Origin of the sequence: Duncaniella sp. B8 (assembly GCF_005304985.1) — a bacterium.
Classification (GTDB): Bacteria; Bacteroidota; Bacteroidia; order Bacteroidales; family Muribaculaceae; genus Duncaniella; species Duncaniella muris.
The window spans coordinates 1,614,803-1,672,473 of record NZ_CP040121.1; the positions used below are offsets into that span (position 1 = coordinate 1,614,803).

46 protein-coding genes and 5 pseudogenes (2 of these 51 running past the window's edge) are annotated in these 57,671 nt (G+C 53.6%); 15 read left to right on the plus strand and 36 right to left on the minus strand.

Annotated elements, in window-relative coordinates:
• Both yidC and FDZ78_RS07075 read right to left on the minus strand, forming a co-directional pair.
• A protein-coding gene (gene yidC / locus FDZ78_RS07070; RefSeq protein ID WP_136408305.1) for a membrane protein insertase YidC crosses the window boundary here: on the minus strand, positions 1-854 show its 5' portion. It extends 1,234 nt beyond the left edge of the window; 854 of the gene's 2,088 nt are visible here — the first part of the coding sequence; the start codon lies at positions 852-854; its stop codon lies beyond the left edge, outside the window.
• A gap of 20 nt (positions 855-874) precedes the next feature.
• Positions 875-2,497, minus strand: a complete 1,623-nt coding sequence (locus FDZ78_RS07075) for a CTP synthase (protein WP_123399595.1) — start codon at positions 2,495-2,497, stop codon at positions 875-877.
• Between the two features lie 112 nt (positions 2,498-2,609).
• On the opposite strand from FDZ78_RS07075, the gene FDZ78_RS07080 reads away from it, so the two are divergent.
• From FDZ78_RS07080 to FDZ78_RS07095, 5 genes are all read left to right on the plus strand, one after another.
• A complete protein-coding gene (locus FDZ78_RS07080; protein ID WP_136408306.1) occupies positions 2,610-3,257 on the plus strand; it encodes an HAD family phosphatase in 648 nt (215 codons plus the stop codon).
• A gap of 55 nt (positions 3,258-3,312) precedes the next feature.
• Positions 3,313-4,245, plus strand: a complete 933-nt coding sequence (ribF, locus tag FDZ78_RS07085) for a riboflavin biosynthesis protein RibF (RefSeq protein WP_136408307.1) — start codon at positions 3,313-3,315, stop codon at positions 4,243-4,245.
• A gap of 458 nt (positions 4,246-4,703) precedes the next feature.
• A complete protein-coding gene (locus FDZ78_RS07090) occupies positions 4,704-5,828 on the plus strand; it encodes a glycine zipper family protein (protein ID WP_136408308.1) in 1,125 nt (374 codons plus the stop codon).
• A 2-nt stretch (positions 5,829-5,830) separates the two neighbouring features.
• Entirely contained in the window at positions 5,831-6,007 is a 177-nt protein-coding gene (locus FDZ78_RS14610; RefSeq protein WP_168181978.1) for a hypothetical protein, read from the plus strand.
• Between the two features lie 16 nt (positions 6,008-6,023).
• On the plus strand, positions 6,024-6,296 hold the full coding sequence (locus tag FDZ78_RS07095; protein ID WP_107033211.1) for a hypothetical protein: 273 nt from the start codon (positions 6,024-6,026) through the stop codon (positions 6,294-6,296).
• A 590-nt stretch (positions 6,297-6,886) separates the two neighbouring features.
• On the opposite strand, the pseudogene FDZ78_RS07100 reads toward FDZ78_RS07095, so the two are convergent.
• From FDZ78_RS07100 to FDZ78_RS07150, 11 genes and pseudogenes are all read right to left on the minus strand, one after another.
• Positions 6,887-7,651: pseudogene (locus FDZ78_RS07100) on the minus strand (IS630 family transposase); the annotation flags it as partial.
• Positions 7,573-7,809 (minus strand): annotated as a pseudogene (locus FDZ78_RS14830) (helix-turn-helix domain-containing protein); the annotation flags it as partial. The pseudogenes FDZ78_RS07100 and FDZ78_RS14830, both read right to left, overlap by 79 nt.
• A gap of 264 nt (positions 7,810-8,073) precedes the next feature.
• Positions 8,074-8,706 (minus strand): O-methyltransferase, encoded by a 633-nt coding sequence (locus tag FDZ78_RS07110; protein ID WP_123399589.1) that lies wholly within the window; start codon positions 8,704-8,706, stop codon positions 8,074-8,076.
• 10 nt (positions 8,707-8,716) lie between these two features.
• Positions 8,717-9,139 carry a type II 3-dehydroquinate dehydratase gene (locus FDZ78_RS07115; protein WP_123399587.1) on the minus strand — a complete coding sequence of 141 codons (423 nt, stop codon included), beginning with the start codon at positions 9,137-9,139 and terminating at the stop codon, positions 8,717-8,719.
• Between the two features lie 68 nt (positions 9,140-9,207).
• Positions 9,208-9,495, minus strand: coding sequence for a hypothetical protein (locus tag FDZ78_RS07120; RefSeq protein ID WP_124075952.1), 288 nt, complete (start codon positions 9,493-9,495; stop codon positions 9,208-9,210).
• Between the two features lie 105 nt (positions 9,496-9,600).
• On the minus strand, positions 9,601-10,620 hold the full coding sequence (locus FDZ78_RS07125) for an NAD(P)-dependent oxidoreductase (RefSeq protein ID WP_124075953.1): 1,020 nt from the start codon (positions 10,618-10,620) through the stop codon (positions 9,601-9,603).
• Between the two features lie 54 nt (positions 10,621-10,674).
• Positions 10,675-11,973 carry a glycosyltransferase gene (locus FDZ78_RS07130; protein ID WP_123399585.1) on the minus strand — a complete coding sequence of 433 codons (1,299 nt, stop codon included), beginning with the start codon at positions 11,971-11,973 and terminating at the stop codon, positions 10,675-10,677.
• Entirely contained in the window at positions 11,970-13,385 is a 1,416-nt protein-coding gene (locus tag FDZ78_RS07135) for a TIGR00341 family protein (RefSeq protein ID WP_123399583.1), read from the minus strand. The genes FDZ78_RS07130 and FDZ78_RS07135 overlap by 4 nt, the downstream gene beginning before the upstream one ends.
• A gap of 22 nt (positions 13,386-13,407) precedes the next feature.
• A complete protein-coding gene (locus tag FDZ78_RS07140) occupies positions 13,408-15,225 on the minus strand; it encodes a Na/Pi cotransporter family protein (RefSeq protein ID WP_136408309.1) in 1,818 nt (605 codons plus the stop codon).
• Positions 15,226-15,322: 97 nt separating this feature from the next.
• Entirely contained in the window at positions 15,323-15,748 is a 426-nt protein-coding gene (locus tag FDZ78_RS07145; RefSeq protein ID WP_107033204.1) for an HIT family protein, read from the minus strand.
• 147 nt (positions 15,749-15,895) lie between these two features.
• Positions 15,896-16,804 carry an AraC family transcriptional regulator gene (locus tag FDZ78_RS07150; RefSeq protein ID WP_107033203.1) on the minus strand — a complete coding sequence of 303 codons (909 nt, stop codon included), beginning with the start codon at positions 16,802-16,804 and terminating at the stop codon, positions 15,896-15,898.
• Between the two features lie 203 nt (positions 16,805-17,007).
• Here FDZ78_RS07150 and panB point away from each other — a divergent pair, with 203 nt between their 5' ends.
• Positions 17,008-17,829 (plus strand): 3-methyl-2-oxobutanoate hydroxymethyltransferase, encoded by an 822-nt coding sequence (gene panB, locus FDZ78_RS07155; RefSeq protein WP_124075955.1) that lies wholly within the window; start codon positions 17,008-17,010, stop codon positions 17,827-17,829.
• A 150-nt stretch (positions 17,830-17,979) separates the two neighbouring features.
• On the opposite strand, the gene FDZ78_RS07160 is transcribed toward panB, so the two are convergent.
• The 6 genes and pseudogenes from FDZ78_RS07160 to FDZ78_RS07185 form a co-directional block, all read right to left on the minus strand.
• Positions 17,980-18,912: a hypothetical protein gene (locus FDZ78_RS07160; RefSeq protein WP_136408310.1), complete on the minus strand. Its 933-nt coding sequence runs from the start codon at positions 18,910-18,912 to the stop codon at positions 17,980-17,982.
• A gap of 209 nt (positions 18,913-19,121) precedes the next feature.
• Positions 19,122-21,368 (minus strand): TonB-dependent receptor, encoded by a 2,247-nt coding sequence (locus tag FDZ78_RS07165; protein WP_137426192.1) that lies wholly within the window; start codon positions 21,366-21,368, stop codon positions 19,122-19,124.
• A gap of 158 nt (positions 21,369-21,526) precedes the next feature.
• Positions 21,527-22,918 (minus strand): pectate lyase, encoded by a 1,392-nt coding sequence (locus FDZ78_RS07170; RefSeq protein WP_168181980.1) that lies wholly within the window; start codon positions 22,916-22,918, stop codon positions 21,527-21,529.
• A 159-nt stretch (positions 22,919-23,077) separates the two neighbouring features.
• Positions 23,078-25,078, minus strand: a complete 2,001-nt coding sequence (locus FDZ78_RS07175; RefSeq protein WP_124075956.1) for a RagB/SusD family nutrient uptake outer membrane protein — start codon at positions 25,076-25,078, stop codon at positions 23,078-23,080.
• Positions 25,079-25,097: 19 nt separating this feature from the next.
• Positions 25,098-28,367 carry a SusC/RagA family TonB-linked outer membrane protein gene (locus tag FDZ78_RS07180; protein ID WP_370292909.1) on the minus strand — a complete coding sequence of 1,090 codons (3,270 nt, stop codon included), beginning with the start codon at positions 28,365-28,367 and terminating at the stop codon, positions 25,098-25,100.
• A 294-nt stretch (positions 28,368-28,661) separates the two neighbouring features.
• A pseudogene (locus FDZ78_RS07185) lies at positions 28,662-29,537 on the minus strand (glycoside hydrolase family 140 protein); the annotation flags it as partial.
• 217 nt (positions 29,538-29,754) lie between these two features.
• Between FDZ78_RS07185 and FDZ78_RS07190 the strand changes: the two are divergent.
• Complete coding sequence (locus FDZ78_RS07190) at positions 29,755-29,976, plus strand: DUF2795 domain-containing protein (protein ID WP_107033196.1); 222 nt, start codon at positions 29,755-29,757, stop codon at positions 29,974-29,976.
• A 274-nt stretch (positions 29,977-30,250) separates the two neighbouring features.
• Here the strand turns inward: FDZ78_RS07190 and FDZ78_RS14955 are convergent.
• The 7 genes and pseudogenes from FDZ78_RS14955 to FDZ78_RS07225 all read right to left on the minus strand — a co-directional run.
• Positions 30,251-30,427: pseudogene (locus FDZ78_RS14955) on the minus strand (transposase); the annotation flags it as partial.
• A 147-nt stretch (positions 30,428-30,574) separates the two neighbouring features.
• Positions 30,575-31,864: an ATP-binding protein gene (locus tag FDZ78_RS07200; RefSeq protein WP_107031184.1), complete on the minus strand. Its 1,290-nt coding sequence runs from the start codon at positions 31,862-31,864 to the stop codon at positions 30,575-30,577.
• Positions 31,865-32,537: 673 nt separating this feature from the next.
• Positions 32,538-35,240, minus strand: coding sequence for a leucine-rich repeat domain-containing protein (locus FDZ78_RS07205; RefSeq protein WP_136408312.1), 2,703 nt, complete (start codon positions 35,238-35,240; stop codon positions 32,538-32,540).
• Positions 35,241-35,301: 61 nt separating this feature from the next.
• Entirely contained in the window at positions 35,302-36,105 is an 804-nt protein-coding gene (locus FDZ78_RS07210) for a hypothetical protein (RefSeq protein ID WP_136408313.1), read from the minus strand.
• 874 nt (positions 36,106-36,979) lie between these two features.
• Entirely contained in the window at positions 36,980-37,936 is a 957-nt protein-coding gene (locus tag FDZ78_RS07215; RefSeq protein ID WP_136408314.1) for a D-2-hydroxyacid dehydrogenase, read from the minus strand.
• Entirely contained in the window at positions 37,933-38,535 is a 603-nt protein-coding gene (purN, locus tag FDZ78_RS07220; protein ID WP_136409161.1) for a phosphoribosylglycinamide formyltransferase, read from the minus strand. Before purN ends, FDZ78_RS07215 begins: the two co-directional genes overlap by 4 nt.
• 136 nt (positions 38,536-38,671) lie before the next feature.
• Positions 38,672-39,783: pseudogene (locus tag FDZ78_RS07225) on the minus strand (IS4 family transposase).
• A 135-nt stretch (positions 39,784-39,918) separates the two neighbouring features.
• Between FDZ78_RS07225 and FDZ78_RS07230 the strand changes: the two are divergent.
• The 6 genes from FDZ78_RS07230 to FDZ78_RS07255 all read left to right on the plus strand — a co-directional run bounded on the left by FDZ78_RS07230 (position 39,919) and on the right by FDZ78_RS07255 (position 46,143).
• On the plus strand, positions 39,919-40,374 hold the full coding sequence (locus FDZ78_RS07230; RefSeq protein ID WP_168181984.1) for a PepSY-like domain-containing protein: 456 nt from the start codon (positions 39,919-39,921) through the stop codon (positions 40,372-40,374).
• A gap of 127 nt (positions 40,375-40,501) precedes the next feature.
• Positions 40,502-40,933 (plus strand): SufE family protein, encoded by a 432-nt coding sequence (locus FDZ78_RS07235; protein WP_123398969.1) that lies wholly within the window; start codon positions 40,502-40,504, stop codon positions 40,931-40,933.
• Entirely contained in the window at positions 40,930-42,402 is a 1,473-nt protein-coding gene (locus FDZ78_RS07240) for a leucine-rich repeat domain-containing protein (protein ID WP_124075677.1), read from the plus strand. Before FDZ78_RS07235 ends, FDZ78_RS07240 begins: the two co-directional genes overlap by 4 nt.
• A gap of 11 nt (positions 42,403-42,413) precedes the next feature.
• The gene (gene trmB / locus FDZ78_RS07245) at positions 42,414-43,166 is read left to right on the plus strand and encodes a tRNA (guanosine(46)-N7)-methyltransferase TrmB (protein WP_107031057.1); all 753 of its coding nucleotides are present in this window, start codon (positions 42,414-42,416) and stop codon (positions 43,164-43,166) included.
• A 110-nt stretch (positions 43,167-43,276) separates the two neighbouring features.
• A complete protein-coding gene (locus FDZ78_RS07250; protein ID WP_123398971.1) occupies positions 43,277-44,374 on the plus strand; it encodes an Mrp/NBP35 family ATP-binding protein in 1,098 nt (365 codons plus the stop codon).
• Positions 44,375-44,454: 80 nt separating this feature from the next.
• On the plus strand, positions 44,455-46,143 hold the full coding sequence (locus FDZ78_RS07255) for an endonuclease (RefSeq protein ID WP_136408316.1): 1,689 nt from the start codon (positions 44,455-44,457) through the stop codon (positions 46,141-46,143).
• Positions 46,144-47,019: 876 nt separating this feature from the next.
• Here FDZ78_RS07255 and FDZ78_RS07260 read toward each other — a convergent pair.
• Positions 47,020-47,568, minus strand: a complete 549-nt coding sequence (locus tag FDZ78_RS07260; RefSeq protein WP_124075675.1) for a hypothetical protein — start codon at positions 47,566-47,568, stop codon at positions 47,020-47,022.
• Positions 47,569-47,662: 94 nt separating this feature from the next.
• Here FDZ78_RS07260 and FDZ78_RS07265 point away from each other — a divergent pair, with 94 nt between their 5' ends.
• Complete coding sequence (locus FDZ78_RS07265; RefSeq protein ID WP_124075674.1) at positions 47,663-50,038, plus strand: patatin-like phospholipase family protein; 2,376 nt, start codon at positions 47,663-47,665, stop codon at positions 50,036-50,038.
• Here FDZ78_RS07265 and FDZ78_RS07270 read toward each other — a convergent pair.
• The 9 genes from FDZ78_RS07270 to pdxA all read right to left on the minus strand — a co-directional run bounded on the left by FDZ78_RS07270 (position 50,010) and on the right by pdxA (position 57,248).
• Positions 50,010-50,687, minus strand: coding sequence for an HAD family hydrolase (locus tag FDZ78_RS07270; protein ID WP_124075673.1), 678 nt, complete (start codon positions 50,685-50,687; stop codon positions 50,010-50,012). The two genes, FDZ78_RS07265 and FDZ78_RS07270, sit on opposite strands and share 29 nt — an antisense overlap.
• On the minus strand, positions 50,674-51,618 hold the full coding sequence (locus FDZ78_RS07275; protein ID WP_124075672.1) for a CDP-alcohol phosphatidyltransferase family protein: 945 nt from the start codon (positions 51,616-51,618) through the stop codon (positions 50,674-50,676). The genes FDZ78_RS07270 and FDZ78_RS07275 overlap by 14 nt, the downstream gene beginning before the upstream one ends.
• Positions 51,615-52,571: a phosphatase PAP2 family protein gene (locus tag FDZ78_RS07280; RefSeq protein ID WP_124075671.1), complete on the minus strand. Its 957-nt coding sequence runs from the start codon at positions 52,569-52,571 to the stop codon at positions 51,615-51,617. Before FDZ78_RS07280 ends, FDZ78_RS07275 begins: the two co-directional genes overlap by 4 nt.
• A 60-nt stretch (positions 52,572-52,631) precedes the next feature.
• Positions 52,632-53,348, minus strand: a complete 717-nt coding sequence (locus FDZ78_RS07285; RefSeq protein ID WP_240597552.1) for a CDP-alcohol phosphatidyltransferase family protein — start codon at positions 53,346-53,348, stop codon at positions 52,632-52,634.
• A 28-nt stretch (positions 53,349-53,376) separates the two neighbouring features.
• Positions 53,377-53,916, minus strand: coding sequence for a GtrA family protein (locus FDZ78_RS07290; RefSeq protein ID WP_107031065.1), 540 nt, complete (start codon positions 53,914-53,916; stop codon positions 53,377-53,379).
• Between the two features lie 59 nt (positions 53,917-53,975).
• Positions 53,976-54,491 (minus strand): phosphatidylglycerophosphatase A, encoded by a 516-nt coding sequence (locus FDZ78_RS07295; protein ID WP_124075670.1) that lies wholly within the window; start codon positions 54,489-54,491, stop codon positions 53,976-53,978.
• A complete protein-coding gene (locus FDZ78_RS07300) occupies positions 54,488-55,354 on the minus strand; it encodes a hypothetical protein (protein ID WP_124075669.1) in 867 nt (288 codons plus the stop codon). Before FDZ78_RS07300 ends, FDZ78_RS07295 begins: the two co-directional genes overlap by 4 nt.
• A 16-nt stretch (positions 55,355-55,370) precedes the next feature.
• Positions 55,371-56,090, minus strand: coding sequence for an NDP-sugar synthase (locus FDZ78_RS07305; protein ID WP_107031068.1), 720 nt, complete (start codon positions 56,088-56,090; stop codon positions 55,371-55,373).
• Positions 56,091-56,162: 72 nt separating this feature from the next.
• Positions 56,163-57,248 (minus strand): 4-hydroxythreonine-4-phosphate dehydrogenase PdxA, encoded by a 1,086-nt coding sequence (gene pdxA / locus FDZ78_RS07310; protein ID WP_124075668.1) that lies wholly within the window; start codon positions 57,246-57,248, stop codon positions 56,163-56,165.
• A gap of 299 nt (positions 57,249-57,547) precedes the next feature.
• Here pdxA and FDZ78_RS07315 point away from each other — a divergent pair, with 299 nt between their 5' ends.
• Positions 57,548-57,671: the 5' portion of a hypothetical protein gene (locus FDZ78_RS07315; protein ID WP_107031070.1), read on the plus strand. Its footprint extends 122 nt past the window's final position; 124 of the gene's 246 nt are visible here — the first part of the coding sequence; the start codon lies at positions 57,548-57,550; its stop codon lies off the right edge, out of view.

A 57,671-nucleotide genomic window follows, 5' to 3' on the forward strand; every position in this document is an offset into this window, starting at 1 on the left:
ATCTTCTGGTGCCAGGTGAAATCCATCGAGGCCACTGACGAGGGGATGATGCTCTGCATTCCTTCCTGGATCACGTCGATGTTCACCAGATAGCCGTCGGCCGGGAGGGTATATTTGATGCCCCAGCGTGCGCCGTCACCGAGTTCGAGTTTCATCAGCACCGAAGAGTCGCTTAGCTGCACGGGTGTGAAGAAGAATTCGCTGGTCTCGAAGCGCTGTGTGGCCGAGGTCAGAGTGAAGTTGTAGATGTCGGTCTCCGGCGAGAGAAGCTCGATCTTGGTAGAGTCATAGCTGTTGTAGTCGCGGAGAGTGGCGCGTGAGATCACGCCGCCCTTGTTTGAGATCTCAAGGCTGAGATTTTTGTTTTCGAGTTTCACTGTGGTGCTGTCACCTGAAAGATGGCGGGCGAAGCCGCGGTAGCGGGCAGCCGTAGCAAGCGCCTGACGCAGATTCTTTACAGCCGGCACGCCTACGGTCAGCGGAAGGGCCGATTCGGAGCTGAGAAGGTCGGCCACGGCCACCTGACGGCCGTCGGCATCAACAGTGCCTTCGAGCTGACCCTCGGCAGTGAGGCGCAGGTCAACCTTGTCGACGCGCAGAGTCGAGGTGCCGTTGACAGTGTCAGTTGTTCCGAGCTCGCGCACGGTGCTCTTGATTGCGGCTATCTCAGCCGGGGTGATCGAGTCAAATTTCAGAGCTCCGGCGTCAGAGGCCTTTGCAGCCTCCTGAGCCTCCATCTGTTCGCGCTCGATGCGTTGGCGCTCCAGCTCTTCGGGAGAGGGGCGGTTGATGTAGGTGAATCCGAAGATGATAAGGCCCATCAGAAGGAGCCCGATTAGTGAATTTCTGTCCATTCGGTTGATTTAGAGGTGTGTTACTTATCAGTGGTCCGTTCCTCGTGATAGCTGATGGCGCTTCTGACGAAGTCCATGAACAGCGGAGAGGGCGAGAGTACGGTTGAGGAATATTCAGGGTGATACTGTGTGCCGATAAACCAGCGGTGGTCCGGAAGCTCGACAACTTCTACGAGATGGGTGGCGGGATTCTCTCCCACACACTTCATGCCTGCGGCCTCGAAGCGGGCGCGGAAGTCGTTGTTGAACTCGAAGCGGTGGCGGTGGCGCTCGCTGACTCTTGTTGCCCCGTAGGCTTTGGCTGCGCGCGAGCCTGGCTGCAGTTCGCAGTCATAGGCTCCGAGGCGCATGGTGCCTCCCATGTTGGAGATCGACTTCTGCTCTTCCATGAGGTCGATCACATTGTCGGGAGTGTGGGGCTGCATCTCGGTCGAATTGGCTTCCTTCAGGCCGAGTACGTTGCGGGCGAACTCGATCACCATGCACTGCATGCCAAGGCAGATGCCGAAGGTTGGCACATCGTGTTCACGACACCATTTCAGCGCTGTGAATTTGCCTTCTATGCCTCGCTGGCCGAATCCGGGGGCTATGATCACACCGTCGAGATCGCGCAGCTGGCTGTCGACATTCTCAGGGGTCACGCGCTCAGAGTGGATGTAGCGCAGGTCAAGAACATGGTCGGCATATGTGGCGGCCTGGAAAAGAGCCTCGTTGATCGACTTGTAGGCATCCTGAAGCTCCACGTATTTTCCAACAAGGCCTATTGTCACCTTATTCTGTGCGGTGCGCATCTTGGTCAGGAATTCCTTCCAGGGATTCATGTCGGGCTGACCCTGCGGATCGAGGTCCACCAGACGCATCACAATCTCGTCGAGATGCTGCTCGTGCATCAGCACAGGCACATCATAGATACTTTTGGCATCGATGCTCTGGATCACGGCGTCAGGCGCCACGTTGCAGAACTGGGCAATCTTCTTGCGCATCGTCGCCGGAATGTCATGCTCGGTGCGGAGCACCAGCACATCGGGCTGGATGCCGAGCTGCTGCAGCTGCTTCACCGAATGCTGTGTCGGCTTGGTTTTCAGCTCCTTGGCTGCGTTGATATAGGGCACATAGGTGAGATGCAGGCAGAGGCAGTTGTCTTCGAGTTCCCAGCGCAGCTGACGCACAGCTTCAAGGAAGGGGAGCGACTCGATGTCGCCTACCACACCGCCTATCTCGGTGATGACAAAGTCGAAGTCGCCTGTCTTGCCCAGAGCCATGACATTGCGCTTGATCTCATCGGTGATATGTGGGATGATCTGCACCGTCTTGCCAAGATAGTCGCCGCGGCGTTCCTTCTCGATCACACTCTTGTAGATGCGGCCGGTGGTCACATTGTTGGCGCGTGTAGTCTGGATATTGGTGAATCGCTCGTAGTGTCCGAGGTCGAGATCGGCCTCATGACCGTCAACGGTCACGTAGCACTCCCCATGCTCATAGGGGTTGAGAGTTCCGGGGTCGATGTTGATGTAGGGGTCGAACTTCTGGATAGTTACCCGAAATCCGCGTGCCTTCAGCAGACATGCGAGAGAGGAAGAGATTATTCCCTTGCCAAGCGACGAAACCACGCCGCCGGTGACAAAAATGTATTTAGTTTCCACGCTTTATGATGTGATAAGAGTACTTCAACTTCGCGTATAGTTTAAAATAAGGTGCAAATTTACAAAAAATCGGGGATTATTCCGTAAATTTGCCTAAACTTATAATATTGCGATGATAAAGAATTTGCTTTTTGATCTCGGCGGTGTGATCATGGATCTTGACCGCAACCGCTGTGTGGATGCTTTCAAAGGGCTCGGCATGAAAGATCCCGATGATTTTCTTGGCCTTTACGGTCAGAAAGGCGACTTTCTCGCTCTTGAATCGGGCGAGATCGGTGCCGATGAATTCCACCGCCGCATACGCCCCCTCTTCGGCAACCCGGACCTCACCGACGCGCAGATCGACGACGCCTTCAACCAATTCCTGATCGGAATTCCCGTTGACCGTCTGGAAGCGCTGCGCGCGCTCCGCAGCGACTACCGTATCTGCCTGCTTTCCAACACCAACCCCATCATGATGGAGAGCAAGATCGCCGAAGAGTTCTGCAAGGAAGGCCGCGAGATGGCCGACTATTTCGACGGCATAGTGACCTCATACGACGCCCGCTGCTGCAAGCCCGGCAAGGAGATCTTCGACTACGCCGAGCGCACCTGCGACCTCGTGCCCTCCGAGACGCTCTTCTTTGACGACTCCCAGGCCAATGTCGATGCCGCCCGCTCGTTCGGATTCCATGCAGTGCTCGTCCGTCCGGGCGATGAGTTCGCCGACCTCCTGCGCGACTTCTGTGAAAACCTCACCCCCGCTCCGGACGTTAGATAGATGCGCCCCGCCTCCTCATCACGCAAAAACAGCCTCTAAGTAAATTGTCATAGAAATGAGAATCATAACCGGAAGTGACAGATCTACCCGCCGCATAGCCGCCGTAGGCATGTATGACGGCGTACATCTCGGCCATAAGTTTCTTATCGAATACCTCAGGCTTGAAGCCGCCTCACGCGGTCTCACCCCGGCCGTCATCACCTTCTCACGCCATCCGCTCTCGCTTTTGCGGCCTCTGGAGTCGCCCGGACTGCTCACCCCGCTTGACGACCGTTTGCGTCTCCTCGGCCAGGCCGGAGCCGACGATGTCATAATGCTCACCTTCAATGACAGTCTCCGCCGCAAGACAGCCCGCGAGTTTCTCAACATGCTCAGGCTGTCATACGGCATAGAGACCCTCGTGCTCGGATTCAACAACCGTTTCGGACATGACCGCCCCGATGCTTTCGATGACTACAAGGCCCTCGGAGCCGAAATAGGCATCGAGGTGATTGCCGCACCTGAATATTGCGGTGCCGGAGCGCCGGTAAGCTCCTCCGTCATCCGTCACCATCTGCTGAGCGGAAAGCCGGAAAAAGCCGCCGAATCACTCGGCCAGCCCTATCGCCTGCGCGGCATAGTGACACACGGACAAAGCCTCGGCCGGACCATAGGCTTTCCCACAGCCAACGTCGAGCCGACCGACAAGGACTCGCTCATACCGAAAGCCGGAGTCTATGCCGCCTTCGTGACCACCCCTGACGGAGTGCGCCGTCCCGCAATGGTCAACATTGGCTTCCGCCCCACTGTCTCCGACCCTGACGCACCGGGCCGTCTATCCATTGAGGCCAACATCTTTGACTTCATCGGCTATCTCTATGATGAGGAAGTCACTGTAGAATTCATCCGCTTTCTGCGCGACGAAAAGCGCTTCCCGTCAGTAGAAAAACTCACCGAACAGCTTCGCGCCGACGCCGCCAAAGCCCGCAAAACCCTCACCCGCTCCTGATACGCGCAGAGATCCCCCGGCATCACGCCCCTTGAAATCCACATCATATTCCGTTCGTGGTGGTAAATCGGTGTCCTGCCGGACACCACATTTGTTTGAATGTTCCCCCCGACAAACCCAATGTCCGACAGGACATTGGGTTATCATCGTCCTCCCCCAAAAAAACGCATATTATATCTGGCATCCATCCGACTATCGGTGTCCGGATGGGCCATTAGCAGAGATGTTTCGAAAACATAGCTTCTCCGGACATCACCGTCCGGATGTGCGCAACGCGTGTCTCCATCCTTCCGCTATCCGTATGTCCCAGCTTTGAATTCTCATCTTATACTTTTTTATCTCCATTCCCATATAGTTTTATATTTTTTAAAATTTGTAGACGTATAATTGTTATTTTATATATATATTTGACTATATTTGCAATGAATTGTTATATTTTGAATTGTAAAAGTTGAGTTATGAAAAAAGTTTTAGTTCTATTCGCAATCTTATGTGGATTTGTTATGTCTTCTTGCAATGAAAGCCAATTGGTCGCTCCGTGTGAAATAGATAATTCACAATATAATGATGTGCAGAAATTAGAAAAAGTATTCAAAGATTTGGAGGCACTTAATTCGGCATATCCTTCTGAAACAAGCCGTGGATGGAAACCAAAGTGGCCTAATATTCCTCGTGATTACGCGGATTTAGCTGATATGCTTGGCCAAAAATGTGGTACTGTTGTAGGGCGTTGGACAGGAGCTGCTATTGGTAGTTCTGTAGCAGGGCCTGCAGGAGCCTGTATTGGTCATGTCTGGGGTGGTGTAGCTGGAGGATATATTGGTTATGTTGCCGCATCTGCAGCAGCTAAGAGATATTTTGATTGTGCCGGTTTAGCAGTTAAAGATCCAAATTATAGATTTATATTTGATAATAATATACAGGTAGCATGTGTTATTTCGGATTGGGCTGATACTGAAATGCGAGCTATAAATGATGATATGATAGCGGTTTTTTCTGCTCCTAATACTGATGGTTTTATAGATGAAGGTCTTGATAATGAGCCTGGATGGGGATATATACCATCAATATTAAATAATGTAGAACGATGTGATTCTTTAGGATATTATCATAATAATATGATGGTAACATTTGAAAATGAAAGCGATAAATATATAAAAAATGGGGAACCAGATATTGAGAAAATATATAATTATGTTGCATCCTATATTGTAGATACAAATTTTGATATAAATCGTATATCTGAGGATATTGAGTTAAAAAATAAAGTTATAGAATTTTGTAAAGACATAGCGAATATGGCAATGTCATCATATTATTCAGGAGAAGATTATATTGATCTGCAATGTACTTATATGAAGAACATGGGATTTTCTGAAGAAGAAATTTTTGTATATAAAAATTTTGATGTTGAGATAGCATATAAATGTACTCAACTATCAGAAGAGCAGATTCATAATTATGCAGCCGAATTAAATACGATTATATTAAATTCAGATGTTACTCCTAAACAGAAAGCGGATTTGGCAATAGGAGCGCAGGCTGCTATTAACAGTGTATTATTTTGGAACCAATTTGAATAAAAATGATAGAGGGAATACTCCGGCTCATGACCTACTTTATTGCAAGTGACTCAGCCGAAAAACAGATAAAAAAGAAAATATCAAACAAATACCTGCGCTTCCTCCTGTGGCTGATAGCCGGAATGGGCATTCTGTTTCTGTTTGATTGCATTGCAGGCTTGATTAAAAGAACTCTTTAACCCATCCCCACCGACCATGCTGGAAATCATTCTTGTCTCAGTGCTTGCCATAGTCGCAACGATATTCGTAGTGTATCACATAGGATGGCGTCTGTCATCGGCCTTCGCAAAAAGGGCACTCTTTCATGTGGTATTTATAAGCACCTTCGTGGCATTTTATGTGCTGTTCGAGAATACATTGTTTGAATCGGTTGAAAGCGGATGGCTGCGTTTCGATCTATGGAGCGTGCTCGACAGATCTGATGCACCGCTCCCTAACAATATACGCGGACCCCTTCAGCCCCTATGAGCGGTTTATCCGCCCGGCAGCAAAAGCCACATAAAAAACTATCTTTGGGCAGCGGATTCCGGGACCGTTCGTGGTGGTAAATCGGTGTCCTTGACTGGACACCACATTTGTTTGAATGTTCCCTCCCCCGACACCTATGCGCAATGCGCTGCGGTGTCGGGGGCTATGAGTAAATCGGTGTCCTGCCGGACACCCGATAGCCACGGATCATCCGGATCCGCCTTGTCGGGCACCTACCGATAGTGGATCCGGTCTTGCCGGCCATCGCCATGTACGGACTATCGGGGGGCGCTTTGTCGGGTACATGCTGATTGCGTAGCCATCTGGAATCCGCTTTTTCAGACGTGTTGCCGCCTGCGGATCTGTCAGGCCATGTTGCGCGTGCTGAGACCGGATGGGCGTCCGGAGGACGCAGATTTACTCATAGCCCGTGACACCGCAGCGCAAAGCGCGCAGGTGTCACGGGCTTGTGATCCCCCTGCATATGGTGTCCGGCAGGACACCGGTTTACCGCCCGGCCGGATATGAAAAAAGCTGTCTCCCGACAGCTTCAATTCATTTAATAAGTAAGTCGTAAAAATTAATTTATACTAAGCCGCATGGACAAAATTGATATTGAGTTCAGATCCAAGCGCAGCCAACGCACGGTTAGTTGCATAGAGCAGGGATTCTGTGGAGCAATAATCCGCAGGTCTGAGCCATTTGCCCTTGAGGATTCTCCAGAGCGTCTCGGCGATATTCAAATGTGGACTGTACGGTGGAAGGAAAAAGAGATACAACCCACGTTTCTCCCATATTGGACGGAGTTCCCGCATGAGTTTGCATCTGTGGACGCTTGCATTGTCAAGGACAACAAAAGTGTTTTTACGGATACGGAGAGAAAATCGGTCAAGAAAGTCGGCAACCTTGTCAGCGGTCATATTCTCAGTTGTGGAGAATCCTTCATATCGATTGTTGCGGTCTATCATGCCGAAAATATTGAGTCTCAGACCTCTTTCAGATGGGATATAGACATCTTCACCTCGGAACTGCCATCCGTATGGCACATATCCCTCGGTGCAGATGTGGCTTTCATCTCCATAATAAATGTCGATGAGACAATCTTTTTCCTGTTGTACGAGTTCTTGCAGCTTCTCGGTCTTATACGCATAGAGCTGCGGCGAGGGTTTCCCCTTTGGACGTTTTCTTATACGTCTATATCCCGCGCCAAGGCGGATAAAAAAGCCCTGAAGGTACTCTCGGAGGCTTCTTTCCCTGAAGCCTGCTGCCATGCCTCTTTCGCTTTCTTCACGCTCTGCCTGTCGTTCTCTATGGCTTTGCGTACCGACTCTTCGTCCGAGCAGTCCATTATTGGCTTCCGACCCCGTCCGGGACGTGTTTCCAGTCCTTTGATTCCTTCGGCCTCGAAGCGTTTCACCCAGGAATTGACTGATATATGGGTCATGTCGGTCTGTTCTCCAACCTGTTCCGAAGTCAGGCCGGTGGATTTCAGAAGCACTGCGCGACAGCGCATGCGGTATGCGTGGCTCTTGCCTTGGCGAAAGCCTTCCTCTAATTGCAGACGTTGTTGGTCTGTCAGTTGTATAACTTTGATTTTTGCGATAGCGTTGTGTCTTTATGTGTTTACACAAAGATACGCAAAAAAATTGATATAAACTAATTTTCAACATCTACTTAAACCAATCATTATCACATTTCTTGCAATGGAAAGTAATTTTACCATGTACTTATACAACGCATGGCTTCCTGAATGGTTCACTAAAATTAAAAAATTTTTTTATTTCTTTCTGATCAGCGTCAGACCGTCGCGCAGAGGCAGAATCACGGTTTCGAGATCCTCTCTTGACGCCACATAACTGTTGAAACGATCCAAAGCCACGGTCTGGGCATCGTGATTCGTCTCGGTGTCAGTCACTTTGCCGTCCCATAGAGTGTTGTCGGCAATGATGAATCCTCCCTGGCGCAGGCGGGGAAGCACCGCATCGAGATACTCCGTGTATCGGCGCTTGTTGGCATCGATATAGATCAGATCCCATGTCTCGTCGATCTTGCCTGCAATCTCCTCCGCATCGCCAATGTGGAGCGTGATCCTCTCGCCGCCCGGAGCCGATTCGAAAAGCTCCGTCAGCTCCTCTTCCATCTCATCGTCAATCTCTATGGTGTGCAGCTGTCCGTCAGGCTTCAGCCCCTCCGCAAGGCAGAGAGCCGAATAGCCCGTATAGGCACCCAGTTCCAGAATGCGCCGTGGGCCTACCATAGCCGAGATCATGGCCAGCAGACGCCCCTGGAGATGCCCGGAGCACATGCGCGGATAGAGATGGCGCAGATGGGTGCGGCGGTAGAGCCGGCGCAGATGGTCGGGTTCGGGAGAGATATGGCTGAGGATATAATCGTCTAAAGTTTCTGCCATGACAAGCCTCTTATTTTACGTGGCCCATCACGAATGCCTGGGCGGCAAGGAAATATGAATTGAGGCCGAAACCGGTGATGGTTCCGCAACACACCGGCGCAATCAGCGACTTGTGGCGGATGGTCTCGCGCGAGGCTGTGTTTGAGATATGCACCTCGATCACAGGAGTCTGTATGCCGGCTATCGCATCGGCGATGGCGAGCGACGTGTGGGTATAGGCACCGGCGTTGAGGATAACCCCGTCGGCATCGGTATTATGCAGGAAATCAATGATATCTCCCTCGTGGTTCGACTGGAGATATTCAATTTCGTCGCCGTCAAGCATCTCGCGCAGTTCCACGAGATAGGATTCGAAAGTGCGCGATCCGTAGATCTTGGGCTCGCGTGTGCCCAGGAGATTGAGATTCGGACCGTTGATGATAAGCAGTTTCATATGGTTGGGGGTATATTTTTTCAGATGGTTTTTAACTGGTGTTTTTAACAACCTCTAAATCAGACTCTTCACGCCGCCGCTAATCCCGGATTCATGACCAAAGCCCAGACGGCCGCGCTTGAAAGCGCCATGAGCAGCAGTAGAATCCAGCTCACATAAGGCCGCGTCTGATAAGCGCTCCAGGCAAGCCATGCGGAGAGAAGCATGTAGAACGGATAGATCCACACGAAAGTCTTCACCGTCTCCTCGCCTGCGGGGAGATTGGCTACGAGGACCGGAAACGAAAATGCCGGCAGCAGAAACACTATGATCAGCATCGTCATCCACAGAGGTGGTCTTTGCTTGGCAGGACTCATGGGCTAAATGATTTGGATTCTGATTTATATATAATATATGTAATAGGTATTGTCTCTGATACGGCAGTCGGCCGCCATAGGGCTTGGAGGATGTTTATCAGGCTCTTAATCCACCTTCTTCTTTCGCTGCTTCTGAGCCTCTTTTTCAGTGAGATAGGCTCTGACAGTGCGCCTGATGCCCTCTTCAAGGTCGATCTGTGGCGAGAAACCGAAATCGCGCTGCGCATCGGAGATGTCACACGCCCAGTTGCGCTGGGCCATGATGTTATACTTGTCTGAATTCAGCGTCACAGCCTGCATCTTGGCCGCACCGTATTTCTCAGACACCGCGCAGGCTATTTTCAGCGCCCACAGCGGCAGTCTGACAGGCACCACCAGGCGCCGTCCGAGCTCCCTGGCCACTATTCTGCGGAATTCCTTCTGCGAATAAGCCCGCGGCTCGGAGATGATGTATTTGCGGTGGACGGGAGCATTTTCAAGCGCATCGAAAACCGCACGCGCCAGATCCTCCACATAGATGAACGTCAGCATCTGACGGCGGAAGCCCACGCCGAAATCAAAGTGGGCGTCGATGCTCTTGATCATCATGAGATAGTCCTGCTCATGAGGACCGTAGACACCCGTAGGACGCAGTATGATCCACGGAAACTCAGCCGGGAGAGTCTGCAGCAGCGTCTCGGCCTTGATTTTCGACAGCCCGTAGCGAGTGTTGGGCTGAGGAATCATCGAGTTGGTCAGCGGACTGTAGGTCTTCTCATCGCCCGGACCGATGGCCGACAGCGATGACATGTAGAGAAACTTCGCCGGATGCTGGTTGTTATTGATCATCGCCTCGCAGAAGTTGCGCAGATACACGTAGTTGATCTGGTTGAAATCGCTGAAATTGACACACTTCGTGGCTCCGAGGTTGTAGACCACATAGTCCCACTGTCCATCCTTGAGCTGATCGGTCAGTTTCTGCGGATCGTCATAATCCAGAGTGATGAACTTGAGTGCCGGATCGGTCAGATAGCGGCGCGAGGTGCTTTCGCGCACACCGCACCAGGTCTCATAGCCTCTCGAAAGAGCCTCGCGGGCTATGAATCCGCCGATAAAACCTCCGGCTCCGACTATCAGTACTTTCATATCTTCAGAAGGTGTGAATTAAGAGGTTGTTTTTAAACAATCTCTAAAAGCCTATTAATCAATTATTTCCGAGAAGAGATCGATATATTTGCGGGCTATCACCTGTGAGGCGAACCGCTCGCCTACCGAATCGTGAAGCTCCTTGCGCGGAATGTCGGCTTTCAGCGCCCACATTATGCCCTGCGCCACATCCTCCACATCCTTATGGCGCGCTATGTAGCCGTTTTTAAGATGCTCCACCACATCCGTGCGGCCGTCGCCGCCAAATGTCACCGGAATCGCGCCCCCGGCCTGGCCCTCCACCAGAGTTCCGCCGAGAGTCTCGTAGAGCGAGGTCGACAGCATCACCTTGGCGCTGGCGCAGAGATAGCGTATGATCTTGAAGTCGTTGATCATTCCGAGCCACTGGTGCGAGAAGCGCAGACGGTCAAGAGCCTCTTGGTTTTTAAGCTGTCCGAAAAAGTAGACGGCCGTTGTCGAGGCAATCTCCGGATAGTTGTCGAATATATGGTTCAGAGCGTCTATCGCATAGTCGAGACCCTTGATTGGATCATCGAGACGCGCGGCTCCGAAGAGGATGATGTTCGGCTTGTCGGGTGTGAACAGTGTGTAGAGCGACCTGTCGCGTTCGTAGTAAAACTGTTCGATAGGGAAGGGGTTGTGGATAGTCCTTATGCTGTGGCTGCGGAGTAGCGACGAACTGCGCGCGCACTCCTCAAGCCAGTGGCTCACCGTCACGTAGCTTATGGGCACATCGCCCAGCAGGCGGTGTTTCTTTCCCCAGCACTTGTGCGAGAGATCGCCCGGACTGCCGCCTCCGGACAGAAACTGGCAGTCGCCACATTCCTTCCGGTAGTGGTCGCAGTCATAGGCATGATGGCAGATGCCGGTCATGGCCCACATGTCATGGAGCGTCCACACTATCTTTTTTCCGGCTTCATGCAGCTTGCGTATGCCTCTGACTCCCATAAGCCCCTGGTTTATCCAGTTGAGGCAGACAATATCGGCCTCCTTTACCCAGGGATGGTGGTGGACATTGAGGGCGAATGACCCGGTCGACACTTTGAACAGACGGCTGTAGTCGAAACCTACGGCCGGAAGAATTCTCAGCCGTTCGAGGCAAAAAGCCATTGAGCGCAGGAAGCGTGTGTATATGCAGTCCACGCTCTGTTCCTGCGAGGTCTTGGTGTAGACCACCATTCTCGCGTCCACACCCTGGTCGCGCAGGGCCTGCAGAAGTCTGAACGTGACAATCGCGGCCCCACCGAGAGTGTCGGAGTGATTCACGAGCACCACCTTCTTTCCTCTCAGGTTGTCAGGCAGTCTATATTCTGAGCCGTTGGTCTGTGTCATTTTTTCTTTGCGGTAGTTGCGTTCCCGCCGGCATCCTTGCCTGCGCGGGCAGCCTGGAAATTAATCTGGTTTCCGACATTGATCAGGGTGATGTTTTTGTCGTTCAGACGGGCCTTCAGGTAGTTCTCAAACTCGCGCTGCTTGTCGGCTGACATCTGACGGCTGTATTTCACCAGAGCCATGCTCACGGTGTCGAGCTTCTCTGTCGATACGTTGCCGAACACCGCACGGCTGACAGCTATCTCCTCCACTTGCGGAAACACCACCTTGATCTCCGGAGCTATCCGCCCGGCAATCGTGTCGTTGATCCGCGCGAAGGCTATGACGCTTCTCAGTGAGTCGATGGTCTGCTGCTGCGACGTGAGCGATGTGCGGGCAAACTCATAGATGTCGCTCATGCTCGGCAGTCCGTTTTTGAGTTCCGACAGGTCGGGCGAGTCACCCTGTATGATGTTCAGGCGTGCTCCTTCCAGCCCGTAGTTCTTAAGCTGTGCTGACATGGCCAGCTGCAGCGAGTCGGCTGGAAGCACCTTGCCTATCAGTGTCACTGTGATTACCCTCTCGCCATGTTCTATGACCGCACTTTTGCTCAGCACCTGGGTCGAGGGGAAGTTGAACTGCTGGGCTATGAAGCGGTCGGCATTGGTCGAGAATCTCGACTGGCGCAGCATGTTGTAGGTCAGATAGAGCGAAGGGAGTAGTGTGAGGATAGCCACGGTGTAGACAATCCGGCGCACCTTGCGGGAGCGTTCCGGATTTCCGGAGACCGCCGGATGGTAGTGCATCAGCTTCACGCCTATAAACGTGGCCAGGCCTATGTAAATCGAGTTGATCAGAAACAGATAGAATGCGCCGAGGAAATAGTTGAGCTGCAGGGTGGCCAGACCGTAGCCTGCGGTGCAGAGCGGTGGCATGAGGGCGGTGGCTATCGCCACGCCGGGAATCACGTTGCCCTTTGACTTCGAGCCTATGGCCACTATGCCTGCCCCGCCGCCGAAAAATCCTATCAGCACGTCATAGATCGTCGGCGATGTGCGCGCCAGCAGTTCGCTGTGGCCCTCGCTCACAGGCGAGATGATGAAATAGATTGTCGACGTCAGCACACTGAACATTGCCGCCATCACCAGATTGCGCAGCGCCCGTTTCAGCAGTTCGAAATCCTGCACTCCTACTCCCAGGCCTATGCCGATGATGGGCCCCATCAGCGGCGAGATGAGCATGGCGCCGATGATCACGGCCGTCGAATTGGTGTTCAGGCCAAGCGAGGCGATGAAGATGGCGAGAATAAGGATAAGCATGTTGGTCCCCTTGAAGGAGACTCCCTCGCGGATAGCGCTTTCAGCCTCTTCCTGCGGCAGCAGATCGTCGGTGAGCGTGAAGTAGTTGACCAGATATTTCTTGAGTGACGGCATTTGGATGGCGTGTGTGTCTTGCTCAGGCGGGCTTCTTGCGGAACTGGGCTCTCACTTCGTCGACCACGTTGATGATATAGTCGCCGATCTTTTCGAGCGAGCCGATGATGTCCATGTAATAGATGCCGGCCTGATATTCGTAGTGGTGGTTGTTGATATTTTCAACGTTTGCCACACGCAACTGGTTGCGCATGTTGTTGATTTCGCGCTCCTGATTGTAAGAGGTGATGATGTCGGCCTGCTCGGCGGTCTCGAAGTTGCGCAGCAGAAGCATCATGTTGGTCATGGCGGCCTCTACGGCTATGAACATCGAGTCTATGTTGCGCGAGATCTCGTCGTTGAAATTCACATGCCCCTCCTGCTTGCGTATCAGAATCCTGGCCACTCCGTAACAGCAGTCGGCTATGCTCTCTATCTCGCTGACTATGCGCAGCATGGCGGCGATGCGGTGCTTGCCCTCGTTTGAAAGCCTGCCTTCCGAACAGCGGTTCAGATAGTTGGCTATCTCGATCTCCATGCGGTCAGAGATCTCCTCATACTTCTCTATGCGGGAGAACTGCTTGGTGAACTCGTTGCCCGAATTGTTGTGGACAATGTTCTGCGCCATCCCGATCATGCGCTGTACTCTCTGGGCGTAGACCACTATCTCCTTCTCTGCCTGGGCTATGTTGAGTTCCGAGGCACTCATCAGACCTCCGGCAATAAACTTGAGCTGGAATTCCTCTTCCTCCTTGTGTTTGGCGGGCAGCAGTTTCTCCACTACTGTCACATAGAATCCTGTCAGCCAGATCATGATGGCACCGTTGATAAGATTGAACACCGTGTGGAACATCGACAACCCGAACGACACGCTGAACTGCATCTGGGCTATCTTGGCGAGCACCGGATGTCCCGCCGGCAGACTGCCGTCGAAAATGCTGTTGTAGAGTTGCGGATCCGTGGCCTCAAGATCATTCACATAGTTGAAGATGCTGTCAGGATCACCCTGGCCGAGCCACTCGGTGATGTGCACGTTGAGTCTGACGAAGGGGTAGAACACAGCAAGAGTCCACACTATGCCGAAGAGGTTGAAAAGCAGGTGGCCCATAGCCGTGCGCTTGGCTGCCACGTTGCCGCTCATCGATGCAAGCAGCGGTGTGATCGTAGTGCCTATATTGCTACCGAGCACAACCGCACAGGCCAGATCAAAGGAGATCCACCCCTTGGTACACATGATCAGCACTATGGCAAAAGTTGCCGCCGATGACTGGATAACAGCCGTGATGATCATGCCCACGAACATAAACAGAAGCACCGAGGCGAAGCCCATCGACGCATAGCGTTCGAGGAAGGCAAACATTTCTGGATTGCTCTGCAGGTCAGGTACATAATCGCTGATCATGTCCAGGCCCATGAACATCAGGGCGAAGCCTATAAGAAATTCGCCGATTGACTTCTTGCGGCTGGCGTTGGCGAAGAGCAACGGAACCGCGCAGGCAATCAGCGGAAGTATAAATGCGGAAGTATCTACCTTGAATCCGAACAGTGAGATGATCCAGGCCGTGAACGTGGTGCCGACATTGGCACCGAATATGACAGCCATAGACTGTCCCAGTGTCATGAGGCCGGCGTTGACGAAGCTGACCACCATCACCGTCGAGGCCGACGAGCTCTGGATAAGAGCAGTGATCACTATACCGGTAAGCATTCCGGTAAACCGGTTTCGGGTCATTGCCGAAAGTATTGTACGAAGCCGGTCACCGGCAGCCTTCTGGAGGCCTTCACTCATCACCTTCATTCCATACAGGAACATGGCGACTGATCCTAAAAGACACAGGAGGTCAAGGAAGCTGTAACTCATGTAACGGGTTATAAATGTGTGAAAAGTCGGAGAAACGGTCCTCCATTCGGACACGGCTTTCTCCGACTGCAAATTTATAAAGAAATTTTTGAATTTTTTACAGAGCTGCTTTCATTTTTGCCACCATATCGGCATATTCCTCATCGCTCAGATAAACTTCGCCGGGATTCATGCGGAAAGTGCCGCCGTAGTCAGGGCCGTCGACATACTTCGGAGCCAGATGGAAGTGCAGATGCGAGAGCTTGTCGCTGTAGGCGCCGTAGTTGATCTTTTCGGGGTGAAACACCTTGTCCATCGCACGGGTCACGCGGGTGACATCTTTCATGAACGCATTGCGCTCCTCGTCGCTCAGCTCAAACAGATCGTTGACATGGTCTTTATAGGCCACAAGGCAGCGGCCGCGGTAGGTCTGCTCCTTGAACAGAAAGACTCTCGACACTTCAAGAGTGGCGATTTCGATCATCAGATTGTGAAGAGTCTCGTTATTGGTGCAATAGAGACAGTCTTTAGGATCACTTTTCATAAAGCGGATATTTTTTCAGGTTAATAGATTTCGTGGATTAGGTATTGATATCTTCGGTAAGTGACTCTGAGATTTTGAAGAGTTACCTAATCACAAAATTAGTCATAATAATCCGAACCCGCAAACCTCCCTGACAATCCTCCCGCCTCAGTTCAGGCTCAGGTGTTCCCTGTACTGCCGCGGGCTCTCACCCGTCAGCCGCTTGAACAAGCGGGTGAAATGCTGCGGATACTGGAAGCCAAGATCATAGGCTATGACACTGATGTCCTCTGCCGATGCCGCCAGACGCTGTTTGGCCACAGCCACAATATGGCGTGAGATCATCTCCTGGGCTGTATTGCCCGTCTCCTTTTTCACCAGATCGCCGAAATAGCCAGGAGTCAGACTAACCAGATCCGCGAAATAGGCCACCGAAGGCACTGCATCGCGCCGCTCCTCGCTTTCGAAATAAGCCTTCAGTTCCCTCTCAAAGCGCTTCACTATGTCCGAATTCACCTTATGGCGCACTATGAACTGCCGGTCATAGAACCGGTGGAGATACTCAAGCAGCAGCTGTATGTTGGCCGAAAGCAGTGCCGCCGAATGATGGTCCACCGGATGCTCCAGCTCTTTCCTGATCTTATCCAGACAGTCAAGGAAAATATTGCGCTCGTCCTGCGAAAGATGCAGTGCCTCCATCTGCGAATAGTCAAAGAAACCGAATTCACCTATCTTGTCGCCCAGCGGAGTCCCGTAGATCAGATCAGGGTGAAACATCAGCCCCACCACATCCGGAGCAAGCACCTCGCGCTTCATCTCCACATCGATCACCTGGCCCGGAGAGAAGCTCACCACCGTGCCCTCCTGATAGTCATAATGCTTGCGACCGTAGCGCAGCGAACACTCAACCCCGTTCTTCAGAAACAGAGCATAGACGCCATATTTGATCCTGATATTATTCACCACCTGTTTGGCCTCTTTCAGGTCAATGACAGTCACCAGCGGGTGCAGTGTGGTAAGCCCGTAAAGCTTGTTGTAGGCATCGATCGAATCCAGATTCACAATATTCTTTTCCATAAGGCAAATATAATCACAATTTCCGTCCCGTCACCCAACCGTCCGTAATATTGGTAAGTAAGTCCCCGAAAAAGGTCATCCGTCCTCTGCTCGGCAGAGATAAACTTGGTCATTTTGCAGAAACTTAATACCTTTGTCGCGGAATTTCATCATCAGAAACTCCCGCATGAAAAAGCTTCTAAGAATCTAAATTGGAATAAACAATGTCAACTTATACCGTTGAAGATCCCCGCAAGGTGACCACACGCCGCCTTATCGAAATGAAAGCAAAAGGCGAAAAAATCGCCATGCTCACATCCTATGACTACTCAATGGCCCGTCTCGTCGATGAAGCCGGAATGGACGCAATACTTATAGGCGACTCCGCAGCCAACGTAATGGCCGGCTACGGAACAACCCTCCCAATCACCCTCGACCAGATGATCTATCACGCCCAGTGCGTCACCCGCGGTGTGAAGCGCGCCCTCGTGGTCTGCGACATGCCCTTCGGCACCTACCAGGGCAATTCCACTCAGGCTCTTGCGTCTGCCATACGCATCATGAAGGAAAGCAACGCCGAAGCCGTAAAGCTTGAAGGAGGCGAAGAGATCATCGAATCCATCCGCCGCATCATCTCGGCAGGAATCCCAGTAATGGGCCACCTCGGACTCACACCCCAGAGCATCAACAAATTCGGAACTTACAACGTCCGCGCGCGCGAGGAATCCGAAGCCCGTAAACTCATAGCTGATGCCCGCCTCCTCGAAGAAGCCGGCTGCTTCGCTATCGTACTTGAAAAAATACCGGCAGCTCTCGCCACCGAAGTTTCCGGCAGCCTCACCATTCCCACCATCGGCATCGGTGCCGGCAACGGATGTGACGGCCAGGTACTCGTACTCCAGGACATGCTGGGAATCAACAAAGGCTTCACCCCCCGCTTTCTCCGCCGCTACGCCGACCTCGGCACAGTAATTGAAGACGCCATCGGCAACTACATCTCCGATGTCAAAAGCTCAGACTTCCCCAACGAGAAAGAACAATACTAAGAGGTTGTTTTTTAACAACGATCTAAGCTCCTGCCGGGATTTCATCCGGCACCGTAAATAAAAGTAAAATGGAAATATGACAGACGGCATCCGATGGTTCGGATGCCGTCTGTCATATTTCCAAGGGATTATAATCCTGAATAAAAAGGATCAATTCTTGTTTGTATTGTAGAGGAGATAGCGCAGATTGGCGGTCACGTTATACTTGTCGTTGTCGCCGAGATTGCATTTGAAGCGGATTGTGGCACCGTTCTGCAGGTTGCCTACAATGGAGAGATCTGTCATCTCCAGGCCTTCGGCCGGCTTTTCACCAGAAGTAGCGGTGTAGACGGGGAGAGCATTGTCAGTTCCGGCCACGATGGTATAGCCGTATTCTGTGTAGGTGTAGGGGAGGTCCTTGACCATGAATACCAGCGGGGTCATGCTGTCGGAATATTTGCCGTTGTAGACCTGGAGTGTGGCGGTGCGTTTCTCCTGGTCGAGGTTGACGATGTAGTAGGTGTCTGCCTGAGCGTCAAGATTGTTGGCAGTGTTGTAGACGCTGTTGTCAGTGAGGTCAGTGGCTATCACCGGGCCGACATAGGCGTTGCGCTTGGCATAGGTGGTCACTTCATAGCGGGGCTCGTTGTTTATGTCGAGCTGGTAGCGGATATAGTAGACCGATCCGAGGTGGCTGGGGCGTCCGAAGTAGGCGCGGAGGTTGAAGGTGTCGAATACATAGGTGGAGTTTCCGGCGTTTTCAGGGACGATGCTGCGGCCGGTGGTCACGATGAATCCGTCAAGCTGGTCCTGAGTGTATTTCATTGCCGGGAACTTGAAGGAGAGCGGTGAGGCTGCGGGGCTGAGGATGATGTTTGAGAGGGTGATTTCCACCTGTGCTTCCGCGGGGGTGTATTTGAGGCTGTAGGAAGGTGAGCTTGCTATGAATTCGCTACCGTCCTGGAGGTCGATCACGCGGTTGAAGCAGGATTCGCTACTGCCATAGTTGTAGGTCAGTACCTGCTCGTCGCTTGTGCTTCCGAGGCAGGAGGTCAGGCTGAGAGTGGCTGCCAGCATAGCTGACGAAAGAAGATATTTCTTCATGATTGTCTGGTGTTTGTGTGCTATTGTTTGATTTCTATATTATTGATGATATAAAAGGCTGTTTTCAAACGGCCTCGAAGTCTATAGTTTAACGTGGCTCGCGGGCTCTTATTGTCGGAGAGTGTGCGGGCTTTAGTTAAAAAAGCGCAAAGAAGGGTTAAAAAAGCGCTAAGAGGTTCTGAAATAGCGTTCTGGATATCACCCTCCCATTAGAGCGAAGGGAAGTCGAGGCGGAGGGTGAGGCCTCCGCGGGCGGGGAGTCCGCGCTGGAAGAAACTGTTTGACATCGACTCGAAGCGGAAGGTATTGAAGCTGCGGTCGGTGAGATTCTTGCCCCAGAGTTCAAACGATCCTGCGGGGAATTCGAAGCGGAGGGTGGCGCCGAATTCGGTGTAGAAGGGCTGGCGCCAGAGGTTGGCTTCGTCCCAGTAGATTGATCCGGTGCCGCGCATGTCGGCTGTGAGGCTTACGGCATCGAGCCATCCGAGTGTCAGGGGCTGGCGGTAGGTGGCGGCGGTGAAGAGGGTGTTGGACGGAGCGTAGGGCACCCGTTTGCCTCTGAAGTCATTTATGCCGTCAGAGAAGCGGCGGAAGGTGGCGCGGGTGTAGCCGTAGGCGAGGTTGAAGTGCCAGCGGTCTGTGGGGCGGTAGTTGAGAGTGAATTCTCCGCCGAGGCTGCGGGTGCGGCCGGCGTTGGCCATTATGCGGCCTGTAGTGGTGCCGTCGGGGAACATGGTCAGCTGCTGGTCGCGGCATTCTATGAGGAAGAGGGCAAAGGTGGAGTAGACGCGGTTGCGGTCTACGCTGAAATGGCCTCCCAGTTCGTAGTTCCAGGAGATTTCGGGGCGGTATTTGACCATTTTATCGACGTCGTATTCAGCCGGGCGGCCCATCTCTTCCATGAGGCGCTGCTGCAGGAAGTCGGAAAACATCTGTGTGTTGAACCCTCCTGATTTATAGCCTTTTGCCACGGAGAAGAACACTGCGGAGTGGGGGAGGTTGTAGGTGATGCTGAACTTGGGAAGAAACTGAGCGAAGTGCTGTTTGAGGCGGTCGCTGTTGTCGATGTGGATCTCCTGTGTGCGCAGTGGTATCTGTCCGCGCCACATGGTGGCCGAGGCATCGGCATAGCTGTGGTAGCGCAGGGCGGTGTGCTCGTAGTCGAAGCGGAGGCCGAGTGAGAGCGAGAGGTTGTCGATGTCATAGGAGCTCTGGTGGTAGACGGCTATGCCTTTGACGGGGTTGCGGAAGTCGGAGCCGAGCAGGAGTTCGGGCTGGTCCCAGGCGAGGCGCATTCCGGCGGGGAGCTGTGAGTTGACGTTGTCGAGGATCAGGCGGTTGATTCCGTCTTCCTTGAAGGTGACTGGGGCGTTGATGTCGGCATATTTGTAGAAGCCGAAGACTCCTGCGAGCCAGCCGTAGTCACCGGCTTTTCCGCGGATGACGATGTCCTGGGTGACGTTGCGGTCGCGCTGCTTCTGGGTAAGGGTGAAGTAGCTTTCGGGCAGGAAGTCCTGGTCAAGAGTCATGTTGTCTGACAGATACTGGAATCCGGTGATTGAGGCGAGGGTGAAGGCGGGGGTGGTCCAGGTGATGGTCAGACCGTCGGTGAAGGCTGTGCGTCGGTAGAAGGTCGGGTCGTTGTAGTCGATGAGTCCGCTTTCGGCCGAGGCATAGGGGTAGCCGTTCTGGTGGGCGTGGTTGTAGGAGGCCACGTTTTCGATGCTCAGGGCCGATGAGGGGCGGAATATGGTGCGCCAGCGCAGCGATTCGTTGTGTTCGCGGTCGGCGCGGGCACCGTTGTGGCTGTTGCGGAAATATCCTTCGCGGCGGGAGCCTGAGGCACTGAGCGATGAGGCCCATGAGGAGGAGAAGCGGCGGTAATATGAGAGGCCGAGGCGGTAGTTGCCGTGAGTGGCGGCTCCGGCATGCAGACGCAGCCCCTGGTAGTACATGGGCGAGAGGGTGTAGACGTTGATAAGTCCGGCTATGGTATTGCGTCCGAAGAGCGTTGACTGTGGCCCGCGGAGCACTTCGATGCGCTCTATGTCAGGCGAGTCGAAGTCATAGGCGTTTTTGTTGAGATAGGGGACGTTGTCGACGTTGAGGCCCACGGCGGGCTGGTCGATGCGGGCGCCGATGCCGCGGACGTAGATTGACGATGTCATCCGCGATCCGTAGTCGGGCATGAAGAAGTTGGGGGCGATTTCCGATACGCCTTTCATTCCGGCTATGTCGAAGCGTTCCAGTTCGCTTTGGCGGATGGTGGTTACTGTGACAGGCTGGCGCAGCAGCGAACGGCCCTGCTTGACGGAGGTGATGTTGACTTCGCCTATCTGCAGCGTGTCAGGGCCTTCCATGAGCCTGTCGGGGGTGATTCCGTCAGGGGCTGTGGAGGCGATGGCCGGTCCGGATACGCAGAGCAGTGTTAAGAGCGCGGGCAGACGTAGAGACATTATCAGTGGGGTTTTACCTTAGAAATTTTGAGTGCTTTCAAGGAAAGAGAATGCAAAGGTAGCAATTAATGGTCAAACCGATTTAATAGATTATATTAAATAATTATTAAATCTGCGTGAAGGCCCGGAGCACCGCGGATAGGCTTGATGGCCGGGGGTTATCGGACGAGGGAGTTGAGGTAGATTTCGATGTTTGTGTAGCCTCCGGGGTCGAGGGTGCGAGCTGTGGCGTCGGCGGGGTCACGGGGGTCGAGACCGCGGGCTGTTTCCCAGGCGTCGGGGATTCCGTCGCCGTCAGTGTCTGTAGCGGGGGAGGCGCTGCGGAGCAGGGGCCAGCCTCCTACCTGAGAGGGGGTGTCGATGATGCCGTTGCTGCCGTTTTCGCCGAGGCCGAGTCTGACCTGGCGTATGACGTCACTGTCGTAGCTGTCGCGCGCGAAACTGCAGCCGGCCTGGTCGAGCACTCTGCGGTAGGCTTCGGCGGGGCTGTCTTCGCTGATCATCACGTAGGGGAAGGGTGAGCTGACCAGGCATGTGGAGGCTGCGGAGCCGGGCTGTGGGATGGCTGCGGGGCTGATGCCTGCTTCGGGGGGTGTGCTGCGGCGGTGGCGCATGTAGGGTTTGCCGGGGCGGTCGGTGACGGCCAGACGGTTGGCGGCGGTGGCTTGGGGGGAGCCTTCGATGTGGTTTGCGGCTACGTAGTAGCGGCCGGTGGCGTCATCGGCTACGTCGAGCAGGCGGCTGTGTTGCGAGGCGGGGCCGGGTTTGTAGTAGTTGGCCACCATGTTGATTTCGGCGTGGTGGCCTCCGCCGTAGGCTGTCTTGAATCCCCAGTTGTAGACCACGTTGTTGCGGAAGTCGACCCATTTTGTGCCGTCGACCGATGAGAAGCGGGGGTTGCGGCTTGCGTGGTTGGCGAGTAGGTTGTGGTGGAATGTGGCTTTGTAGCCTCCCCAGATGCCTCCGAATCCGTGGCTTCCTTTGGTGTGGACGGAGCTGTTGAGGCTGTGGCTTATCAGGCACCACTGCACGGTGAGGTTTTCGGTTTTGTAGATGGATAGGCATTCGTCGATGCTCCAGCTGACGGAGCAGTGGTCGAGGATTACGTTGCGTTGGCCGTAGCGTCCGCCGCCTATGCCGTCGCTATCGAGGTTGTGGCGGTCGCCGGGGCGCACGCGGATGTGGCGGATTATGACTTCCGATGCGTTGATGACGAGGGGGTAGTCTTTGAGGCAGATGCCGTCGGCGGGGGCCGATTGTCCGGCTATGGTGATGCTGTCGTTGTTGATGCGCAGGGGTGAGAGGAGTTCGATGGTGCCGTCGATGTCAAAGACCACGGTGCGGGGACCGGTGGCTTCTACTGCGTTGCGCAGGCTTCCGGGGCCACTGTCGTTGAGGTTGGTCACTTTTATGATGCGTCCGCCGCGGCCTCCGGCGGTGTGGCGTCCGTAGCCTTCGGCTCCGGGAAAGGCGAGAGGGGCAGCGGCTGAGGCGGAGATAGCTGCTGCGGCTGTGAGGAGCAGGGTGAGGGTGCGAGATGTCTGTTTCATGGTGCAGTGGTGGTGGAGGGGTTGTTGGGGCGGTTGTGGCTGTCAGGAGAGTGATGAAAAACGGACGGCGGTTACGGGCGGATGCTGCCGCCTGTTTCCGCCGTCCGGATCAAGTGGATTATTATTATTTAACGGTTCCTGTAAGGTTCATTCCGATGATCAGTAGCCGGGGTGCTGCTGTCCGGCCAGGCCGGGGTTGACATCCATGATGGCGGTCTGGTGGAAGGGCATGAGCTCGGTCTTGTTTTTGGTGAGGCCGTAGAAGATGCCGGTGCCGGTTGAGTTGGTGATCCAGGTGTTTTCGTCAGATACGCCGGCCACTTTTGTCACAGAGAGGTTGCCTTTCTGGGTGGCGGTGTTGATGCTGAACATGTTGAGCACGGTGTATTCCACTTCTTCGGCGTCGACTCCGGCGGGCACGAGGCTGCGGCTGAAGTAGACGTTGCCTCCTGCTTCATAGAATTTGCATTTTGCAGATCCTTTGGAGGCTGAGTTGAGGATGTGGAGGTCTGAGATCTGGTCAGCGGTGAGGTCCATCTGCGAAAGGTCTGACTCCTTGACATCGATGTAGGGGAGTGCGATGTTGGGGTCCTGGAGCTTGGGAGTGGAGGTGATGCGGAAGGCGCGGTAGGGGGCTACGTCGGCGTAGCGGCCTTCGCGCTTGCAGAGCTGCACGAGTTTGGCTTTTTCGGCCATGAGATGTTCATACTGTATGCCCCAGCGGGTGAGGTCGGTGCGGCGCAGGCCTTCGTTGCTGAGTTCGAGCTTGCGTTCCTGGATGATGAAGTCGAGGAATTCGTCGTGGCCGGTGGGGATGGCGCCTGCTTTGGCTTCATCGTTGCGGAAGGCGCGCATGCGCACTTTCTTGACGGCTTTGACGGCTTCGTCGGTGGCGCCGTTGTTGAGCTCGTTGAGGGCTTCGGCATACATCAGGAGCACGTCGGAGTAGCGGAGTATGGGCCAGTTGATGTCGCGGCGCGAGTTGCTGGCGCCGATTTCGCTTTTCCAGTTGATGCGGTATTTGCCTACTCCCATTCCGGCGTAGGTGTTCATTCGGTATGTGTCACCGGCCTTGTTGAGGATGAGGGCGTAGTTGCAGACCGACACGTCGCGGCGCTGGTCACCGTCTTCGAATTCGAAGTAGAATGTCGGGATGGCCATCATCTGTGAGCCCGGTTTGCCGAGGGTGAGGCTTTCGCCTGATCCGGGGAGGCCGTTGACGTAGCCTGTGCGGCAGTCAATGGAGTTGGCTCCATACCAGCCGTATTCAAACATGGTCTCGCTGTTGTACTGTTTGAGCGCAAGGTCGCGGAAGAGCTGGTCGTAGTTGCTGACGAGGTCGTTTTCGCCTTTCTGGATCACTGCTAAGCAGGCGTCGGCTGCGATCTGGTAGAGCTCGCGGACGCGTTTCTGATCATCGCGGCGGTCTATGCGCACGGTGGAGTTGTCATAGGGCACCTGGTCGAGGTTCCAGCGCAGAGACTGTCCGGCGGCGTAGAGGGCCACGCGGGCGAGGATGCCGTAGGCTGCGTTTTTGGTGAAGCGTTCGGGGGTGGAGAGGTAGCTTTCGCTGCGCCAGGGGAGGAGCTCGGTGGCTTTCTGGAGGTCGCGGACACAGTGGTCATAGATGGTGTCGCGGCTCACGCGTGATGATTCGAAGGTGTTGAGCTCCGAGGTGGGGCGTTCGTTGAAGGGTACATCACCGTAGAAGCGCACGAGGTTCCAGTAAGCGTAGGCTCTTACGGCGAGGGCTTCGCCCATGAGTCCGTTGACGTGGATGCGGTCAGCTTCTGACGATACGGGCACTTTGCCGAGTTTGCTGATGCAGACGTTGGCGTATTCGATGGATTTGTACATCGAAGTGTAAACGTTGCTGAGCATACCGGTGAGGTTGGTATAATCGTAGTTGCTGACGTTGTATTTCGAGTTGCTTTCCTTCGATGCGCTTTCGTCGGTGCCTTCGAGGAGCTGGTAGCCGAGTTCCTGGTGGTGGAGTGAGGTGTAGCATCCGGCCACGGTCATGTCGGCGCGGCTTACGGTGGCGAACACCGATTCGCTGTCGGCCTTTGATTCCGAAGGCATTTCGAGCCAGTCCTCGCATGAGGTGGTCAGAGTGCCGAGCAGCAGTGCGGCACCCATTATGTTGAATATCTTTTTCATGATAGAGTTCTGATTTGGATTAGAATGAGAGGTTTACGCCGATTACCCAGCTCTTGGCACGGGGATATGAAGAGTTGTCAATGCCTGGAGTGAGAGCGCTTGCCGACACGGCTACTTCGGGGTCATAACCGGTGTAGTCGGTGAAGGTGTGGATGTTGTTTGCAGTGGCGTAGAAGCGCAGGTTGCTCAGGCGTATCTTCTGGATGGCTTTCTTGGGGAGAGTGTAGCCGAGGGTGATGGTGTTGATGCGCAGGAACGATCCGTCTTCGATGTAGTAGCTGCTGTGGTCCGAGATGGCGGTCTTGTTGTTTTCGGAAATGTTCCACATGAGTTTGCCGCTGTGCTGTCCGGGGTTGAGTTCGGCCAGGCGGGCGAGGTTTGTGGTGGCTTCACCTGTGGCGGGGTCGATGAGGGTGAAGCGGTTGGCCATCTTGGAGAGGGTGTTCTGGTTGGGGAGGTAGGGGCCGATGAAGCGCTGGGTGCTCATGTTGAAGACTTTGTTGCCGTAGCTGAAGTTCATGAACACCGAGAGGTCGAAGCCTTTGTACATGAAGGTGTTGGTCCATCCGCCGATGAATTTCGGGGAGGCGTTGCCGATGACGGTGCGGTCGTTTACGCTCCAGACGGGGTTGCCGTTGGCGTCGGTCTCGCCTGAGATGGCTTTGTATTTGGCATCGCCGGGACGTACGATTCCGTTGAAGCCTTTGAGGCGTGCCACTCCGTCTTTGAGCTTGTAGGTGCCGTCAGAGAGCTGGTCAAAGTCGTCGGTGGTGTAGATGCCGTCATAGACAAGTCCGTAGAACTGTCCGAGGGGTTTGCCTTTTTCGATCTTGAAGCCCATGCGCGATTCGTAGTCCTGGATGAAGAAGTCATTTTCGGCATTGCCGTAGATGGAGAGGACTTTCGAGCGGTTGAAGGCTATGTTGAAGTCCATTGTCCATGAGAAGTCACGGGTGGCGATGTTGACTGTGTTGAGCACAACTTCGATACCGCGGTTGCGGATCGAGCCGATGTTCTGGAACTGGTGGGTGTAGCCTGTCGAGCTGGGGATCTTGTTTTTGATGAGCAGGTTGTCAGACTGGTTGTTGTACCAGTCGAGCTGGAGGTTTACGCGGCTGTTGAAGGCTGAGAGGTCGAGACCGACGTTGAAAGTCTTGGTCTTTTCCCATACGAGTTCGGGGTTGCCGAGGGTGGTTCCGGGGACGAAGGTCGGGAAGTCAGAAGATCCGTTGCCGTAGTGGCCTGAGCCGTATTCGGTGGCATACATGTTGTTGTCGATCTTGTTGTTGCCGGCCACGCCGTAGCCTGCGCGTAGCTTGAGGTTCTGGATGTAGTTGCGCGTGGCTTCCATGAATTTCTCTTCAGAGATGCGCCATGCGGCGGAGACGGAGGGGAAGCTGTCCCATTTGTGGCCTCTGGCAAATTTCGAGGAGCCGTCGCCGCGGACTGTGGCGTTCAGAAGGTATTTTCCTTCGAAGCTGTAGGAGAGACGGCCGAATACAGACACGAGGCCGATCTGAGATTTGGATGATTTCCACTGGTAGGGGGTGGCGATGCTGACATCATTGAGCCCGAAGTTGCCGTCAGGGAATGAGCGGTATTCGTTTTCAAGTTTCATCGACTCCCAGTGAGAGGTCTCCTGGCCGACGAGCACTGTGAAGTTGTGCTTCTTGTTGAGGTCGAAGGAGTAGTTGAGTGTGTTGGTGATCTGCCAGTTGGAGTCTTCGAAGTTGTCGCGCGAACCGTAGCCGTAGGGGCTCTTGTTGGAAGCGGCGGTCTTTGTGTTGCCGTTGTCCCAGTAGTCTTTGCGGGTCTGGGTCCACATGTAGCTGCCGGCTGTGCGGAATGTCAGTCCTTTGATGATGTCGATTTCGAGTCCGGCGTTGACGGTGGCCATGCGCTTGAACTTTTTGTTGTCGATCGAGCGGTTGTTGATGATGGGGTTGTTTGCATCATAGTTTGTTCCGCCGGGCATTGCGAGGAATTCATCGGCGAGGTCCTGGTTGAGCATCTGGTCGTTGGTCCAGAGCACACCTCCGGTGATGGGCTGGAGGATTGTCTGCTTGAGTGTGCCTCCGAGCGATCCGCCGCCTTCGGTTGTGGTTGACTGGAGTGAGGTGGCGAAGTTGAAGCGTACGTTGTCGAAGATCTTGTGGTTGAGTTTGGCGCGGACGCTGTTTTTGCTGTAGTTGTGGCGGTCCATGATGCCGTCTTCACCGGTGTAGTTGTAGCTGACCATGAAGTTGGTGCGCTCGTTGCCTCCGGTGATGCTTACGTTGTGGTTCTGGGTGATACCGGTTTTGCCGAATACTTCGTCCTGCCAGTCGATGCCTTGGCGTGTGCGGTACATTTCTGCTATGCGGCTGTCAGCTCCGGTGTAGAAATCGGGGTCGCTGACGCTTCCGCCGAATATGTTGGCGAAGTTGTCGAGGTTGCCGCGGAGTGCCTGGAATTCATACTGGTAGCGCACGTAGTCTTCCACTCCGAGGAGGTCGAGCTTCTTGCCGAGACGGCTGAAGCTGACGTAGCCGTTGTAGCTTACTTCGCTTTTGCCTGATTTTCCGGATTTGGTTGTGATGAGGATCACACCGTTGGCACCTGCAGAACCGTAGATGGCTGTGGCTGAGGCGTCTTTCATTACGTCGATTGTCTCGATGTCATTGATGTCGACGTTCTGGAGGCCTGATTCCATCTGGAAGCCGTCAACGATGTAAAGGGGTTCTGATCCCTGGGTGATTGATGTTCCGCCGCGGACGGTGATGTTGATGTCGGCACCGGGCGCGCCGCTCTGGGTGATTACGTTGACACCTGCGGCTTTGCCTGTGAGGGCTTGGGCGGCTGTTGTCACCGGCATTTTTGCAAGTTCTGCACCTCCTACCGATGAAGTCGCGGCGGTGAGGTCTTTGCGGCGCACGGTGGCGTAGCCGATGGCAACCACTTCGTCGAGCATGGCTGCTTCGGGCTGGAGGGTCACGTCAATGACGCTGCGGCCTTTGACTGCTACTTCCTGGGTCTGATAGCCGATGTAGCTGAAGCGGAGTGTGGCGTCTGCGGGGACATTTTTAAGTGAATACTTGCCGTCAACGTCGGTGGCCACGCCTGTAGTGGTTCCTTTGATGATTACGTTGGCTCCGATCATCGGTTCGCCTTCGGTGTCGATCACCGTTCCGCTTACCGAAAGAGTCTGGGCGTTGACAGTGATGCCTGTCATGGTCAGAAGCATAAAGATGTACAACCGCCGGATCAGTGAGGAGCAGACGGCTGAAACAAAACATTGCTTGTCTCTCATAATGGTATTGGTTAAAAACAATTAGAATGTAGCACCTTCTTGTGCTGTTATTAAGGTAAAAAATGGTATTAGAAATCTTAAAAACGGTTCCGAGACGCACAAATTTTGCGCAAAATTAGATAAAATTAGACAAATTACCCCCCCCGAATAGTTAAAATAGGTTAATTGTGGGTTCTGTCGGGTTGTGTGCTTATTGTATTTATGACATAGAGGGTGGCCGGTAGGGCAGAGTAAGAAAAGGGGGGCGCCGGGGATTTTGCGAGGGTCGATGGTAAGGTGGGACCCGCTGTGGGTGCCGATGTAGAGGAGGCTGCCGTCGGCGGGGTTCATGAGCCAGATGTGTTTGCCGGAGCCGCTGATACGGCTGAGGTCGAGATTCATCGGGCGGGAGGTGTGGTTGTAGACCATGAGCCAGTCGGAGCCACGGGTGGCGAGGAGGCGCTGGTAGTGGATGCCGTTGTCGCGGACTATGAGGCTGTCAGGGCGGCGCTCGAAGTAGGGGAAAGCAAGCATGAGGTGTTTGAGGTGTTTCATCTGGCCGCGTCCGGGGTCGGAGAGGGCTTTCCACCAGGGTTTGGCTTCGCCGTCGGCAAAGTAGGCACCGTTGACTCCGGGGCGGACGAACTGCATGATGGCATTGTGGCCGTAGGTATGTCCGCATGATCCGGCGAAGACTGACCAGTAGGCGTAGCGGCGGATGTCGAGGTCGTTCCAGCGCGGTTCGAGATCGGAGTGGAGTCCTAGGGGATGTCTTCGTAGCTTGGCTCGCCGTCGAGGACGGGGCGCAGGGGCTGGCGGACGGTGGCAGAGTCGACGTACATCCAGACATCTTCTTCAGTGCCGTCGGGGATGGGAAGGGGCACCGTATGTATTGAATGAGGGCACACCGTTGATGACCTGGATCTGGACAACATTGTAGCCGTCGGCAGCGGATCGGCGCAGGTAGTGGGCGGCTTCATCGCGATCGAGCCTCTGAGGGAGAAGCCAGCCGGTGTCTCCGAGCCAGAAGAATGGGGTGCCGTCGGAGTGGCAGAGGAAGCGGTTGTTGGCAGAGACTTTCAGCGGTCCGTGAGTCCAGGGGCGTTCGGCGGCAGAGGCCGTGAGGATAGTGAGTGTCAGACAGATGGCAGCAAACAGACGGGAGAGCTGCGAGGTAGGAAATGTGATCATGGCATTGGGCTGATTATACGGTTGCTATGGCGTAAAACACCGGGACCATCAGGACGGTCCGGATGCAAAATTAGAGAATAATTTGCGGTTTAACGCCGGGTGATGATGCCATTTAGAAGATTTAACAAATCAAGAAGCGAATTCGATTGTATATATAGATAAAATTCTTACCTTTGCGCCCACAAAAAACGAACATACACATAAACACTTCACAACCATGTACTGGACACTCGAATTAGCATCAAAACTTGAAGACGCACCCTGGCCCGCAACCAAAGAGGAGCTGATAGACTACGCCATGCGTTCCGGCGCTCCGCTGGAGGTAATAGAAAACCTTCAGGAGATGGAGGACGAAGGCGACACATATGAATGTATCGAAGACATCTGGCCCGACTACCCCCAGAAAGAAGACTTCTTCTTCAACGAGGAGGAATACTAAGCCCACGCAAAAGGATTAACCCAAAGAATACCAAAGAGTTGAGCTTCGCACTACGCGACAGCCCAACTCTTTTTTCTTGCATTTTACCCCCTTTTACAGCATAATAAACTGGCGTAAAATTAGCGCACCGATAAAAAAGGAATATAAACAATCGGGATAAACTGTCGTATAACTCCTGACTTCGTCAACGCGTACCCCAAAAATCATCCGAGAAGAAAGGTGCGATGCGTTGATGCGTTCGGGATATCGCCTGCTTGCTCTGTGGTAAAGTCATCTTAGTGAGTGTGCCTCTGCGGTATGCCTTTTCAAGCCTGCGGAGTCCTTTCTCGCGGTTATACGCATCCTTGCGGGCGCGGTCGGCGTTATATCCCACCAGCAGACGTTTGCCGTATCCCTTGTCGTATTCCACCATCTGACAGTCGTTTTTCGGCTGACTCAGTATCCATTCCTGACTTCATCACTCAATTTTTTGAGTAATGAAGTCAGGAAAAAGAGCATGCAGAAGTTGCCGCTCCGTATGCAGGCGACCGAGAAGTTCCGGTATATTGGAAAACGATTTCATGTTAATTTGGGCGGTGATATGTTGTGACAACGATTATTAGTCCTTCAAACAGGCAAGAGGAATAACTTTTACGCCATCGGGCCGAGTATATGCCATTGGGCCACCTGTTATTACCAGCAACAGTGCAGGCTCTTCCATTACAATCTGCTTTTCGCGCTCATTCATTTTTCTTACAAGATTTCGGATTTCAAGAAGATGCTCTGCACCTTTGTCTATTTCAGCACCACCGAGCTTAAACTCAATCAGCGCATATCTGCCGTCGTCGAGATGCAGGACTGCGTCTGCTTCAAGATCATACCTGTCATGATAATACGATATAGCTCCAAAGCATGATTGGGAATACGCGCGAAGATCCCTCATTGCCATACACTCGAATATGAAACCATAGGTTTTCAAATCCATTTGCAGCCGTTCTGGTGAAAGTCCTAATGCCGCAACTGCGATGGATGGATCTGTAAAGCCTCTTTTCTTCCCTCTTCTGATTGCTGTGGCAGAACGCACGGCAGGCGACCATGAATCAATGTCCTGAATAACAAACAGTTTCTCCAAAGCCAATACATAACTGTCGAACGTTGGCTCTGTGCAGCTTTCTGTTGTAGCCACAACATCCTTTATCATTTTCTGTTTCTTCGCAAGAGTCGAGATGTTTCTTGCATAGGTGCGCAGAATCTCACGTGCGAGCTTTTCACTGCGAGCAACGCCGTCGACAGTGGATATATCCGTAGAGCATACACTTTGAACATAATTCTTGGCCACCAACAGCTTTCCCCTTGTTGTCGGAAGAGATAGCGAAGCCGGCCAACCGCCCCTGCAGGATGCGAAAATCAACTGCTTTATATCGAGACATGACATCTTGCCGTCAATCTCAAGTTCGGGATTGTCGAACAGTTCCATGAGAGAGATTTCGCCTGTGGATTCATCGGATTCCCAAAGGCTCATAGGCGCCATCCTTATCCTTGCAATCCTGCCGGTTCCGGTGTGTAATATATTTGACTTGTCTACAGAATTCGATCCTGTAAGGATAAACTGCCCAACCTTCTGTCTCTCATCCACAACACTTCTTACGGCATCCCACAACGTCGGAGCATCCTGCCACTCGTCAATAAGTCGTGGAGTGGCACCATCCAAAAGAAGAGAAGGCTTGGTTGCGGCTGTGGCAAGATAGCCGTCACGAGTGTCGGGCAACTGAAGTTTAAGTTCACTATTGGCCTGTTGTTCTGCGGTAGTTGTTTTGCCACACCATTTGGGGCCTTCTATGAGTACAGCTCCAAACGCGTCAAGATGTTCACGCAGTGTAGTATCCGCAATGCGAGGTAAATATGGCATTTCTTTACTGACATTTGTTTCTGCAAAGATAGTGAGAATTTCTTTATTGTCAAAGTGTAATTTTGATTTTTGCGACAAAATACTTTTGGTTTTTGTGGTAATATGTTTATGTTTTTTGCGGTGATTTATTTTTGATTTTTGTGATATGTATCCATTGCCCTACCCATTTGTTTGTCCATTCGATTTCACGCTGTCAGATCGTGAAATATGTTTGTCCATATTACACCACATATTTTATAACTGATTGACATACATAGTATGTATGACTTTTCAACGAGGAGGAGTACTAAGCCTGCACAAAAGGATTAACCAAAAGAATACCAAAGAGTTGAGCTTCGCGCCACGCGACAGCCCAACTCTTTTTTCCCTTTAGTAATTTTATGTTTGAGAATTTTTAAACAACGAACTCTAAATCAGATCCGATATGTCAGGAAATCATCAGGATGTTTCGAAGGCTGTGATGCATCTTGTGGGGAGGTGTGTCAGGACAAATGAAGATCTATGTGATATTCTTACTGTCCGCTAAACCATGTAGCGGGATAACCGGAAAGGGTATGAACTAAGAGGGTGTTTCATAACAAGAGTTATGAAACACCCTCTAAAATCAGCTGCGGCTCCTTGGGGGCCGCAGCTGATTGTTCGTAGAGTGGAGATCGATTGGAGCCGGGGATAATTACTTAACGGCTATCTTCTTTACATTTTTGCCCTGACGGACGATATAAATGCCTGCCGGGAGATCTTCCAGGCGTGTAGTCAGCTTTATACCGTTAATATCAAAGATCTCGATATTATTATTTTGGGGGTCGATAAAGATAGTATCAATTCCTGATTCAATACCAATTCTGAAGAAGAAATCTTTCCATTGAGGTGCATCTTTGTACAGGTTTTCACTTCCTATGGGTACATACAGCTTACAGTTCCATTTGATTATATCGTCGAGTGCCTGCTTGCCGCATACAGGAGGTGTGGCTGCATACGAGTAGAATTCTGTCAATCCGGTGCAGTCAGAGAATGCCTCTTCGCCAAAAGATGTGGCTTTATCTCCGACTGAAAAGTATTCCATTCCAACGCAACCGGAGAATGCCCATTCACCAATTGATATCAAAGCCGGCGAATTCTCTACTTTTTTCAGAACCTCACAATTTTCAAACGTATGGTTTTTGATTTCCGGGATATTGTTTCCAAATGTCACCGACTGCAATTTTATGCAGTTATAGAAGGCATAGTCGTCTATGACACCGTTGTTATCCAAAGTAATATCTGTAAGATAGTCGTGGTGGTAGAAGGCGTACGCTCCTACGTCAATCACTTTCAGTTTAATTCCCTTATTTGTAACGGTTGGTGGAACTGAGAATACAGCATTAGAGGGTGCATAGAAATAGTCTACGACATTGCAGGTTCTTTCAGACGGGCTGACAGGGACATATACGATTCCCTCAACATCGAACATCGAGCTTAAGAATGGATATAAAATTTGATTTCCGAATTCATACTGGTCGTTAGAGACAAAATTGACAACAGTAATAGTATTAAATGAATAACATCCTTCAGGGGGATTGTTCCCAAGCCAAAAAATCTTTTCGATGCCACTCAAAAAATCGGCAGCGCCTGAAATCTGCGTCACACCAGATCCAACAGTTAACGATTTCAAGGGATTACCCGATAATAGTGCCATATCAAATGACTTGATTGCGTTTGGAATAGTGAAGTCATAAAGTTTACAGCCCAAAAATGCATTTTTGCCGATGCTTGACAAAGTAGCAGGCATGCGTACATACGTAATGTCTTCGCAATATGAGAATGCATTATCGGCGATTGTTTTTACCGTACTCGGTACGGTGTATTCGCCCGATAGCGTTGCAGGGGCAAAGTAGAGGGTAGTTTTCGCCCGGTCAAAAATGACACCGTCCTCTATAGTCGTTTCTTGAGCAGGATACGCAATGGCTTTGCCAGAGCTAAATGGATTGGGAATGTTATCGGGGTACGCCGATTTTTTTAGCCCAGTACAACCACTGAAAGCGTCGTTCCCAATACTCTTAACTGAATTACCTATAATAACGGATGTGAGTCCGGTACAGTTGTAGAAAGCTATTTCATCGATAGTTTGCACTGAATTAGGTATTACAACCGATGTAAGACCGGAACAATTGTAGAAAGCCCTCCCACCTATAGTTAGTACCGAATTCGGTATTACAACCGATGTGAGTCCGGAACAATATGCGAAAGCGCTGTTTCCAATACTCTTAACCGAATTGCCGATAACAACAGAGGTGAGGCCGGTGCAACCATTGAAAGCCCCGATCCCGATATCATCAACTGAATTACCTATAATAACGGAGATGAGACCTATGCATTCGAAGAAAGCACCGTCACCTATAATTTTTACCGAATTCGGTATTTCAACCGATGTGAGTTCGGTGCAATATGAGAAAGCATCATCGGCGATTGTTTTTACCGTACTCGGTACGGTGTATTCGCCCGATAGCGTTACAGGTGCAAAGTAGATGGTAGTTTTCGCGCGGTCAAAAATGACGCCGTCCTCTATAGTCGTTTCTTGAGCAGGATACGCAATAGAGGTGACGTAATTACTAAATGGGTTGGGAATGTTATCGGGATACGCCGATTTTTTTAGCCCCGAACAATTTGCAAAAGCGCTGTACCCGATACTCATAACCGAATTACCGATAACTACGGAGGTAAGTTTGGTGCAGTAGTAGAAAGCGTATTGGTCGATAGATGTTACTGATTCCGGGATGGTGTATTCGCCCGATAGCGTTACAGGTGCAAAGTAGATGGTAGTTTTCGCGCGGTCAAAAATGACACCGTCCTCTATAGTCGTTCCTTGAGCAGAATACGCAAAGGCTATGCCGGTGCTAAAAGGATTGGGAATGTTATCGGGGTACGCCGATTTTTTTAGCCACGAACAATCTGCGAAAGCTTCGTACCCGATACTCATAACCGAATTACCGATAACAACGGAGGTGAGTCCGGTGCACATGTAGAAAGCACGGTCACCTATAGTTTTTACCGAATTCGGTATTTCAACCGATGTAAGTCCGCGGCAATAATAGAAAGCATAGTCGGCTATTTCAACAAGAGTGTACTCGATACCGTTTTTAACAGGAAAATCGGGCAATTCCAGCGCTCCAACAGGCCCGGAAGTAGAGCCGATAACCGCGCATGTTCTTTTTGACTCGCTTAAGACGAGGTAATTTAGCGTGTGTCCTTTGTATGTGTAGGTAAACTCGTCTTGATCCGCCGCGTGTACGGACATCAACAAAGACATTAACCCACACAAGAGTAGTAAAAGTCTTTTCATTTTATTGATTTTTTGTTGATAATGTTGATATTGTTCTTGCCTGATGCCGCTGATCATGGATATGGTCAGGGGCAGAGATACTGATATGCCGGTTCTCTCTTTTGTGTATTTCCGGGGCTTACCACTTGTTCCCTTTGGCGCTGTTTTGGCCTCGCTCCATCAGCATATAGGTAACCATTTTGTTGAGTGCGTTGAATTCGGTTTTAAGTTTTTCGGCATTGGGTTTTGTACCCTCGTTGAGCTTCTGAAATTCGGGGAAGCGGCCGCTTTTTATGGCAATGGAAATTGCAGGGGAGTGGTCAATTGAAATGCTTGAAAGGTCGAGGCTGCCATCGGCATTTCTTTGTACCTTAAAGGGCGCTATCGAGCCATTCGCATGGTAGCTATATACTTTGGCGTATGTGTTGTTGCCGTAAACGGTTGGGCGAGCCATGAGAATATTGTTACTGCCAACCCTGAATTCAGCGATGTCGACTACATGGTGGATGCCTTTATCGGTCAATACGATAATGTTTTTTACAGTTCGGGCAATCCATGATCCCTCGTCGGTTTTGCCGATTATTCCTGAAAGCTTTGATGCCGGCCAGTCTTTGCTGTTGCGTGAAGCTACGCGTCCGGCCAAATTCAGCTGTACCGGATAAAACACATCTGCAAGCTCAATCTCCTGCGCTTCTTTTGCGAGTGAGGAAGCCTCCACCTTTTCATTACTGTCGGCCGACAGGGCAACACAACGGCTCTGAAGGAATTCATGAAATGTCCTTACGGCTGTTGCCACATCATTTGCGGGGCCATAGAGCCAACGGCCGGCGGCATATTCCGCGCCGATGTATCCGAGAATCGTTGTGAATATTTTTTCACAAGCGGTGGCGTTGGTACAGCACAATACACCCAATACGTTTAGATTGGATTCGATCGGCGTCATAAAAGTGGATTGATTGTTCCATAGCCGGAATGCCCTTTTCAAACGGCTGACATAAGAATCGGCGCTCTTCGCGGTGGTCAGACCTCTCTTAGAAAGAAGCCATTTTTTGAAATCAGACAGCATTTTACTTTCCATTGATTACACAACCCAATGGCTTCCGGTCGGGCAATGATTAAACGGAAAAAGCGTGAAGCCGATTGTTGCTCGCTTCACTATCTGAGGCCTTCGCATTGCCTATTCTGTCGAAACGAGCAACGCTGACCCCACGCCGTATGTATATAATCGGCATGCTCCGTCGCGGAGTATGAGGATATTACATACCCATGAGCATCATCGCTGCAAGGTCGCCTGACAGAATTTTTGAAAGTTGCGAAGTTTCAGATAGTCAGAAACCAAGCGTCAATAACGCTTTTTACTAATATGTCTTGGCAAGCTTAGTGGCAAGCCGATAACGTTGCCATTGCTCCGGCTATGGGAGGGATGGCAACACATAAACCCACCTCATCCTCCGGAATAAAGGCTCATTCTAAAGCCTCATTGCCGGCAACGGCGTAGGGTTTAATGTGCAAATATCTGATTTACATTACAGAACCGACAAAATAGACTTACGAGTAAAATCCACGAAAAATCGTTTTAGCCAATTATTGTAGAATAAATCCAAAATTTGTAAATGCAAAGTTAAACTCATTTTTTTACTGCTCCAAAAATGTGGCTGTTTTTTTGAGTCTTTTTTTCTGAATCAGCGTGTTAAAACGATCTCTGATATGAGAAAGCCCGGAGCCGGCCACGCACAAAGTGCGGAGCCGACACCGGGTCGATTTTTTCGAGAATGATGGCCGGGGGAGGGATTGTTGCCTGGACGGGTGTTGCCGCTCTATCGGGCCACATTGTTGCGGATGTCACCGGCAATGAAGCCCCGGAGGTTGTCGGCGGCGATCTGCATGAGGCGTTCGCGGGCTTCTATGGTAGCCCAGCCGAGGTGGGGGGTGATGAAGCAGTTGCGGGCTTTGAGCAGAGGGTTGTCGGCGGCCGGCGGCTCGGTGGAGAGCACGTCGAGCCCGGCGGCGTGGATGCGGCCTGAGTCAAGGGCTTCGGCAAGAGCGTGTTCGTCGATCAGCGGTCCGCGGCCGGTGTTGATGAGTATGGCCGTGGGTTTCATGCCGGCGAGGCGCTTGGCGTCGACCATGTGGCGGGTGCTGTCGGTCAGCGGACAGTGGAGCGAGACGATGTCGGAGGTGGCGAAGAGCTCGTCGAGGCCGGCTTTGCTGACTCCTGCGGGGAGGCTGTCGGGGCTTTTCGATGTGTAGGCCTTGACCTTCATTCCGAATGCGAGGGCTATGCGGCTGACGGCCTGGCCGATGTTGCCCAGCCCGACTATGCCGAATGTCTTTCCGGCGAGTTCGTGGAGCGGGCTGTCCCAGTAGCAGAAATCGGGGCATTCGCTCCAGCGGCCGCGGCGGTTTTCGGCGGTGTAGTGTTCGGCTCTGACGGTGATGGCGAGCAGGTGGGCGAAGACCATCTGGGCTACGGAGTCGGTGCTGTAGGCGGGTATGTTTGTGACCACGATGCCGAGCTCGCGGGCGGCGGGGATGTCGACCACGTTGTAGCCGGTGGCGAGTACGCCTATATATTTCAGATCGGGAAGAGAGCGGAGTATTTCGGCTGTCAGCACGGTCTTGTTTGTCAGCAGGGCTTCCGATCCGGCGGCGCGGCTGAGGATTTCAGATGGTGCCGTGCGGTCATAGACAGTGAACTGACCGAGCTGTTCAAGCGGGCTCCACGACATGTCGCCGGGATTCATGCCGTAGCCGTCGAGGACTGTAATTTTCATTGTTCTTTATTATTATAGAAAGTCTCGTGGATGATGCGCGGGAAGTGCTCTTTTTCGAGCCGGTGGATTTTGCTTTCCACATCGGCAGCCGAGTCCGAGGGGCTGATCTCTACGGGGATCTGTGCTATTATCCGTCCGTCGTCATACTTCTCGCTGACGAAGTGGACGGTGATGCCTGTGCGGCTTTCGCCGGCCTCGACCACGGCTTCATGGACCCTGCGCCCATACATGCCCTTGCCGCCGTAGGCAGGGAGCAGCGACGGATGGATGTTGATGATGCGTCCGGGGTAGCGGGCTATCAGAAACGGCGGCACCATCAGCAGAAAGCCAGCGAGCACAATCAGATCGACCCCGCGGGCTTCCAGCAGTGGCAATATGGTGTCAGGATCTCTGAGACGGTCGGGCGGAAGGACGCATGTTTCCACGCCGAGACTTTCGGCACGGCCGATCACACCCGCCTCAGCCTTGTTGGAGACCACCAGCGCCACCTGGGCCCCGCGGTCGGCCTCGCGGAAATATCTGATTATGTTTTCGGCATTTGATCCGTTGCCTGAGGCGAACACGGCGATCCGGCCCGCCGGATTCGATGATGTTTTCATGGATTCGGAGTTGCGGTTCATGCCTGCAAATATACGAAGCTTTTGCAATAGCTCCAAGCGTGAAATGCAGCCTGATCTCCCCGGCTGTGAACTTTTTCGGATGGCTGGGTGTTAAAAAATAAATAGCATTTATATCTTATATTTGAGTACATGACAAAAATTTGAAAATATCGAATTTCGGCTTGTAGAGAGGTCTGAGCAGTACGTTTGCAATTTCTTCCAGGCCATACTTTACCAGCGATTTGGCTCTCTTGCCGTGTTTCAATATTCTGATAGCTTTAACATTCATATCCTTATGTTCACCAACGAGATACGCCTATACCAATGCCATGCAGACCATCGCGACAAGCCTTGCGATGCGGTCGATGTCGTGCAGGTGTGTGTCCTCGGTGTTGAATCCGGAGGACTTCATGGCGCGAAAGCATGTCTCAATCTGCCAACGCTGTCTGTAAGTCGCTACGGCATCTTCAAGGCGGTTGTAGCAGATCAGGATTTGCAGTTCAGGCACACTATCGGAGTTTTTCAACAATGCTCCGGCGATGTATACATATTCGCCTTTGAGGAGAAACAGTTTGTCGTAGACACGTTCCTGTCCGAGCTTGAGGCCGTGAAACAGATGCCATGCTTTGACAGCCTCGGAGGATTTGGGATTGCGCAGCCAGAAGTTCTGCTTGATTCGCAGGTAGTACCGTATATGTCTGTTGTTGAGATACTCGACCCACTGCTTTCCGACAAACTCGCGGTCTGCGACCAAAGAATCGATGCACTCGACACCGAACAGCGTATAAATCTGTCAATCAGTTGTGCGCGTTCTTTCCAATTGGAGTTTCCGCGTTTGTCGAGCATGGTAAAAAGCAGTAGGAATGCAACACCCTTGTATGTCACTCCAAGCATAAGGATATTGATGTTGACCTCGCCGAATTTCCAGTTGGTACGGTCGAGACTCAGAACCAGTCCTGTCTTGACTGGCAGAAGTGCAGGTATCACTTTGGCGATAAGGTCAAGGTTGAGAGCATATCCGGCAAGGAATCTCTGGAGACGCCGCAAATTGGAATCACGCTCAACGCCCGTAGGCATTGCCGATGCTATCTTGTGGAGGCTGACCGTCAGTACAATACAAAGAGCGTGAAGAACAAACGCAAGCAATTTTATGCGAGCCAAGTTCATTACCGGGCCAAGATGCTCTTGCATAATCGGGACGATTTGATTAACTTTGTCGCAGTCTCCGGGAGTTGTTTTAACTTTCATGGAAAAGCGGTCAAACTTTTCTTTAAAGTTACTAATTTCTCAGGGACTTTTGCAAGAAATAACCAATTAAAAATAAATAACATAACCGACAAAATTCAATTTTTGTCATCTAATCTACTAAAATCCTATATTTTTATGAGAAAATTTTTAACTCTGTTTGTGATCGGAATTGTCGCTGCGATGACATGGAGCTGTTCTGACGATGACGACAAGGACCGTCCGCTGGACTACGAGTCGCTTCCTGCGGTGTCAAAGGCGTTTGTAGAAACTTATTTTCCGGGCGACAAGCCTGTCAAGGTGACACGCGAGGGCAGCAATAGCCGCACGGAATATGATGTGACGCTTGCAAGCGGTTTCAGCGTTGAATTCGATGCTGAGGGAGAATGGACTGATGTAGACGGCCCGATGAACATAGCTATCACTAACGACGGTTTCATCCCGCAGCCGATCCGCGACTATGTGGCCGCGAATTATACCGATGCAGGTATCAACGAGATCTCGCGTGACAGACGCGGCTATGAAGTGGAGCTGACAAACCAGATCGAACTGCAGTTTGACCAGAACGGTAATTTCGTGAGGGTAGACAACTGAACGGCTTTACTATAAGAAAAATCATTAAAAATCGGATCGCTGTGCCTGAATAGCGATCCGATTTTTTGTTTAAAACGCCGGGATTTTTGTAAATTTGCAGGCTAATGTCTTTAATATTCATAATATCATGACTATAGACCAGATTCAGAATGATATAGTGGAGGAGTTCTCTGATGTGGAGGACTGGATGGACCGCTATGGAATGATCATAGATCTCGGCAACAATCTGCCGGAAATCAACGAGGCTTACAAGACGCCCGACCATCTGATAGAGGGCTGTCAGAGCCGTGTGTGGCTCAATGCCGATCTTACGCCTGACGGGCGCGTGCACTATACGGCCGATTCCGATGCTATCATTGTCAAGGGCATCATCTCTCTGCTGATCCAGGTGCTCGACAATCAGACCCCTGACGATATTCTCAAGGCCGACCTGCATTTCATCGATGATATAGGTCTGTCGGAGCATCTTTCGCCTACCCGCTCCAACGGTCTGCTCGCAATGGTGAAGCAGATGCGTCTCTATGCGCTTGCTTTTCAGGCCAAACAGCAGATGAAGTGAGTGGTCTCCGATTTTTCATAAGGGCAATGCTTGCTGTGGCATCGGTGTTTTTCCCTGCTCTGTGTGGCGGGGTGACTCTTGATGTGCTTTCTGGTGAGATTGCCTGCGGAGAACTTGTGGGACGGACCGAGGCTTCGCTGACCCTGCGTGGTTCGGCCAATGCCGCCGATCTGGCGTGGATTGCCGACAACTGCCGTGAACTCCGCATACTTGATCTGAGCGGACTGACCATAGAGCCTTGCAGCCTCGAAAAGGGGCTTGCCAATGGCCTGCGGGAGTTTCCCGGAGGTGTGCTTCCGGCCTATTCGCTGTCTGGGCTGACGGCTCAGACCCTTGTGCTGCCCGAAGGCATTTCTGAGATCTGTGACGGTGCGCTGCTCGGTTCGGCGGTTACAGGTCTGACACTGCCGGCGTCAGTCAGGCTGATCGGTCAAGGGGCATTCGCTGCCTGCGAGGCTTTGCGTCATGTCAGCCTTGGCGCGAGTGTGGAAATCATCGGTCCGTGTGCTTTCAGAGGCTGCGTGTCACTTGCATCGGTCGAGGCTGGCGGGAGCCGACTTGTAGAGATCGGCGAAAAGGCGTTTTCGGGTTGTCGGAAGCTGTCGGCTCTGACTTTCACTTCTCCCGATCCGGCCCTGACAGCCATAGGCGATGAGGCATTCGGGGCCACAGACCTGCAGACCCTTGATCTTTCGGCCTGCACGGCTCTGCGGTCCATAGGGCGCAGGGCTTTTGCCGCTTGTGCATCGCTGGAAGAACTTGTGCTCCCCTCAGGAGTCGTCTATATAGGCGACGGTGTGCTGTTCGGCTGTCAGTCACTGCGTACATTCGCTCTTCCGGAGGCTCTCAATGACTTGCCGGCTATGGCGCTTGCCGGAGCCTCGGCGCTTGAAGATATATCACTCCATGACGGAGTGAGGAGCCTCGGCGAGTATTCTCTGACCGGAATTGACGGCATCACCGGACTTTCACTCCCCTCGTCACTACGCGAAATCGGGACGGGTGTTTTTGAAGGCTGGAGTTCTCTGCAGACCCTGATGGTCGACAAGCATTCCGAAGTGCCGATTTTAGGTGCGGATGTCTGGGCCGGGGTTAATCAGTCGGAAGCCATTCTTACAGTTGCCCCCGGACTTGAAGCGGAATTCGCCGCCGCACCCCAGTGGAAGGAATTCATGATCAGGACTCCTGACGAGTCGACCCTTGACCGCGTTCCGGCCATCGACGACCAGGCGGCTGCGGTTATTGACGCGAAACTTGAAAACTCGGTGCTCACGGTGAAGTCATCAGAGAAAATCTCCGCCGTGACAGTCTATGACACGGACGGCCGCGCAGTGTTCGGGATAGGGGCCAATGGCTCTACGGCATTAGAGACGGCCACCGGCCTGCCTGTCGGGCGCATATACATCGTGGCACTCCGCCTGCACTCCGGAGTCGAGACCGGAATCAAACTTGTCAATATCAAATTATAATCAGCCCCTTTATGGGAAAAAACAAATTAAAGAAATTCGCTGAGATGGAGACGCTCGGATGCGTCTATCAGTATCCTCAGTCGGTGCTTGAAGAGCAGGGTGACTGCCCTCTGCGCGGCCGGTGGGGCCGGGAGGTGTTCGGCAATTCGAATCCGATAGTGCTTGAACTCGGATGCGGCAAAGGGGAATATGCCGTAGGGATGGGCAAGCTTTACCCTGAAAAGAACTTCATCGGCATTGACATCAAAGGCGCCCGCATGTGGACCGGGGCCAAGGAGGTCGATCAGCTCGGACTGAAGAATGTGGCCTTCCTTCGCACTTCGATCCATCTGCTTCCGCGCTTCTTCGCTCCGGGCGAAGTGTCGGAAATCTGGATCACCTTTCCGGACCCGCAGATGAAGAAGGTAAACAAGCGTCTGACCGGCACTCATTTCCTCGACATCTATCGTCAGGTGATGGCTCCCGGAGCCACGGTCCATCTCAAGACCGACAGCCCCTTCCTCTATGCCTACACCTCGGCGATGCTCTCGCACAATTCGATCACTCCGCTCCACTCCACCGACGATCTCTACAACTCTCCCTGCAACGAACTTGTGCCCCCGATCCGCACCTACTACGAGCAGCAGTGGCTTGGCCGCGGCATCCCCAGCAAATACATCGCCTGGCCCCTGCCCGCAGCCGGAGTGAGCCTCTCAGAGCCTGAAGTCGACATCGAGCCTGACACCTACCGCTCGTTCGGGCGCGGAACTCTCCAGGGCTTCTGAACCGAAAGATCCCTTCGGTTGTTGATCACTTACAATACACTTTCAATATCAAATAGAATTCATCACAGGCTATTTTATCCTGCCGTAAAACAATCTGATCCAAATTCATCATGCAACTTTATCCTGCACTGATTACCGATGCTCTCCAGACCGTGCGCTATCCCGGTAACGGCAAGAACCTTGTCGAGGCCGGAATGGTCGAGGATGACATCCGCATCGACGGTGACAGCGTCAGCTTCTCACTGGTTTTCGACAAGCCTACCGACCCCTTCATCAAGTCAATGGCCAAGGCTGCCGAAACAGCTATCCACACTTACATATCTCCTGAAGTCAAAGTGACCGTAAACGTGGCCTCGCGCCAGCCGGCGGCTCCCAAAGATGCCCCTGTGCTTCCCGGAGTCAAAAACATCATAGGTGTCTCCTCAGGCAAGGGCGGAGTAGGCAAGTCGACCGTAGCCTCAAACCTTGCCGTGGCCCTCGCCCAGGAAGGCTACAAGGTGGGTCTGCTTGACGCCGACATATTCGGGCCCTCTATGCCGAAGATGTTCGGAATTGAAGACGAGCAGCTCTACATCCACGAAGTCGACGGCCGTCAGCTCATCATCCCGCAGGAACGCTACGGCGTCAAGCTCCTTTCTATCGGATTTGTGGTAGACAAGGAAAAAGCAGTGCTCTGGCGCGGCTCGATGGCCTCCAACGCGCTCAAGCAGCTTATAACCGATGCCGACTGGGGCGACCTCGACTATTTCCTGATCGACATGCCTCCCGGCACAAGCGATATCCATCTGACCCTCGTGCAGACTCTGCCCATCACCGGAGTAGTAGTAGTCACCACCCCGCAGGAAGTGGCTCTCGCCGATGCCCGCAAGGGCATAGCCATGTTCCGTGAAGACAAGGTCAATGTGCCTATCCTCGGACTGGTCGAGAACATGGCCTGGTTCACACCCGCAGAGCATCCTGACGAGCGCTACTACATCTTCGGCCGTGAAGGAGGAGTGCGTCTGGCCGAAAAACTCGGAGTGCGCCTGCTCGCTCAGATCCCACTCGTGGCTTCTATAGCCGACTGCGGCGACAACGGCACACCGATAGCTCTTGACGGCAGCGTGACAGCCCAGGCCTTCGCCCATCTTGCCCGTGAGGTGTCTGACGCAGTGGCCGAGCGCAACCGCGAACTGCCGCCTACCCACAAGGTGGAACTCAAGCACTGATCATCACAAAATCCCGGCGGCTTTACCGAGCCGCCGGAAAAACAATATCCTCTCACGTCAACTCAACACTATTGCCATTTATGAGAAATTTCCTACGCCAGTTTGTGCTTGTGGCCATAGGAGCCGGTTCGTGGCTCGCCGGGAGCGCAGCAATTCCCGCAGGCTACTATTCGAGCCTTAAGGGAAAGTCAGGAGCCGAGCTTAAGACTGCGGTCTTTCAGGTGATCAACCCTCACACCACGGTTTCGAGCTACAGCAACCTGCCCCAGTACTTCCAGAAGACAGACGTCTATCCTTCATCGAAACAATGGTGGGACATGTATTCCAACGTAAAGCGCTATGCGCCGAGTTTTTCCGGCCTGAACCGCGAGCATGCTTTCCCTAAAAGCTGGTGGAAGCAGAACGGCAGTGTGGAATACACCCCGGCCTACATTGACCTGAACCATCTCTATCCCGCTGACGGACCTGCCAACCAGGCCAAGAGCAACTATCCGCTTGGCGTGACAGGCAGCAACCCGAAGTTTGACAACGGTGTCAGCCGTATCGGCTATCCGGTGTCAGGCCAGGGAGGTGGCGCGCAATATGTGTTCGAGCCGGCTGACGAATACAAAGGTGATTTCGCCCGCGCCTATTTCTACGTGGTGACCTGCTATCAGAATCTGACCTGGAACAGCACATGGATGCTTCAGCATAACACCTATCCGACTCTTGCGCCCTGGGCCGTCGATCTGCTGCTCAAGTGGCATCGCGCCGACCCTGTTGACCAGAAAGAGACCGACCGTAACGAAGTTGTCTACAGCTATCAGAACAACCGCAACCCCTTCATTGACTTTCCTGACCTTGCCGAGTATATCTGGGGCAACAAGTTCGGCGAGTCTTTCGAGCCGGGCAGCTCTTCGGAGCCGGGAGGCGACCCGATTCTGATCAATCCGGTCAACAACACCGCCCTTGACTTTGCCGAAGTGGCCGTAGGCAGCACCACCACAGCTCTCCTCTATCTCAAAGGCGAGAGCCTTTCCGGCAACGTGTCGCTCCGCATCTCAGGCACCGACCGCAACATGTTCACCCTCGATCCTGCCGCACAGAGTCCCAAGCTCTCCGCCAGCATCTCGGCCTCGCTCATCAATGCAGCCGGAGGCTATCAGCTCCAGGTTTCATATAAGCCCACCGCAGTAGGCGAGCACAGTGCCAAGATCTCCATCTATGACGGCGGCACCGTCGGCACCACCACCGTCAATCTTCTCGGCCAGGCACTCGAAGTCCCGACCCTCAGCCGTCTGACCGCCTATGATCCGTCAGACATCACGGCGACCTCCTACAAGGCCTCTTGGTCAGAAGCTCCTGAAGTGGTTGACTACTATCTGCTGACACGCATACGCACCATCAATGGAAATATGGTCGAGGAGAAGATCGAGTGCGACGAGAACTATGCCGTTATCGACGACTATGATCCCTCGGTTTCCGAAGCCTATTATGTGCAGAGCAGCCGCCTGGGCTATCTCTCCGAACCATCCGAAACCAAGTTTGTCAGCCAGTCAGGCATCTCCAACGTGGAGACCGACAATCCCTTCTCGGTTGAAAGCTATCCCGGCTGTGTGCGTTTCCGTTGCGCCGGAGTCCACACCGATGTCTGCATCTATGACATGACCGGACGTCTTGTCATGAGCATCTCCGAGATCACTGACGGCCATGAGATCACACTCCCCTATGGCATCTATCTTGTCCGCAGCGCCCAGCATCCCGCCGCCGTCCGCATCATAGCAAGATAAACCGCGCGGCCCGGCCCGCCCCCCGACATATAAATCCGGTCCACAGCAAAGACTGCAACAGACAGCCCTTGCCGTGGACCGGATTTTGTTTATAAAACGCATGTTTCGAAATCAATGATCAGCTGCAAATCCCGGAAAAGGTGTCAGCGGATTCAGAGGTCGTCTTGCGGATACCCGTGGTCTGCGGGGCCATCCGGGGTGGTAAATCGGTGTCCTCGACCGGACACCATATTTGAATGAATGTCTTTTTCCCCCGACACCTACGCGCATTGCGCTGCGGTGTCGAGGGCTACTATTAAATCGGTGTCCTGCCGGACACCCGCTAACCGTAGTCCCTCCGAACCTTGTCGGATGCTTGCCGATTGCATAGCTGTCCGGCCCCCTCCGTCAGCAGCCCCTCTGGAACTTGTCGGATGTCCGCCGATCGCATAGCCGTCCGGACCCCGCCTTCCACGGCCCCTTCGGAATCCGCCTTGTAGGGTTCGTCGTTGCACTGCGTATCTGTCCTGGTCACGTAGCGCGTGTTGAGACCGGATGGGCGTCCGGAGGACGCAGATTTACTCGTAGCCCGTGACACCGCAGCGCAAAGCGCGCAGGTGTCACGGGTTTGCAATTCCCCCCTGCATATGGTGTCCGGTCGAGGACACCGATTTACCGTCAGGTATGGTGTGTTTCCGCATTATCGCACTCTTTCGGAGACCCGGTATTGAATCTTTGCAAAAGTTCTTTTCGATATGGATTTTGACAACAGCTTTCTTACATAGGCCTGGTGTCAGAAACGCGCCTTGCAGTATGTAAAATCGTGGCTGTCGGCAACAGCTGAGTAAGAGGTTGTGATGCCCCGTCATCGTTAATAAATATTGGGGAGCGGGGTCTTTATTGCTCTTCCTCCATGAATTCGATTTCCTGGAGGAGATTGAGGCAAAGGGGAAGGATGAGTGCTGTGGCTACCGGGAGTTCGGCCTCGGCAAAGGGCTTGATTTCCTTGGGATGGGTGTAGACCAGATTGCTCATCAGGCGGAAGGCGCCGTAGCGGTGCATTTCGTCAGTGGCGCTTGCAGCTTCCAGTGCAAGGTCGAGCGCGTAGGGCTGATGGCGCAGCAGGCGGTGGCAGAGAATATCGGCCACCTCGGTTGTCTGCGCCTCACGGAGCATCTCGGCAGCGCGCTCGCGCGTCAGCTCCTCGCGCGGATAGACCATAGGACTCAGCAGGCGGCTTTCGCGAGTGCGGATGTCGGCCCACAGCTCCTCGGCCAGTTCGCGGCTATGTGGAAGTGTGGCGGCAATGTCGGCAATCTGCGGAAGGTTGAGGCCGAAAATCATTTTGTATTGCAGGCCTCCGCGGCGGATGGTGTCGGCCACTATACCGTTGCGCATGGCGAAGAAATTCCGTTTGATCTGCTGGAAGCGGTTGAATTCTGTCATCGCTGAAGAGTTGATTTTCATGCAAAATTACTGCATATTAATCAATTTTCATAGTTGGATTGTTAAAAAAGAAACGCTTCAACGATTCTGATTTATGAAACATATGCTGACTCTGTGGCTCGTCATGGCCATAGCGGGAGTGCAGGCTGCATCGCAGACTCCAGACACGGTTCCGCCCATCACGCCGGAAGGCTTTGTGACACCTGGCGGAGCTATGGGACGTCCGCCACGTCCCGACCGCCCCACCGTGGGGCTTGTGCTCAGCGGCGGAGGTGCCAAGGGCATAGCCCACATAGGCATGATCCAGGCTCTGGAAGATGCCGGAATCCCGATCGACTATATCACCGGCACTTCGATGGGGGCGATAGTGGGGGGCCTCTATGCCTCCGGCTATTCCCCAGCAGAGATGATAGAGCTGATCGCATCGAGAGACTTCAGCTACTGGAGCGCAGGGAGGATTGATCCGGCTGATACCTATTATTTCACCTCGCGACGCGACACTCCCTCGTTTGTGACCTTCAACCTCGGCAAGGATTCCACCCAGATCACATCGGTCCTGCCGGTCAGCCTGATCAACCCGATTCCGATGAACTATGCCTTTTTTCAGCTGTTCAGCCCCTACACCCTGCAGTGCGGCGGTGATTTCAACAAGCTTTTTGTACCCTACCGCTGCGTGACCTCTGACGTTTATGCCAAACACAAGGTGGTGCTCGGACGCGGTCCCTTGGGCGATGCCGTCAGGATGTCGATGTCGTTTCCGATGGTGTTCGAGCCCATACAGCTTGATGGGGTGCCGATGTATGACGGCGGTATCTATGACAACTATCCCGTCGATGTGATGATGGAGGAGTTTGCCCCCGACGCGGTGATCGGAGTCAACGTGGCCTCCGGAAAAACGGCCCCCGACTCGCGCAATATGATGGATCAGCTCGAAGAGATGATAATGCAGCCCAACGACTATCCCTTTCCGGCCGACAAGGGCATCAGCATACGCATCGACCTTGACGAATTCGGGCTTCTCGCCTTTGACAGATACCGGGAGATCTATGACATAGGCTACAGGCGCGGACTGGAGATGATGGACTCCATCAAGGCGAAGATCCCTGAGCGCACCGACCGCCGGACGGTAGAGTCCGCGCGGGCGCGCTTCAAGAGCCGCACTCCGCAGGTGCGCATCGGCAAGGTGACGGTCAGCGGCGGCAAAGCGGTTGAAAACGCCTACCTGCAGTCGTTTTTCGGCCACAGGCATGAGGGTGACAGCACTCTCGACCTGCGGCAGGGGCGCGATGCCTACTACCGTGCAGCCACCGCCACAGGAATTCAGAACTTCGTCCCCACACCCTGGTTCAACGTGCGCGACAGTCTGGTCAATCTCGACTTCAAGGCCGTCATAAAAGATCCGTTCACCGTGGGAGTGGGCGGCTACATATCATCATCGACAAACAGTATGCTCTTCTTCAATGCCGGCTACAACCGCCTTAGCTTCAAGACACTGAAAGCCAACGTCAACGCATGGCTCGGACAGAGCTACATGGCCGCCGAAGGAGATTTCAGCTACTTTTTTGACACGAGCCGCCCCTCGGCACTTGTGGCAAGAGTGGTCACCTCGCGTCAGAAATATCATGAGACCGAGAAACTCTTCTATCAGATACATGAGCCGGATTTCATAGTCAAATCCGAGACATTCGCCCGGCTGTTCTATACCACTGCGCCATCAATGCGCTCCCAGCTGACCGCAGGGGCGGGTTACGGCCATCTGACCGACAAATTTCACTCCGAACTTCTCGGCTCCGGCGATCTGTCGGGTCGCAACAAGGGCATATCCGATCTTGGCGAGATTTTTGCATCATGGGAGCTGAACACTCTCGACAACCAGCTCAACCCAACCTCAGGCATAGACCTGCGCAGCGAAGTGCTCGGTGCGGCCGGCCGTTACCGCTACAGGGCTGACAGTGACGGCGACCATTCCTACAGCCGCAATCTCCGCTGGCTGCAGCTGTCGGCCTCCGTGGCAGACTATCTTGTGCTTGACAAAGCTTTCTCTTTAGGGCTGCTCGGCAATGCGCTGCTCTCCACCCGCAAGCTGCTGCCCACCTACGATGCGTCAATCGTTGCCGCAGAGGCTTTCCACCCTACGCCGTCGAGCTACAACTATTTCAACACCAAGCTGCGGGCCAATTCCTTCCTGGCGGCCGGAGTGGCTCCCGTGTGGAAAATCTCAGGCTCGTTTCAGCTCCGGGGATCGTTCCACTGCTTCCTGCCCGTGCGCAAGATTGTCTATGACAGCGGCCGGGCGGCTTACGGCAAGTGGCTTCACGATCCGGAATTCTTCGGCGAGGTCCAGGCCGTGCTTGCATTGCCGTTTGGCTCGATCAGCGCCTATGGCAACTATACCCCCGCCCATGACAGCAACTGGAACTTCGGCATCTCGATAGGTGCCTTTATTCTCGCACCACGCTTTCTGAAGTAGGGGGCCAGGGCCGGCCGTCGATCAGCAGCGTCCGGCAGCCCAGCGAGGCTGCCGGCAGAATATCCTTGTCCATGCTGTCGCCTATGACGAGGATCTCCTCAGGCGGAAGGCCGAGAGCTTCGACTCCGAGACGGAAGATGGCCGGATCGGGCTTGCACACCCCGACGCGGGCGCTTTCGATCACGGCTTTGAAGTATTCAGCGAGCCCGAAATCGGTGATGACGGCTTCGAGATTGCCGTAGAAGTTCGACACGAGAACAAGCGGATAGTCCTGGGCCAGTTTCTCAAGCATCGGCCGGGCCTCGGCAGTGCAGCTGCGGGCGCTCTCGTAGCAGTGGCGCGCTATGGCCTCGCGGGTAGCCGCATCGGGCTGCGGATCGAGCTGCGAGCATTCGGCCTCGATCTTTTTACGCATCAGATCCAGGAAGGTGTCAGACGGGTCGACCGCTCCAGGCTGTGCGAGCTGACGCTCTCCGTAGATGTAGGCTCTGACAAAGTCTTCGATCTCAGGCTCTAAGCCGGCGGCAATGTAGGCTTCGAGTATTATGTGGCTCCAGTGGTCACCGTGGCTGTCGAGGGTGCCGCCGTAGTCAAAAATGATGCCACTGACATCGTCGGGGACAAGCATTGGCATATCAATATAGTCCATTCCTGAGGCTGTTTGTGAAGCGTTTGCAGATTTTTTCGTGGCGTATGATCATGTAGACCAGCAGAGCATTGAACACCGTGAGTTCCACCAGAAAGTAGAGCCACGGCTGTCCGATGAAGAGGGCTGTGAACAGAGTGATGACACGCCAGTTGAATGAAAGAATGTTGGTGAACTTCATCAGCGGCAGCGAAGCCCGGCGGAAGTCCTCGCGGAAACTCTGAGGGACTCGGCCGTCGGGGAAGCTCTCGCGCAGCTGACGGCGCAGGGCCTGCATGGCGGGCGCAGTGGCCTCCTGCTGGCGGGTATAGGCAAGATAGAAGGCCATTGACAGACGTTTCCAGAAATGCCTGCGCCAGGTGATGCCGGCATCTTCGAGCTGCCGGCGCAGCTGCGGGGCGCTGTCCAGCTCGCTCCCGTCCTCGCCTTTGAGGAAATAGAGATGGAACTGGCGGTAATAGTCGGCCATCGCGGCTTGCTTGGTGTGACACATGCCTGTGATTGCGGCCGTCAGCCACAGAATCCAGTGGTGTTCGCTGAAAAAGGGCGAGAAGGTGTTTTCACGCAGCACTATGGCTATGTAGATGGCCGCAAACCAGAAATCGCCGCAGAGGCCGTCGAGTATGCGTCCTATGCGTGAATAGCTGTGAGTCATGCGGGCAAGCTGTCCGTCGGCGCTGTCAAAGGAGTTGGCCCATACGAGCAGCAGCATTCCGGCCACGTTGATCCATAGGTCCGGGAAATAGAAGAGCACACCGGCGCCTATGCCGAGAAAGATCGCGGCAATGGTGATGGCGTTGGGAGAGACCCCTGAGTGCGCGGCCAGCCGCGCCCACATGTAGCCTATGGGGCGGTAGAAAGCCAGGTCGATACCCTCTTCGGTATCCATTGACTTCAGCGAGCGGCGGTAGTCGTCCTTCAGACTCTGTTTCATCGGCTCTTTGGGGTGGAGGGTGATGCCACATAAGAGGCATAGGCGCTCATGAACCGGGCGAATGCCGGAATTTTCATCAGTCCGTACTCAAACAGGGCATATCCGGCCAGAGTGCAGCCTATTCCGGCAAGCACGTCAAGGATATAGTGGTGCGATGTATATACGGCTGTGAACCAGATGCCGAGGCAGATGAAGGCGAAAAGCGCGCGCATCCATCCGGGGCAGCGGGCCTTGAGCGAGTAGAGTAAGGCTATGAGCATGTAGGCCGCATGGAGCGAGGGCATGGCGGCAAAGACGTTGGCGTTGCGCGAGTAGAGCCCGTGGAATATGCCGAGGCCTGTCATCTCGTCCCATTTGCCGAGTCCGGCCACTTCGCCGGGAGTACCGACAATGAAGTCAAAGCCGTGAGAGGCCACATACCACGGCGGGGCTGCCGGGTGGATGTAGTAGACGGCGAATCCGATGAGGTTGACAAGCAGGAACACCAGCGAGAAGTGGAGGTAGGCCGGATACTGGCGTTTGAAATAGAGCCAGATGCCGAAGAGGATGGGCACCGGAACCCAGCAGAGATAGAAGATGCCGGCCATGAAGTCCATCAGGCGGCAGTTGTGCAGGGCGAAAAATTCGTTGGGAGTGAGCGTTCCGGCGGCCGATGCGATGCCGAAGAGGCTTTTTTCGGTGTCATAGAGCGCGCGGATGTCAACCGGATTCACCTCGTAGTTGGGGAGTATGTTCATCCAGTCATATGAGATGGCGAAGACGGCGAAGGGCAACATCGCCACTACGAAACGGCGTGAAGTGGCCGTGATGAAGAGCAGCAGAGTCAGCGTCCCGGCTATGTAGAGATGTTCGGGGCGGAATCCGACGCAGATGCTTGTCACCGCGACCCAGAGCAGCACCACCGGAATGATGATGGCCGTTTCGCGGCGCGTGGGAAATGAAAATCCTGTCATGGTAATGATTGGAATTGTGTAGTCCTTTGAGACCTTTGGAACTTGTTGTCTTACAAGTTCTTACTTCTTGCAGAGGAGACGGCGGCAGTGGTTGATGCGGGCAAATGCGGTGATGTTGGCGAAGACGGCTATCACAGCCATGCAAAAAATGAGGATGTTGACGGCATCGAAGTCGGCCGGGCTGACACACTGGCCTGTTATGCCTGTGGCGAGGGCGCCGATTGTGGTGACCACCACACGTTCGGGGCGCTGCATGAAGCCCACCTTGCATTCGAGTCCGAGGCCTTCGGCGCGGGCACGCACATAGCTGACCATGATCGAGCCCACGAGGGCCACGAAAGTGATCAGAGCGCCGATCACGTAGCCGGTCTGGATCAGGTAGTAGCTGAGACCGCCGAGGGTGAAGAGCTCGCAGTAGCGGTCGAGCACCGAGTCATACATGGCTCCGAAGGTCGAGGTCATGTTGCCGAGGCGGGCCACCTGGCCGTCGAGCATGTCAAAGAGCGAGAAGAGGATGATGACCACACCGCCCCAGGTAATGAGCGGATAGTTCATATCGGTTCCGGGAGTGGCACTGTAGCCGGCGTAGACGAAGATAGCTGCCGCGGCGATGTTGCCGAGCAGGCCTATGGTGGTGACCATGTTGGGGGTGACGCCTATGCGGATCAGAAAGCGCACAAAGGGGTTGATGATGAAGTATATGCCTTGCTGGAGGCTATCGCGGAAACGCTTGAATGTCGATGATTTCTGTGTCATTGTCATTTCGTTTTCAGCCATTGTTTTCAATATTGGGATTACGTTTGTTCTATAGTGTTTTTTTTGAGAATAGATCGACCAGGCGGATGGCATAGGGGTCGAACGGAGTCTTGCGGTAGACAAAATTGCGCTGCAACACGAAGTTCCATCCCCATGACACGGCCAGCGATGCCGCCAGTCGTGATGCGGCGAAAATGCCGTCGGGCTTGAAGCCGAGGTCGAGCAGCCACTGCCAGTGGCTCATCAGAGTGGCCAGGCCGGTGGTGCCATACATGTTGAGAAGCAGCGATCCGGTCCATACGAGGAAATATTTCACCCCTACAGCCTTCACGCTCTGGCCTGCGGCATGGAAGGTGAAGCGGTAGTTGATGCAGCAGTTCACTATGCCTCCGGCTATGGCTCCAATGGCCACCGAGAGGTTCGACCGGTAGAAGGGGTCGAGGGCCACGAAGACGAAGGAGTAGAGCAGCATGCTTGTGCCCAGATCGATCCACGATGCCACCTGCGACGAGACTGACGAGCGCAGGAAGGTGGAGATCAGGCCTCCGCCGTGGAGAAATTTGTCTTTCAACTCTCTGTATCTTGACATTTCGTTGCGTGATTTAGGTGACTTAGAGGGGGTAATAACTCTTGTTATGAAACACCCTCTTAGCGGATGAAATACATGCAGATGCTGAGTATCACACAACTGTAGACTCCGGCCAGGATGTCATCGGCCATGATGCCCCAGCCACCGGGAAGTTCTTCCATCTTGCGGACTCCAAGGGGCTTTACTATGTCGAAGAATCTGAACAGGATGAGCGAGGCGATGGTCCACATCCAGAACCATCCGTCAGTCAGCGCGTCAGGTCTGACGGCATAGACTGAGAGCGGAATCATGGCCAGCCACTGGCCTACGGTCTCGTCCATGACCACACGCGAGGGGTCGGGGCCCCAGTACTGTTCGGCTATTCCAGCAGACCAGACGCCGAGCGCGGTGAAGACGGCGATGAGTCCGAGGGTGATAAGTACAGTGCCCGCGAAGTGCCCGGTCAGAACGAGCGGAAGCCAGAGAATCAGCCCTACTACAGCTCCGGCGGTTCCGGGGCCATAGGGCCAGTAGCCGGCACCGAACGATGTGGCTATGAAGCGCGGCAGGAAGGGGAAGGAATTGTTCTGTGTCATTTCCGTGCTGTTTTTTTTGCGTTGTGTTTTTTGATTTCAGAGAGGATGGCGCGGGCTATCACAGCCGAGGCTTCGGCGCGGCAGGGAGCGAAGCTCGGCCAGTCATTGAAGTCGATGATCGTAAACGAGCCGTCGGGGAGTATGATGGCATCGCCTCCGAATATCTTGATATCGAGGGCTTCTGCCGCGCGGGTGCAGACCTCTTTGAGCTTGTCGTGGTCAAACTGCGGCTTGCCTTCGTCGGTTCCGCGGGCCTCGCGTGAGCCGTAGTGGAAGAAGCAGTGGAACCAGGTGGTGCCGTAGACGCCGTAGAACTTCAGCAGCTCGCCTTCTATGTGGCGGTTGATGACGGCGCGCTTGATGCCGCGGAGGAAGTATTCCTGCACCACCTCCTGGGCTTCTTCGGTGTGGCGCACGTAGGTCACGTCTTCCTTGTGCATGGTGTGGTAGTCGCCCCTCTTGATCCAGGCCTTGGTCATGCCTGCCTCCTTCATGCGTTCGGTCACCACCTCGTTAGTGTTGACTATCAGGCTGTCAGGAGTGGGTATGTTGCTGCCTATGAGTATGCGGGTGAGGCGTTCGCGGGTGCAGTTCTCTATGCCGTAGCCGGAGTTGATCACCAGCGCCCCCTCGTCTTCCTTCTTCTGGAGTATGGGGAACGAGCGGTGGTGACGGCACATGCTGATGATGACATCTTCGGTCACCTGTCCGGCAATGAGCTGTTCTTCGCTGTAGATTTTCACCTCGCAGCCGCGTTTGCGGAGTTGTTCGGCAGTGAGGTTGAGTATCGCGGCGTCGTTACCAATGTGGTTTGGCGAGTAGGCGCCGGCTCTCATAATTCCGGCTATCTTTATGTCAGCCATTATAGTTGAGCGTTAGTTATGATTGGTTTTCCTTTGAGAGAAAAATTTCGGCCTCGCGCAGGTCTGAGCTGTGGTCGGCGTCTATTATTTTCGAAAAAGGCCATGCCTTCAGGCGCATTCCGGCGGCCACGAGCGAGCGCTGGTAGTCGCGCATACGGGTTTTTCCGGCGGCCGCGCAGTCGTCGAGCAGTCCGAAGGCTTCCGGGCGCAGGGCGTAGATGCCGCCTGATATGTAGCGGGTGTCCGGGAGCGGATGGTCGAGAAATCCGGTGATGTCGTTCTCCGGTTCGGTGGCCACATAGAGCGGTTTCTCATCAGCCACGTATGATGTCACGGCCATATATCCGTCGGCTTCCGGATCGGCCTCGAAGCGGGCAATGAATTCCCGGAATTCTTCGGGGCGGAAGATGCTGTCGACTGTAAGCAGGCAGAAGGGGCGGGTGCGGTCCATAGAGCGGGCCAGTTCCCTGAAACTTTCCATTGATCCGGCGGTGCTTCTGACGGTCAGGCGCAGTTGCGGAGCGGAGTCTGTCTGGCGCGAGCGCAGATAGTCGGCCACTTCGGGCATCTCTTCGTTGACTATTATATATATTGTACGCGCGCCCGCGAGAGAGAGCACATCGATCAGCCTCCCGATCATAGGCCTGCCGCCCAGACGCACCAAGGGCTTCGGAAGGTCCTGTCCTTCCGATTTCAGGCGTGATCCCTGTCCGGCGGCTATGATGGCGAAGTCCATTGCTGATCGGTATGTGTGTGGTGCTGTGTGACTGGTGACTGGCTGGTATTGACCGGGGTTGCGGGGCGGCTCTTATCCGCGTTCGGCTGGCAGACGGTCGCTGCCCTTGTCGAAGTTCTGCTTGCGCAGGGGGTTGGCTGTTGCCTCTGCCTCGCGGCGGCGGTTGCGGTAGATGTCTATGGCGGTATAGATGGCCTCGCGCATCGACTGCTCGTCGGCCTTGCCCTGGCCGGCTATGTCATAGGCGGTGCCGTGGTCAGGAGAAGTGCGCACATAGGGGAGTCCGGCGGTGAAGTTCACGCCGTTTTCCGCAGCGAGGAGTTTGAAGGGTATGAGTCCCTGGTCGTGATACATGGCCAGGATGCCGTCAAACTTGGTGTAGGCGCCGCTTCCGAAAAATCCGTCGGCCGGATAGGGGCCGAAAGCAAGGATCTTGCGCTTGTTTGCTTCGGCTATTGCCGGGGCTATGATTTCGGTCTCTTCCGAGCCGATCACTCCGGCGTCACCGGCATGGGGGTTGAGGGCAAGCACTGCTATGCGCGGGCCGTGGATGCCGAAGTCTTCTGTGAGCGAGCGGTTGAACGCCGCGAGTTTGTCGCTGACGTTCTTGGCGGTGATTCCGGCGGCTACTGTGGCGATGCTGTCGTGGATGGTCACGAGGGCCACACGCAGGTTGCCGCCACACATTATCATCATGGCTTCGCGTCCTTCGCCCAGGCGTTTCTGCAGATATTCGGTGTGGCCGGGGAAGTTGAATGCCTCGCTGTGGATGGTCTGCTTGTTGATGGGGGCGGTCACCAGCACATCGATCAGTCCGTCGCGCAGGTCGGCGGTAGCGCGTTCGAGTGCGGCGAGGGCTGCCTGTCCTGCTGTCTGTGTGGCCTGTCCGGGCTCCACCTTGCAGTCTTCGGGCACCACGTTGATGAGGTTGATCTGCTCGTCGGCGGCTTTGTCGGGGCTGTCGATCTGGAAGAGTCTGAAGTCGGGGAGCTCGATGCCTTTGCGGTAGAAGTTGGCTATTTTTGCCGAGCCGTAGATCACCGGGGTGCAGAGTTCGGCTATGCGGATGTCGCCCAATGCTTTGAGCAGCACCTCATAGCCCACGCCGTTGATGTCACCGTGAGTGATCCCGACACGAATTTTTCTATTTTGTTCCATTTTTTTTGATCAGTGCATAGTGTGATAGAGAGGGCAGACGTGCAACCGTCGGCTGCACACCGGTCTCAATTAATTGGTAAAGTTACTAAAAAAGTCCTATAGGGTCTTTCGGATGTCTGTGGTTTAACATTTGTTAATGTCGTGCTTTCCCTCTTCGCCACGGCGTATATCGGTCACTCCGTTAGCATTCTGGATCAGCCTCGATGTTAATGAGGATTAAAAAGCGACCGTCAGGATGATAATTTATGTAATTTTTCGCATCAAGTTGCAGAGCTAAGTCGGTCACAATTAAGGATTTCATGAACAATGAAGTCTTTATGGACTGCCTGGCTAAACAGGGCATAGAGGTGATTGACCGTAAAGATAACAATGGATATACTTACGAGTATATAGGTGTTTATTCGCTTGATAATTTCTATAAAA

Coding starts and splice junctions, on each gene's coding strand:
- FDZ78_RS07170 (WP_168181980.1), bottom strand. CDS start 22,918: ATGAAACAGACATCTCGCACCCTCACCCTGCTCCTCACAGCCGCAGCA.
- FDZ78_RS07280 (WP_124075671.1), bottom strand. CDS start 52,571: ATGACAGGATTTTCATTTCCCACGCGCCGCGAAACGGCCATCATCATT.
- FDZ78_RS07160 (WP_136408310.1), bottom strand. CDS start 18,912: ATGAAGAAATATCTTCTTTCGTCAGCTATGCTGGCAGCCACTCTCAGC.
- FDZ78_RS07250 (WP_123398971.1), top strand. CDS start 43,277: ATGCAACTTTATCCTGCACTGATTACCGATGCTCTCCAGACCGTGCGC.
- FDZ78_RS07300 (WP_124075669.1), bottom strand. CDS start 55,354: ATGGCTGACATAAAGATAGCCGGAATTATGAGAGCCGGCGCCTACTCG.
- FDZ78_RS07305 (WP_107031068.1), bottom strand. CDS start 56,090: ATGGACTTCGCCATCATAGCCGCCGGACAGGGATCACGCCTGAAATCG.
- FDZ78_RS07115 (WP_123399587.1), bottom strand. CDS start 9,139: ATGAAACTGCTTATCATCAACGGTCCGAATCTCAATCTCCTGGGCACA.
- FDZ78_RS07235 (WP_123398969.1), top strand. CDS start 40,502: ATGACTATAGACCAGATTCAGAATGATATAGTGGAGGAGTTCTCTGAT.
- FDZ78_RS07080 (WP_136408306.1), top strand. CDS start 2,610: ATGATAAAGAATTTGCTTTTTGATCTCGGCGGTGTGATCATGGATCTT.
- FDZ78_RS07210 (WP_136408313.1), bottom strand. CDS start 36,105: ATGACGCCGATCGAATCCAATCTAAACGTATTGGGTGTATTGTGCTGT.
- FDZ78_RS07215 (WP_136408314.1), bottom strand. CDS start 37,936: ATGAAAATTACAGTCCTCGACGGCTACGGCATGAATCCCGGCGACATG.
- FDZ78_RS07140 (WP_136408309.1), bottom strand. CDS start 15,225: ATGAGTTACAGCTTCCTTGACCTCCTGTGTCTTTTAGGATCAGTCGCC.
- FDZ78_RS07265 (WP_124075674.1), top strand. CDS start 47,663: ATGAAACATATGCTGACTCTGTGGCTCGTCATGGCCATAGCGGGAGTG.
- FDZ78_RS07285 (WP_240597552.1), bottom strand. CDS start 53,348: ATGGCTGAAAACGAAATGACAATGACACAGAAATCATCGACATTCAAG.
- FDZ78_RS07145 (WP_107033204.1), bottom strand. CDS start 15,748: ATGAAAAGTGATCCTAAAGACTGTCTCTATTGCACCAATAACGAGACT.
- FDZ78_RS07110 (WP_123399589.1), bottom strand. CDS start 8,706: ATGGCAGAAACTTTAGACGATTATATCCTCAGCCATATCTCTCCCGAA.
- trmB (WP_107031057.1), top strand. CDS start 42,414: ATGGGAAAAAACAAATTAAAGAAATTCGCTGAGATGGAGACGCTCGGA.
- FDZ78_RS07275 (WP_124075672.1), bottom strand. CDS start 51,618: ATGAAACAGAGTCTGAAGGACGACTACCGCCGCTCGCTGAAGTCAATG.
- pdxA (WP_124075668.1), bottom strand. CDS start 57,248: ATGGAACAAAATAGAAAAATTCGTGTCGGGATCACTCACGGTGACATC.
- FDZ78_RS07135 (WP_123399583.1), bottom strand. CDS start 13,385: ATGCCGTCACTCAAGAAATATCTGGTCAACTACTTCACGCTCACCGAC.
- FDZ78_RS07260 (WP_124075675.1), bottom strand. CDS start 47,568: ATGACAGAATTCAACCGCTTCCAGCAGATCAAACGGAATTTCTTCGCC.
- FDZ78_RS07270 (WP_124075673.1), bottom strand. CDS start 50,687: ATGGACTATATTGATATGCCAATGCTTGTCCCCGACGATGTCAGTGGC.
- purN (WP_136409161.1), bottom strand. CDS start 38,535: ATGAAAACATCATCGAATCCGGCGGGCCGGATCGCCGTGTTCGCCTCA.
- ribF (WP_136408307.1), top strand. CDS start 3,313: ATGAGAATCATAACCGGAAGTGACAGATCTACCCGCCGCATAGCCGCC.
- FDZ78_RS07150 (WP_107033203.1), bottom strand. CDS start 16,804: ATGGAAAAGAATATTGTGAATCTGGATTCGATCGATGCCTACAACAAG.
- FDZ78_RS07120 (WP_124075952.1), bottom strand. CDS start 9,495: ATGAGTCCTGCCAAGCAAAGACCACCTCTGTGGATGACGATGCTGATC.
- FDZ78_RS07200 (WP_107031184.1), bottom strand. CDS start 31,864: ATGCCATATTTACCTCGCATTGCGGATACTACACTGCGTGAACATCTT.
- FDZ78_RS07130 (WP_123399585.1), bottom strand. CDS start 11,973: ATGACACAGACCAACGGCTCAGAATATAGACTGCCTGACAACCTGAGA.
- FDZ78_RS07255 (WP_136408316.1), top strand. CDS start 44,455: ATGAGAAATTTCCTACGCCAGTTTGTGCTTGTGGCCATAGGAGCCGGT.
- FDZ78_RS07095 (WP_107033211.1), top strand. CDS start 6,024: ATGCTGGAAATCATTCTTGTCTCAGTGCTTGCCATAGTCGCAACGATA.
- FDZ78_RS07205 (WP_136408312.1), bottom strand. CDS start 35,240: ATGATCAGCGGCATCAGGCAAGAACAATATCAACATTATCAACAAAAA.
- FDZ78_RS07090 (WP_136408308.1), top strand. CDS start 4,704: ATGAAAAAAGTTTTAGTTCTATTCGCAATCTTATGTGGATTTGTTATG.
- FDZ78_RS07290 (WP_107031065.1), bottom strand. CDS start 53,916: ATGTCAAGATACAGAGAGTTGAAAGACAAATTTCTCCACGGCGGAGGC.
- panB (WP_124075955.1), top strand. CDS start 17,008: ATGTCAACTTATACCGTTGAAGATCCCCGCAAGGTGACCACACGCCGC.
- FDZ78_RS07175 (WP_124075956.1), bottom strand. CDS start 25,078: ATGAAAAAGATATTCAACATAATGGGTGCCGCACTGCTGCTCGGCACT.
- FDZ78_RS14610 (WP_168181978.1), top strand. CDS start 5,831: ATGATAGAGGGAATACTCCGGCTCATGACCTACTTTATTGCAAGTGAC.
- FDZ78_RS07125 (WP_124075953.1), bottom strand. CDS start 10,620: ATGAAAGTACTGATAGTCGGAGCCGGAGGTTTTATCGGCGGATTCATA.
- FDZ78_RS07180 (WP_370292909.1), bottom strand. CDS start 28,367: ATGAGAGACAAGCAATGTTTTGTTTCAGCCGTCTGCTCCTCACTGATC.
- FDZ78_RS07165 (WP_137426192.1), bottom strand. CDS start 21,368: ATGTCTCTACGTCTGCCCGCGCTCTTAACACTGCTCTGCGTATCCGGA.
- FDZ78_RS07190 (WP_107033196.1), top strand. CDS start 29,755: ATGTACTGGACACTCGAATTAGCATCAAAACTTGAAGACGCACCCTGG.
- FDZ78_RS07295 (WP_124075670.1), bottom strand. CDS start 54,491: ATGACACAGAACAATTCCTTCCCCTTCCTGCCGCGCTTCATAGCCACA.
- FDZ78_RS07230 (WP_168181984.1), top strand. CDS start 39,919: ATGAGAAAATTTTTAACTCTGTTTGTGATCGGAATTGTCGCTGCGATG.